The 52,091-nt window shown below is 68.3% G+C and carries 44 protein-coding genes; 16 read left to right on the forward strand and 28 right to left on the reverse strand.

Annotated features, from left to right (window positions below):
* Window positions 1-31 precede the first annotated feature (31 nt).
* The 7 genes from CQ040_RS17820 to CQ040_RS17850 form a co-directional block, all read right to left on the reverse strand.
* On the reverse strand, window positions 32-1,489 hold the full coding sequence (locus CQ040_RS17820; protein ID WP_105527501.1) for a cation acetate symporter: 1,458 nt from the start codon (window positions 1,487-1,489) through the stop codon (window positions 32-34).
* Complete coding sequence (locus CQ040_RS17825) at window positions 1,486-1,860, reverse strand: heavy metal transporter (RefSeq protein ID WP_105527502.1); 375 nt, start codon at window positions 1,858-1,860, stop codon at window positions 1,486-1,488. Before CQ040_RS17825 ends, CQ040_RS17820 begins: the two co-directional genes overlap by 4 nt.
* The gene (locus CQ040_RS17830) at window positions 1,857-2,594 is read right to left on the reverse strand and encodes a LytTR family DNA-binding domain-containing protein (protein WP_105527503.1); all 738 of its coding nucleotides are present in this window, start codon (window positions 2,592-2,594) and stop codon (window positions 1,857-1,859) included. Before CQ040_RS17830 ends, CQ040_RS17825 begins: the two co-directional genes overlap by 4 nt.
* Window positions 2,595-2,599: 5 nt before the next feature.
* Window positions 2,600-3,781, reverse strand: a complete 1,182-nt coding sequence (locus CQ040_RS17835; RefSeq protein WP_105527504.1) for a sensor histidine kinase — start codon at window positions 3,779-3,781, stop codon at window positions 2,600-2,602.
* A 31-nt stretch (window positions 3,782-3,812) separates the two neighbouring features.
* Window positions 3,813-4,058, reverse strand: coding sequence for a YbdD/YjiX family protein (locus tag CQ040_RS17840; RefSeq protein WP_105527505.1), 246 nt, complete (start codon window positions 4,056-4,058; stop codon window positions 3,813-3,815).
* A 16-nt stretch (window positions 4,059-4,074) separates the two neighbouring features.
* On the reverse strand, window positions 4,075-6,330 hold the full coding sequence (locus tag CQ040_RS17845; RefSeq protein ID WP_105527506.1) for a carbon starvation CstA family protein: 2,256 nt from the start codon (window positions 6,328-6,330) through the stop codon (window positions 4,075-4,077).
* Window positions 6,331-6,515: 185 nt separating this feature from the next.
* Window positions 6,516-9,722, reverse strand: coding sequence for a S8 family serine peptidase (locus tag CQ040_RS17850; protein ID WP_105527507.1), 3,207 nt, complete (start codon window positions 9,720-9,722; stop codon window positions 6,516-6,518).
* A 165-nt stretch (window positions 9,723-9,887) separates the two neighbouring features.
* Here CQ040_RS17850 and CQ040_RS17855 point away from each other — a divergent pair, with 165 nt between their 5' ends.
* On the forward strand, window positions 9,888-10,433 hold the full coding sequence (locus CQ040_RS17855) for an ECF transporter S component (protein ID WP_028503175.1): 546 nt from the start codon (window positions 9,888-9,890) through the stop codon (window positions 10,431-10,433).
* Here CQ040_RS17855 and CQ040_RS17860 read toward each other — a convergent pair.
* Window positions 10,405-11,745 carry a heparan-alpha-glucosaminide N-acetyltransferase domain-containing protein gene (locus CQ040_RS17860; RefSeq protein WP_105527508.1) on the reverse strand — a complete coding sequence of 447 codons (1,341 nt, stop codon included), beginning with the start codon at window positions 11,743-11,745 and terminating at the stop codon, window positions 10,405-10,407. The genes CQ040_RS17855 and CQ040_RS17860 overlap by 29 nt on opposite strands.
* Before the next feature lie 185 nt (window positions 11,746-11,930).
* Between CQ040_RS17860 and CQ040_RS17865 the strand changes: the two genes are divergently transcribed.
* Genes CQ040_RS17865 through CQ040_RS17880 form a run of 4 tightly spaced genes read left to right on the forward strand, consistent with a single transcriptional unit; the run spans window position 11,931 to window position 15,958 of the window.
* On the forward strand, window positions 11,931-13,631 hold the full coding sequence (locus tag CQ040_RS17865; RefSeq protein ID WP_105527509.1) for an ABC transporter ATP-binding protein: 1,701 nt from the start codon (window positions 11,931-11,933) through the stop codon (window positions 13,629-13,631).
* The gene (locus tag CQ040_RS17870) at window positions 13,628-14,446 is read left to right on the forward strand and encodes an energy-coupling factor transporter transmembrane component T (protein ID WP_105527510.1); all 819 of its coding nucleotides are present in this window, start codon (window positions 13,628-13,630) and stop codon (window positions 14,444-14,446) included. Before CQ040_RS17865 ends, CQ040_RS17870 begins: the two co-directional genes overlap by 4 nt.
* Window positions 14,447-14,456: 10 nt before the next feature.
* On the forward strand, window positions 14,457-15,332 hold the full coding sequence (locus CQ040_RS17875; protein WP_105527511.1) for a siderophore-interacting protein: 876 nt from the start codon (window positions 14,457-14,459) through the stop codon (window positions 15,330-15,332).
* A complete protein-coding gene (locus CQ040_RS17880) occupies window positions 15,329-15,958 on the forward strand; it encodes an ECF transporter S component (protein WP_105527512.1) in 630 nt (209 codons plus the stop codon). Before CQ040_RS17875 ends, CQ040_RS17880 begins: the two co-directional genes overlap by 4 nt.
* A gap of 76 nt (window positions 15,959-16,034) precedes the next feature.
* Here CQ040_RS17880 and CQ040_RS17885 read toward each other — a convergent pair whose 3' ends face one another.
* The 3 genes from CQ040_RS17885 to CQ040_RS17895 form a co-directional block, all read right to left on the reverse strand.
* On the reverse strand, window positions 16,035-17,153 hold the full coding sequence (locus CQ040_RS17885) for a serine hydrolase (protein WP_105527513.1): 1,119 nt from the start codon (window positions 17,151-17,153) through the stop codon (window positions 16,035-16,037).
* A gap of 110 nt (window positions 17,154-17,263) precedes the next feature.
* Window positions 17,264-18,427: an acyl-CoA dehydrogenase family protein gene (locus CQ040_RS17890; protein ID WP_105527514.1), complete on the reverse strand. Its 1,164-nt coding sequence runs from the start codon at window positions 18,425-18,427 to the stop codon at window positions 17,264-17,266.
* A gap of 154 nt (window positions 18,428-18,581) precedes the next feature.
* The gene (locus CQ040_RS17895; RefSeq protein WP_105527515.1) at window positions 18,582-19,511 is read right to left on the reverse strand and encodes a M15 family metallopeptidase; all 930 of its coding nucleotides are present in this window, start codon (window positions 19,509-19,511) and stop codon (window positions 18,582-18,584) included.
* 74 nt (window positions 19,512-19,585) lie between these two features.
* Between CQ040_RS17895 and CQ040_RS17900 the strand changes: the two genes are divergently transcribed.
* Window positions 19,586-20,689: an Rv2578c family radical SAM protein gene (locus tag CQ040_RS17900; RefSeq protein ID WP_105527516.1), complete on the forward strand. Its 1,104-nt coding sequence runs from the start codon at window positions 19,586-19,588 to the stop codon at window positions 20,687-20,689.
* A gap of 46 nt (window positions 20,690-20,735) precedes the next feature.
* The gene (locus tag CQ040_RS17905) at window positions 20,736-21,275 is read left to right on the forward strand and encodes a YaeQ family protein (protein ID WP_105527517.1); all 540 of its coding nucleotides are present in this window, start codon (window positions 20,736-20,738) and stop codon (window positions 21,273-21,275) included.
* A 368-nt stretch (window positions 21,276-21,643) separates the two neighbouring features.
* Here the strand turns inward: CQ040_RS17905 and CQ040_RS17910 are convergent, their stop codons facing one another.
* Complete coding sequence (locus CQ040_RS17910) at window positions 21,644-23,953, reverse strand: DEAD/DEAH box helicase (RefSeq protein WP_105527518.1); 2,310 nt, start codon at window positions 23,951-23,953, stop codon at window positions 21,644-21,646.
* A 258-nt stretch (window positions 23,954-24,211) separates the two neighbouring features.
* Here CQ040_RS17910 and CQ040_RS17915 point away from each other — a divergent pair, with 258 nt between their 5' ends.
* The gene (locus CQ040_RS17915; protein ID WP_181156957.1) at window positions 24,212-25,108 is read left to right on the forward strand and encodes an aldose 1-epimerase family protein; all 897 of its coding nucleotides are present in this window, start codon (window positions 24,212-24,214) and stop codon (window positions 25,106-25,108) included.
* A 78-nt stretch (window positions 25,109-25,186) separates the two neighbouring features.
* Here CQ040_RS17915 and CQ040_RS17920 read toward each other — a convergent pair whose 3' ends face one another.
* From CQ040_RS17920 to CQ040_RS17975, 12 genes are all read right to left on the reverse strand, one after another.
* On the reverse strand, window positions 25,187-28,399 hold the full coding sequence (locus tag CQ040_RS17920; RefSeq protein WP_105527519.1) for an efflux RND transporter permease subunit: 3,213 nt from the start codon (window positions 28,397-28,399) through the stop codon (window positions 25,187-25,189).
* 16 nt (window positions 28,400-28,415) lie between these two features.
* Window positions 28,416-29,003, reverse strand: a complete 588-nt coding sequence (locus CQ040_RS17925; RefSeq protein WP_105527520.1) for a TetR/AcrR family transcriptional regulator — start codon at window positions 29,001-29,003, stop codon at window positions 28,416-28,418.
* A gap of 73 nt (window positions 29,004-29,076) precedes the next feature.
* Window positions 29,077-30,051 carry a DMT family transporter gene (locus tag CQ040_RS17930; RefSeq protein WP_105527521.1) on the reverse strand — a complete coding sequence of 325 codons (975 nt, stop codon included), beginning with the start codon at window positions 30,049-30,051 and terminating at the stop codon, window positions 29,077-29,079.
* Entirely contained in the window at window positions 30,048-31,229 is a 1,182-nt protein-coding gene (locus CQ040_RS17935; protein WP_219844725.1) for a Gfo/Idh/MocA family protein, read from the reverse strand. Before CQ040_RS17935 ends, CQ040_RS17930 begins: the two co-directional genes overlap by 4 nt.
* A gap of 41 nt (window positions 31,230-31,270) precedes the next feature.
* Window positions 31,271-32,326: a LacI family DNA-binding transcriptional regulator gene (locus CQ040_RS17940; RefSeq protein WP_105527522.1), complete on the reverse strand. Its 1,056-nt coding sequence runs from the start codon at window positions 32,324-32,326 to the stop codon at window positions 31,271-31,273.
* 3 nt (window positions 32,327-32,329) lie between these two features.
* Window positions 32,330-33,220, reverse strand: a complete 891-nt coding sequence (locus CQ040_RS17945; RefSeq protein ID WP_219844726.1) for a carbohydrate ABC transporter permease — start codon at window positions 33,218-33,220, stop codon at window positions 32,330-32,332.
* A complete protein-coding gene (locus tag CQ040_RS17950; RefSeq protein ID WP_105527523.1) occupies window positions 33,213-34,172 on the reverse strand; it encodes a carbohydrate ABC transporter permease in 960 nt (319 codons plus the stop codon). Before CQ040_RS17950 ends, CQ040_RS17945 begins: the two co-directional genes overlap by 8 nt.
* A 6-nt stretch (window positions 34,173-34,178) precedes the next feature.
* Window positions 34,179-35,453, reverse strand: a complete 1,275-nt coding sequence (locus CQ040_RS17955; protein WP_105527524.1) for a sugar ABC transporter substrate-binding protein — start codon at window positions 35,451-35,453, stop codon at window positions 34,179-34,181.
* A 118-nt stretch (window positions 35,454-35,571) separates the two neighbouring features.
* Complete coding sequence (locus tag CQ040_RS17960) at window positions 35,572-37,752, reverse strand: alpha-galactosidase (protein WP_105527525.1); 2,181 nt, start codon at window positions 37,750-37,752, stop codon at window positions 35,572-35,574.
* A gap of 2 nt (window positions 37,753-37,754) precedes the next feature.
* Window positions 37,755-40,274, reverse strand: coding sequence for a GH116 family glycosyl-hydrolase (locus CQ040_RS17965; RefSeq protein WP_105527526.1), 2,520 nt, complete (start codon window positions 40,272-40,274; stop codon window positions 37,755-37,757).
* A gap of 85 nt (window positions 40,275-40,359) precedes the next feature.
* Window positions 40,360-40,719: a CrcB family protein gene (locus tag CQ040_RS17970; RefSeq protein ID WP_105527527.1), complete on the reverse strand. Its 360-nt coding sequence runs from the start codon at window positions 40,717-40,719 to the stop codon at window positions 40,360-40,362.
* Window positions 40,716-41,090 carry a CrcB family protein gene (locus CQ040_RS17975; protein WP_258131555.1) on the reverse strand — a complete coding sequence of 125 codons (375 nt, stop codon included), beginning with the start codon at window positions 41,088-41,090 and terminating at the stop codon, window positions 40,716-40,718. Before CQ040_RS17975 ends, CQ040_RS17970 begins: the two co-directional genes overlap by 4 nt.
* Window positions 41,091-41,177: 87 nt before the next feature.
* Between CQ040_RS17975 and CQ040_RS17980 the strand changes: the two genes are divergently transcribed.
* Complete coding sequence (locus CQ040_RS17980; RefSeq protein ID WP_105527529.1) at window positions 41,178-42,704, forward strand: FAD-dependent oxidoreductase; 1,527 nt, start codon at window positions 41,178-41,180, stop codon at window positions 42,702-42,704.
* Here the strand turns inward: CQ040_RS17980 and CQ040_RS17985 are convergent.
* From CQ040_RS17985 to CQ040_RS17995, 3 genes are all read right to left on the reverse strand, one after another.
* Complete coding sequence (locus tag CQ040_RS17985; RefSeq protein ID WP_105527530.1) at window positions 42,673-43,512, reverse strand: nitroreductase family protein; 840 nt, start codon at window positions 43,510-43,512, stop codon at window positions 42,673-42,675. The two genes, CQ040_RS17980 and CQ040_RS17985, sit on opposite strands and share 32 nt — an antisense overlap.
* 5 nt (window positions 43,513-43,517) lie before the next feature.
* Window positions 43,518-43,889: a hypothetical protein gene (locus CQ040_RS17990; RefSeq protein ID WP_105527531.1), complete on the reverse strand. Its 372-nt coding sequence runs from the start codon at window positions 43,887-43,889 to the stop codon at window positions 43,518-43,520.
* Window positions 43,890-44,033: 144 nt separating this feature from the next.
* The gene (locus tag CQ040_RS17995; RefSeq protein ID WP_105527532.1) at window positions 44,034-44,831 is read right to left on the reverse strand and encodes a MerR family transcriptional regulator; all 798 of its coding nucleotides are present in this window, start codon (window positions 44,829-44,831) and stop codon (window positions 44,034-44,036) included.
* A 177-nt stretch (window positions 44,832-45,008) separates the two neighbouring features.
* Between CQ040_RS17995 and CQ040_RS18000 the strand changes: the two genes are divergently transcribed.
* Both CQ040_RS18000 and CQ040_RS18005 read left to right on the forward strand, forming a co-directional pair.
* Complete coding sequence (locus CQ040_RS18000; RefSeq protein ID WP_028503152.1) at window positions 45,009-45,848, forward strand: DUF4097 family beta strand repeat-containing protein; 840 nt, start codon at window positions 45,009-45,011, stop codon at window positions 45,846-45,848.
* Window positions 45,845-46,471, forward strand: a complete 627-nt coding sequence (locus tag CQ040_RS18005; RefSeq protein ID WP_105527533.1) for a PadR family transcriptional regulator — start codon at window positions 45,845-45,847, stop codon at window positions 46,469-46,471. Before CQ040_RS18000 ends, CQ040_RS18005 begins: the two co-directional genes overlap by 4 nt.
* A 78-nt stretch (window positions 46,472-46,549) precedes the next feature.
* Here the strand turns inward: CQ040_RS18005 and CQ040_RS18010 are convergent, their stop codons facing one another.
* Window positions 46,550-47,095, reverse strand: a complete 546-nt coding sequence (locus tag CQ040_RS18010) for a universal stress protein (RefSeq protein WP_028503150.1) — start codon at window positions 47,093-47,095, stop codon at window positions 46,550-46,552.
* A 147-nt stretch (window positions 47,096-47,242) separates the two neighbouring features.
* On the opposite strand from CQ040_RS18010, the gene CQ040_RS18015 reads away from it, so the two are divergent.
* From CQ040_RS18015 to CQ040_RS18035, 5 genes are all read left to right on the forward strand, one after another.
* Complete coding sequence (locus CQ040_RS18015; protein WP_028503149.1) at window positions 47,243-47,428, forward strand: DUF3073 domain-containing protein; 186 nt, start codon at window positions 47,243-47,245, stop codon at window positions 47,426-47,428.
* A 129-nt stretch (window positions 47,429-47,557) separates the two neighbouring features.
* Window positions 47,558-48,379: an MOSC domain-containing protein gene (locus CQ040_RS18020; RefSeq protein ID WP_105527534.1), complete on the forward strand. Its 822-nt coding sequence runs from the start codon at window positions 47,558-47,560 to the stop codon at window positions 48,377-48,379.
* 195 nt (window positions 48,380-48,574) lie between these two features.
* Window positions 48,575-49,888 (forward strand): ABC transporter substrate-binding protein, encoded by a 1,314-nt coding sequence (locus tag CQ040_RS18025; protein WP_105527535.1) that lies wholly within the window; start codon window positions 48,575-48,577, stop codon window positions 49,886-49,888.
* 92 nt (window positions 49,889-49,980) lie between these two features.
* On the forward strand, window positions 49,981-50,958 hold the full coding sequence (locus tag CQ040_RS18030) for a carbohydrate ABC transporter permease (protein WP_258131552.1): 978 nt from the start codon (window positions 49,981-49,983) through the stop codon (window positions 50,956-50,958).
* A complete protein-coding gene (locus CQ040_RS18035; protein ID WP_028503145.1) occupies window positions 50,955-51,875 on the forward strand; it encodes a carbohydrate ABC transporter permease in 921 nt (306 codons plus the stop codon). Before CQ040_RS18030 ends, CQ040_RS18035 begins: the two co-directional genes overlap by 4 nt.
* The last annotated feature ends 216 nt before the right edge of the window (window positions 51,876-52,091 follow it).

Here is a 52,091-nt window from a genome sequence, read left to right on the forward strand (position 1 = left end):
GGCGTGGGCGGACGGGCGTAGGAGCGGGGGCTCAGCCTCGCTCCGGGGTGTGCACCCGGGCGAGGAAGCGGTCGGTGCGCGGCGACGGACCCCGCGGGTCGAGGATCGAGACGATCACGGTCACCGCGGTGGCGAGCGGGATGGTCCACGCGGCCGGCTGCGCGAGGTAGGGAGCCGCGACCCCGACGCCCCCGACGGCCGCGTGCGCGAGCAGTGCGAGTCCGGCGGCGACTCCGCCCGACACCATCCCGGCCACGGCTCCGCGAGCGGTGAGCCCGCGCCACCACACCCCGAGCAGCACGACCGGCGACAGCGTCGACGCCGCCACCACGAACACCACGCCGACACTCGATCCGAGTCCCGCAGGCGCCGTGAGCAGCGCCACCGCGAGAGGTACCAGCGCACAGAGCACCGCCGACAGTCGGAACGAGCGCACGGACCCTGAAAACACGTCCTGGCTGATCACGCCGGCGAGCGACACCACGAGACCGGCCGAGGTCGCGAGGAACGCCGCGAACGCTCCGGCGACGATCAACGCGGTCAGCAGCTCGCCGAGCACTCCGGGGAAGACGCGCGACGGCAGCAGCAGCACGACCGTGTCGGCGACGCCAGGCACCGCCAGGTCGGGAGCGGCGATGCGCGCCAGCAGCCCCATCGTGCTCGACACGGCATAGAACGCGCTGACCATGCCGATCACGATCACGGTCGTACGCCGCGCGGACACCCCGGTCGGGCTCGTGTAGAACCGCACCAGCACGTGGGGCAGGCCCATGGTGCCCAGCAGGAGCGCGAGCAGGAGCGATGCCGTCTCGTACGCGTCGAAGCCTGCGGGGCCGGCTTCGACCGGGAAGACGAGTGCGGGGTCGAAGTCGTGCGGCCCGCCGCTGAGCGCGAACGCGATGAACACCACGGGCACGAGGAGTGCGGTGAGCTTGAGCCAGTACTGGAACGCCTGCACGTAGGTGATCGCCCGCATGCCGCCCGCGGCGACGGCAGCGGCCACGAGAACCGCGACGGTGACGGCGCCCACCCATTCCGGCAGACCGGCCACGACCAGGAGCGTCAGCCCTGCACCGTGCAGCTGCGGCACGATGTACAGCCAGCCGATCACCAGCACCGCGATGCTCGTGACCCGCCGGGCCGACGTCGACTCCAACCGCGCCTCGATGAAGTCGGGGATCGTGTACGCACCACTGCGTCGGAGCGGGGCGGCCACGAAGGCGAGGACCAGGAGGTAGCCGGCCGCGTATCCGATCGGGAACCAGAAGCCGCGGGCACCGTCGAGCAGCACGAGTCCGGACAGGCCGAGGAAGGTGCCGGCCGAGAGGTACTCGCCGCTGATCGCCGACGCGTTCCACACCGGCCGCACCGTGCGCGACGCGACGAAGAAGTCGCCGGTCGTGCGCGAGATGCGCAATCCGTAGACGCCGATCAGCAGCGTCGCGACGATGACGAGCGCGACGCCGATGAGGTCGAGCACCGCGTTCATTCGCGATCCCGGAGCGCCCGATAGCGACGCTCGTTGCGGGCGGCCGTGCGCACGTAGAGCACCGCGAACACGAGGATGATCGGATAGAACGCGTATGCCTGCAGCAGCCACGACAGCGGCAGGCCCCAGACCACGACCTGGCCGATCTCTGGGATGAGCGCGATCGCCAGGGTGAGCGCGATCACGACGACGACGAACCCGGCGACGGTTCCGAGTGCGAGTCGGAGCTGGCTGCGCATCAGGGCCCGCGCGTAGACGGCATCCGCCTCGTCCACAGGAGCGCCGGGCAGCGCGATGCCGCGGGTGAAGGTCGCCGGCCGGCGGTCGGGCAGATCGGCCGTCACGCGCACACGCTTGGGCTTCTCGGTCATCCGGCGCCCTCTCCGCGCATCAGGGCATCGCGCACCGCGGGCACCAGCCGTCGACTGACCGGAAGCGAGACCGCGCCGATCGACACGGCGGGCTCCGCACCCGAGAGACGCGCCTCGGTCACCGCCGCCGTGCGCACGAGCGAGGAACGATGGATGCGCAGGAACCCGGCGTCCGTCCACCGCGTCTCGAGCTCGGAGATCGGGATGCGCACCAGATGCCCCGTGCCGTCGCCCGTGTGCAGCCGCGAGTAGTCCCCCTGCGCCTGCACCCAGCGCACGTCGCTTCGGCGCACGAATCGCACCACGGATCCGACCGTGACCGGCAGCATCTCGTCGTCTCCCGGCGTTGCGGTGTCGCCGAGCTCGACCACCCGGTCGACCGCCTGGCGCAGACGCTCGGCGCGCACGGGCTTGAGCAGGTAGTCGGCGGCCCTCAGCTCGAACGCCTCGACGGCTTTGGCGTCGTCGGCCGTGACGAACACGACCGCCGGCGGTTCGGCGAGGGTCAGCAGGGCCCGCGCGAGCTCGGTGCCGCTGAGCCCCGGCATGTGGATGTCGAGGAACGCGATCCGCACCGCCCGCTCGGACAGCAGCCGCAGCGCCTCCGCCCCCGATGACGCCGAGAGGATCTCGCCGATTCGGGCATCGGTGCGCAGCAGGTGGACCAGCTCGTCCAGAGCGGGCTTCTCGTCATCCGCGACGAGCACATCGATCGTGGGCGCACTGTTCGTCATGGTCGTCAGTCGTTGTCCGGGTCGTGCTGCGGCTGGGATTTCGGGACCCGCATGCGCACCAGGGTACCGGCGCCGGTGTTCGTCTCGACGACCAGGCCTCCATCCGCACCGTAGAGCTGGCGAAGGCGGGTGTCGACGTTGCGGAGCCCGACGTGAACGCCGTCATCGCCCGCGGTGAGGGTCGCCCGCAGGCCTTCGGGGTCCATGCCCACGCCGTCGTCTTCGACCGTGATCTCGGTGTGGGTGCCGTCGTCGCGTGAGGCGATGCGGATCTCCCCTCCGCCGACGCCTGGCTCGAGGCCGTGACGGACCGCGTTCTCGACCAGCGGCTGCACCGAGAGGAACGGGATGACCGTCGCGAGCGTCTCCGGCGCGATCTGCAGTGTGACCCGCAGCCGGTCGCCGAAGCGCGCACGTTCGAGTTCGAGGTACGAGTGGATGCTGCCCAACTCCTCGGCGATGGTGGTGAACTCCCCCTGGCGGCGGAAGGAGTAGCGGGTGAAGTCGGCGAACTCGAGCACCAGCTCCCGCGCACGCGTGGGGTCGGTGAGCACGAACGAGGCGATCGCCGTGAGGGCGTTGTAGATGAAGTGCGGCGAGATCTGCGCCCGCAACGACCGCAGCTCCGCCTCGGCCAGCTGCGTCCTCGACGCATCGAGTCCACCGAGTTCGACCTGCGCCGCGCACCAGTCGGCCACCTCTTCCGCCGCACGCACGAGCGCCGCCCTGACGGGAGCGGCGAAGGCCACGACGACCCCCACCACCCGGCCGTCGACGAGGATCGGAGCCCCGACGGCCTCGAGGTCGTCGTCCCTCCCCGGCGCCGGGAACACCTGCCTCCGGCCCGATGTGCTGACCTGGGTGGCGATGCGGCGGGCCGCGGATTCCAGTCCGTCGGAAGGGCCGTCGAACGACACCGCGCCCTCGACGCTCACGATCGCGACGGCTGCACTGCCCAACAGCACCCGCAGGTGCCGTGCCGCCTTCACGACGTCGGGGGCGGAGAGTCCGGCGCGAAGGTGCGGCGCCGCCAGGCTCGCCTGGTGCAGCGCGGTGAGAGCTGCCTGTTCGGCGTCGCTTCCGAGGTCGGCGGCCCCGCGCGCGAGTCGGCGTGCGAGCAGGAGGAGCACCGAGAGGACGATGCCGCCGAGCACGCCGAGGATCGCAGCGAGAACGACGTCGGTCATGCTTTCAGCCTAGGCACTGGCGCGGCCGTGTTCAGCAGCAGCGGGCACCGGGGTTGCGATCCTGGTCGTCCATCCGCTGCCGCCAGAACTGCCGCTCGGTCAGCGGCTCCTCATCCGGATGCTGGCGGCGGTGATGGGCGACGTAGGTCGCATAGGCGGTATCGCCCATCAGGGTCGTCATGTACCAGCGGATGCCGCGGCCGACCCGCCCCACGGCGCCGAGCAGCGTCCGCAGGAGGGTGGTCGCGGCATCCGTCCGACTCATGGTGTCGGCCATCTCAGTGCGATCGACATCAGTGCGACGACGCCTTGAGCTCGTCGGCGAGGATCGGCGCCCACTGCTTCTCGAGCTCGCGTTCCTCGGCGCTCGGCAGGAATCCGGCCGGGGCGAAGCGGCGCGAGGCCACGGGCGGATCCTCGGTGTTCTCGCCGCCACCGTTGCGGATGGCCTTGATCGTGACGATCACGGCCATGACCATCACGATGATCGCGAGGGCGACGAAGATGATCGACAGTGTGCCCTGCACGGCGGTGTTGCGGATGACCGCATCGAGCACCTCCGGGTCGCCGAGCGAGGTGTCTCCGCTGTCGCGGGCGGCGACGTACTTGAAGTGGTTCGCCCAGTAGCCGATCGCCGGCACCGGCGAGGCGATCTTGTAGAGCGACGCCGTGATGGTGACGACCGCGGTGAACGCGAGCGGCAGAGCGATGATCCACAGCCACTTGAAGTAGCTCCGGCCGCGCTTGGCGACGATCGCCAGCACCACGGCGAGCGCGATCGCGGCGAGCAGCTGGTTCGCGATGCCGAACAGCGGGAAGAAGGTGTTGATGCCGCCCAGCGGGTCGGTGACACCGAGGATGAGGATCGCTCCCCAACCGGCCACCATGATCGCAGTGCAGATCCAGACGCCGGGGCGCCATGAGACGTCGCGGAACTTGGGGAACCAGGCGCCGATCGAGTCCTGCAGCATGAAGCGGGCGACACGCGTGCCGGCATCGACGGCGGTGAGGATGAACAGCGCCTCGAACATGATGGCGAAGTGGTACCAGAACGCCATGAGCGCCTGCCCGCCGAGGGCCTGCTGCATGATGTGGGCGAGGCCGAGCGCGAGGGTCGGCGCCCCACCCGTGCGCGACACGATCGACTCCTCACCCACTGCGGCTGCGGTGCTCGTGAGCATCTCCGGTGTGAGGTTCACCCCCGTCAGCCCCAGCGAGTTCACGAACGCCACCGCACCTTCGACCGTGCCCCCTGTCGCGGCAGCCGGTGCATTCATGGCGAAGTAGATGCCCTGGTCGATCGAGATCGCGGCGACGAGGGCCATGATCGCGACGAACGACTCCATGAGCATGCCGCCGTAGCCGATGAAGCGCGTCTGGCGCTCCTTCTCGATGAGCTTCGGTGTGGTCCCGGAGGCGATCAGCGCATGGAACCCGGAGAGCGCCCCGCACGCGATCGTCACGAACAGGAAGGGGAAGAGAGGACCTGCGAACACCGGGCCCATGCCGTTCTCGCCGAAGATGCTGACCGCGGGGACCGTGATCTCGGGGCGCACCAGGATGATGGCGCCGGCGAGCATGACGATCACGCCGATCTTCATGAAGGTCGACAGGTAGTCGCGCGGGGCGAGCAGCAGCCAGACCGGGAGCACTGCGGCGATGAAGCCGTAGATGATGATGCCCCAGGCGATCGTGGTGCGGTCGAGGTGGAAGATCGCCTGACCCCAGTCGGTGCCGGCGACCCAGCCGCCGCCGATGATGGCAGCCATCAGCAGCACGAAGCCGATGATCGAGACCTCGGTGACCTTGCCGGGACGGAGGTAGCGCAGGTAGACGCCCATGAAGAGCGCGATCGGGATGGTCATCGCGACCGAGAACACGCCCCACGGGCTCTCGCCGAGTGCGTTGACGACGACGAGGGCGAGGATCGCGACGATGATGAGCATGATCAGCAGCGAGGCGATGATGGCCGCGGTGCCGCCGATCTTGCCGAGCTCCTGACGCGCCATCTGGCCGATCGTGCGTCCGCCACGGCGCATCGAGAAGAAGAGGACGGTGTAGTCCTGCACGGCCCCGGCGAGCACGACGCCGACGATGATCCAGATCGTGCCAGGCAGGTAGCCCATCTGCGCGGCGAGCACCGGACCGACGAGAGGTCCGGCACCGGCGATGGCGGCGAAGTGGTGACCGTAGAGCACGCGACGGTCGGTGGGGACGTAGTCCTTGCCGTCTTGCTTGACCTCGGCGGGGGTGGCCCGGCGGTCGTCCGGGCGGGTGATGTACTTCTCGATCACCTTCGAGTAGAAGCGGTAGCCGATCAGGTACGTGCAGACCGCCGCGAACACGAACCAGATCGCGTTGACGGTCTCGCCGCGGACGACCGCGAGCATGGTCCACGCGACGGCGCCCAGCAGGGCGATCGCGGCCCACAGGATGATCTTCGGCAGGGTCCAGCGGTTCGACTTCTCGTGGTGCTCCTCGGAGAGCGCGACGGAGGGGAGTCTCGGATCGGTGACGATGACGGGTTCGGTGCTGCCCGGTGCGGTCATGGGGGTCTCCTCGGGATACGCGACGTTGCGTTCCCCCACGTTAGGAAGGCGGCGCCGCGGGAAGGAGCCGAGAGAGGGGGTGCTGCGACGAGCGGCGCCGATCACGCGATGAACGGATGCGCACACGCAGCACAGCACCCCGTGGTCGTTCGACCACGGGGTGCTGTGCTGCGTGTGCTTCCGGGCTACGGCCGCTTCTCCCCGCGCGGCGCCGGGGTCTCCGGTGCCGGTGTCTGAGGCGCGGGCGTGGCCGGCGCGCTCGACTCGGGTGCCGGAGTCTCGGGTGCCGGAGTCTCCGGTGCCGGGGTCTCCGGTGCCGGAGTCTCGGGTGCCTTCGTCTCCGGTGCCTTCGCCTTCGGCACGTCGACCGTCAGGACGGTGCGGACGTCGGACTCGCCGTACTGCACGAGACCGAGGTAGCGGGTGCCGGCGGTCAAGCCGGTCCAGCTGAGGTCGAACGACGTCTGCTTGCCGCGGACCGCGGCGAGCGGGTTCGGCGTGGCGGTGAGCTCCCCCTCGCCGTCAGGCAGCACGTTGGCGTAGGTCATGTCCCACGTCATCGGACCCGTCGTCGAGTAGATGTTCGCCACCACGAGGTACGTACCCGCCTTCGGCGAAGTGAGCGTGATCTGCTCGTCCGCCGAGCCGGTCGCCGACCGCCACCGCTGGTCGTACTGCAGGTCGTCCGGGCTCACCACGCGGTACACGGTGAGGTCGAGGTCGCTGCCCTTGTCGTCCGACGAATCGAGGTCGAACCGCGAGAGCGTCGTGCCCTCCGGAACGTTCACGATCCACGACACGTCCTTGTTCGCATCTCCCGACTTCTCGTCACCCGAGTGGCCCTCGACGGGGTTGTCCGCGTCGGCGAGCAACTCGAACGGAGTCAGGCCCGAGAGCCCGAGCGCCAGGTCACCGGTGAGACCGGGGGTGATGTCCACCGACGTGCTGCCGTCGACACCGGTGCCCGTGACCTCTGCCGGAGCATCGGCCGTGACCGGGAACAGTGCGATCGGAGAACGCACCGTGTTCTTCGCGCTCGTCCAGGTCAGCGAACCGGTGGCCCACTTCTCCACCGGGGCGCTGGCGTTGTCGAACGTCACCGTGAAGGTCTTCGTCTGACCCGGGCGGTCGAACTGGAGCTGCTGAGGGGTGACCTTGACGTTCACTCCCGGCACGGAGGCCTTGGCGGTGAAAGTGCCCTTCTCTGTCGAGGTGACCGAGCGGGTGACTGTCTGCGTGCTGGTCAGGGAGCCGATCGAGATCGACGCCTGGTTCAGATCGCTGCCGTCGATCGGGTCGATGCCGGGGAAGTCCGACAGGCCCTTCCCGTCGAGGAACGCAGCCCAGTCCTTCACATCGTTGAGGTAGAGCAGACCCGGGTTCAGGTACCGCTTCGGGTCGACCTGACCCGCACCCTGCTCGAACGGGTTCGTGTTCTTCGATCCGTCGGGCAACACGGTGTCGTAGGCGGTGGTCATCATCGCCGACTTGATCTCGGCAGGTGTCGCCTTGGGGCGCTCGCCGAGGTAGAGAGCCGCGAGGCCTGCGATGTGCGGCGACGCCATCGACGTGCCGGAGAGGATGCCGAAGGTCGGCTTCTCACCCGGAGCGTTCTCGGTCGCCGCGAGGATCGCGACACCGGGAGCCGCGATATCCGGCTTCATCACGTCGCTGCCGTCGGCCAGCGCGGGACCTCGGCTGGAAGTGCTGGAGACCTGCGGAGTCGGCGTGGTGACGCCCGTGGTGTTCTCACCGACGAGGGTGATCGGACGATCCGCACCGCCCTGCACGTAGGCGAGCACGGCGGCACGGTTCGCGGCTGCCAGGTGCACGGTCGGCACCGCGTGGAAGTCGTTGTCGAGCGAGTCAGCGCCACCGGGCACGTTCACGAGGACCATGCCCATACCACCGGCGTCCTTGACCACCTGCGACTTCTCGGCACGGGCGTTGTTGCCACGATCACAGACCACGATGTGTCCGGCGACCTTGGCCGGGTCGAGCGTGCCGGGCAGGCAGAGTTGTGGGTCGACTGCTCCGGCGGCCGCAGCATCCACCGCGGCGATCGACGGACCGGTGACCTCCGTGCCGAACGGCACGCTCACCGATGCTCCGGCCTGCTGGAACCCGTCGAACTGCACGGTGCCCTCCCAGGTCGGGATGGTCGACGATGCCACGGTCGTGTACCACGGCGAAGCGTGGTCGGCCGTGACCGGGTCGGGGCCGTCGTTGCCCGCGCTGGTCGCGACGAAGACGCCGGCGGCTGCGGCGTTGAAGAACGCGAGGTCCTCCGGTGCCATCACGGTGTTGGCGGCTCCTCCACCGATGGAGTAGTTGATCACGTCGACGCCGTCCGCGACGGCCTGGTCGATCGCGGCGATCAGATCGCTCTGCGCGCAGATGTCGTCGTCTTTGGTCGACGTGTCCGGGCCGACATAGCAGGCCTTGTAGGCCGAGATCTTCGCACCGGGCGCGACGCCCGAGATGGTCCCGAAGTCGACGTCTTCGATGGCCGCCTTGACCTTGAAGTTGCCGGCAGCGGTGCTCGCGGTGTGCGATCCGTGCCCGTCGCCGTCACGTGGTGAGAGGTAGTCGTACTGGAAGTCGAAGCCTGAGGCCTCGGCTCCGGAGTAGAAGTACTGTCCACCGATGAGCTTCGTGGAGTAGTCGCTCGCGTCCCAGTCCTGGCCTTCGACCATCGCGGCCTGGAATCGACTGCCGTCCGACTTGTCGAAGTAGACGTACGTGCCGTCGGTGTAGGGCTGGCCGCTGTTCTGCTTCTTCTGCTTCTTGAGCTTCTTGCCCTCGAACGAGGGGTGCTCGGGTGCGATCCCGGTATCGATGACGCCCACCACGACGCCCTCACCGGCCTTCTCGACCCCTCCGGTCTGCTGCCACACGCCGCCGCGTCCTTTGCGGTCATCGCCGAGTCCGAGGTAGTCGGTCGAGGTCTGCGCATCGGGGTGACGGATCTCATCCGGGTACACGCCGAGGACGTCTTTCGATGCCCGAAGCGCGTCGACCTGCTCGCCGCTGAGGTCGGCGCTGAACCCGTTCAGCGCGACCTGATAGGTCGTGTCCGGGGTGACGCCGAGATCACTGACGAGGTCGGTCTGCTCGGTCTGGAGGTGCTCCACATACCGCTGCGAGTCCTGCGACTGCGCCTCGAGCTGCTCACCCTCTGCGGGTTTCGTCGCCTTCAGTCCCTTGACATCGCCTTCGTAGGTGGCGAGCGGATCCGCCTTCATGACCACGATGTAGTGACCTGGGGTGCCTGCGACGGGGACGGGGGTTGTCACCTCCTCCGTCGCCGCGTAGCCGGTGGTTGCCGTCGATGCGATGAACAGCGTAGCCAGGGTGGTGGCCGCTGCCATCCGGAGGGGTGTTCGACCCATGTGGTACTCCGATGATCAGGGTGCAACGCATTGCTGCACCGCGGCCAACATAGCCCCGCCCTCGGCGCTCGACGCGAGATCTGGCCGATCGACCAATCGGCCTTCGCCGATCGGCCAGGGTTATCCACGGCCTGCCTCCCGATAGGTCGACAGTAAGCTGGAGAGGTGGCCCGTACCTCCATCCTGTCGACGCGAGTACTGCTCGTCTGCGCAGCGATCGGAGTCGCGACCGGAATCCTCGCGGGCATCGCCGGGTGGGTCACTCCCGTCCTGTTGGCAAGCCCGCTGCTGTTCCTCTACGGACTCGTGCTCGGCTCGCACGTCCTGCCGGGGATCATCGCTCAAGAGGTGCTGCGCCTTCCCCTCGTCGCGCTGATCACGCACCTGTTCGCCGCCTTGATCGCAAGCGCCTTCAACCCGGCGTGGTCGCTGCGCTTCATCGGCACGGCTCTGCTGTTCGGCCTGATCCAAGAGGGAGTGGCCGCTCTCACCCGCTATCGCTCCTGGGGGCCGCTGCGCTTCTTCATCTCGGCGGCGGTGATCGGTGTTCTCGTCGCCGTCGTGGTGTTCTTCGCCGCCCACCTCGCGGTCATGCCGCTGTGGGCGCAGATCCTGTACCTCGCGATCTCGGTGCTCGGGCCGATCGCGTGGACCGCAGTGGGCCTCGCGATCGGCTCCGCGCTCAGGCGCGCCGGCGTCGCCCGTCGGTAGTCAAACCGCCCAGACGTCTCGCGACGACGCCTGAGGTCGCACTCACGAACGCCTCGAGCGGACCGCGACGCTTCAACACCGCGAGGATCGCTCCGATGACGATCGCGCCGAGGATGTGGATACCCTGGATCGCCGGTCCGAGGTACCACCAGGGGATGTCAGCCGGCGACTCGATCGCACCGGAGGCCGACAGCGCGAAGGTCGTGACGGCGGCTGCCAGCACATGGATCGTGTACACCGTGAGCGGGGCGGCGCCCGCTGCCCTGATCGGCTCGAGCACGCGCAGCGCGGCGGCCGGCAGCACACGGGCGAGGAACAGCATGGCCGCGATGACGACGAGGGCGATGCCGACACCGCGCAGGATGTCGAGGGTCGTTCCGGTGTGCGGAGTCTGCAGCGTGAGCGCCCACCATTGCGGTGAGAGCGGCGCACCGAACCCCGGCGATCCGATGAGGCTCTCGGTCGCCGCGGCAGCCTCTGCCGGCATCGTCGCGACCACCGCAGCGCGCCCGAAGAGGCTGTAGACGAGGGCGCTGACCGACACCGCGAACACGGCGAGGAAGGTACCCAGTCCAGCCGCCCAGGCGATGAATCGAAGCTCCGTTCCGTTGCGACGGGCGCTGATCAGCAGCGTCGCGACAGCCATGCCGACCAGCACGTAGACGATCCAGGTGATGACCGGATAGGTCCCGGTGATGAAGACCGCGCGTAGGACCACCACCGGTTCCCCCCACTGCGCCCAGCCGACACCTCCACCTTCCCCGATGACATCGAGTGCCTGCCGCACGTTCACGTTGACGATGGGGCCGACGACTGCGAGGACACCGGCGAAGACGAGCAGCCACTTCGGGCTCGTGCGCAAGAACGGGATGCTGCACAGCATCGCGACCCCGAAGTACACCAGGACGACAACGATGCTGCCGGGAGCGAGCGCGAGCGTCGCCCCGATCAGGATGATGAGGATGCCTCGTGCAGCCATAGCCCACCGTGCGGCCGCGACATACCCGCGCTCCAGGTAGGAGCGCGTCGCGAGGACGACACTGATCCCGCCGACGACAGCGAAGAGGGTCGAGGCGTTCCCGTCGACGACCGTCGAGAGCCAGGGAACGTGTCCGGGAAGGCCGACCGGCGGCATGAGGTGTGCGCAGAACATTCCGATGATCGCCAGGAAGCGTGCGAAGTCGATGCCGACCATGCGGCCGAGCTCACCTCGGGGCCTGGTCTCGTCCTGCTGAGGCTGCGACACTCGTCGCGCTCTCCGACCGGTATTCTCGGCCTTCGCGCTCGCGATCGTGTTCGTGTCTTCTCGCACGGTTCCCCCTCATGGTTCTCGACGCACAGAACGTCGCCTCTACGACGATCCCCTGCCGAAGGCCACGGTGCGTCCCTCGGCAGGATGACCGTCGTCATCCCACAGAGGTCTTTCTTCACGCGTGGCGAATCAGGTAAGGCTCAGCTAAGTTAGAGGGGTACGATCCGCCGACCCGGGACTCCGCCGTGCGCCCATCCGCGCCCCTGCTCCGCGTGCGTGAGCTCTCTCTCACCCACGCCGATGCCGCGCACCCCTCGCCTCGCGACGTGACGTTCGACATCGATGCCGGCGAAGTCGTTCTGCTGCTCGGGCCTTCCGGTTCCGGCAAGTCGACCCTCACTCTCGCGCTCAACGGGTTGATTCCGCACGCCCTGCCCGCGAGCATGGTCGGCACGGTCGAGGCCGGCGGCATCGACACGGCGAGCGCGCAGACGGCCACGCTGAGCACGCAGGTCGCGATGGTGTTCCAAGACCCGGATGCGCAGATCGTCACCGGCAGCATCTACGACGAGGTCGCGTTCGGCCCTGAGAACCTGCTGCTGCCGCTCGACGTCGTCCAGAGTCGTGTCGAGGAGGCGCTGCGCCGGGTCGGACTCTGGGAACGACGAGACGAGAACCCCGACCACCTGTCCGGCGGCGGACGGCAGCGACTCGCGATCGCGTGCGCGCTCGCGATGGGCTCTCCGCTGATCGTGCTCGATGAGCCGACGGCCAACCTCGACCCCCAGGGCATCGACGACGTCTACGCCGCGCTCGCCGAGGTCGTCGCCACCGGCGACCGTGCCATCCTGCTCGTCGAGCACAACCTCGATGCGGCGATGGACTTCGTCACCCGGACGATCGTGCTCGACCGCGAGGGCCGAGTCGTCTTCGACGGACCAGCGGCCGAGGTGATCCGAGAGCACGCTGATGAGCTGGTGCGGATGGGCGTGTGTCTTCCGGCAGCGACGCTGGCGGCCCTCCGTCTTCGGGATCAGGGACTCTCCCTCGTGCCGTTGCCGTTGACGCCGCAGGAGCTCGGCCATGCTCTCGAGCAGGAAGACGTCTCGTCTCGCGCCGCTCGCTCGACGCCCGAAGATGTCCCGTCGTCGGGCCGGGAACGCGACGACGAGACGAAACATGGTGAGCCGATCATCCGGGCCCGCGGGCTGATCGTCCGTCGGCGTCGCACCGAGATCCTGCACGGCATCGACCTCGATCTCGAAGCCGGCAGTCTCACCGCGATCGTCGGCGCGAACGGTGCGGGGAAGACGACTCTGATCCAAGCACTCGCGGGCGTCGTACCGCCGCCACGTGGCCAGGTGTCCGTCGACGGCATCGACCCGGGAACGGCCTCGCCCCGCGACCTCGCCGCACGCATCGGTTTCGTCTTCCAGAACCCGGAGCATCAGTTCATCGCTGCGACCGTGTTCGACGAGCTCGCGCACGGTCTGCGGCTGCGTCATGTGCCGGATGCCGAGATCTCGACGCGTGTCGACGAGATGCTCACCCGCTTCGGACTCGATCACAAGGCGGACGTGCACCCGTTCCTCCTTTCCGGCGGCGAGAAGCGACGTCTGTCGGTGGGCACAGCCCTGATCACCCGGCCGCGGGTGCTCGCCCTCGACGAACCCACGTTCGGGCAGGACCGCGCGAGGGCAGCCGAACTCCTCGATCTGCTGCGGAACCTGCGCGCCGAGGGCACGACGATCGTGATCGTCACCCACGACCTCCAGCTCGTCGCCGAACACACCACCCATGTCGTGGTGCTCGCCGACGGACGCGTGCGCGCGGTCGGCCCCACCGCCTCCCTGTTCCAGGACGAGCAGCTGTTCGCAGATGCGGGGCTGCGTCTGCCGGCATTGCAGCGAGTGCTGGCCTCCGCCGGGCTCGGGGTGACCTCATGACGGCCACCGTGTTCGACCCGTACGCACGGATGACGGTGACGTCGCGACGACAGTTCCTCTACTCCTTGAACCCACTCGCGAAGGTTGCAGGCTTCGTGCCGGCGATGCTGCTGCTCGTCTTCGTTCGAGATCTGTCGACTCCGACGGCGTTCCTCGTGCTCGCCTACGCCCTGATCCTCGTCGGCGCGCGACTCACGGGGCGACTCCTCGCCCTGCTGCTGCTCGGACTCCCGGCGGGGATGCTGCTGATCGGCGTGGGCTTCTCCCTGTGGGTCAATACCGCGCTCGTCGACGGCAGCGCACCGGTCGTGCAGATCGGCGACTGGACGATCTACAGCGGGGCTCTGCTGATCGGTTTCGCGACCGCACTGCGGCTCGGCTCGATCATCGCCCTCGCGCTCGTCGGCGGGCTCACCACCAGCGGGCCCGACCTCGTGCGGGCCAGCGTTCAGCAGCTGCGGGTGCCCTACCGCATCGGCTACACGGCGCTCGCGGCATTCCGATTCGTGCCGCGGTTCGGGCACGAGCTCGCGGTGATCCGTGCCGCCCACCGCGTGCGCGGCTACCACGGCGGACGCGGGCCCTTCGCGCGCATCGCCCGCGGGTGGGGGTACATCGTGCCGCTCCTCGCCGGAGCCATCCGGCATGCCGAACGCGTCGCTCTGGCGATGGACTCCCGCGCCTTCGGCGCCCACTCGACCCGCACCGAGCGGCATCTCGTTCCGTTCCGCACCCGGGACACCGTCTTCACCGTCGCGACGCTGCTGGCCTCCGCTGCCATCTTCGTCGCGTTCTTCCCCTGGCAGCTTCCCTGAAAGGCACCCGATGGCATTCAGCAAGATGGTCAAGCCCGAGACGACCGAGCTCATCCACCTGGTGGTGCTGCGCACGGAACGACTGTCGGCGCACTGGATCAGGGTGACGCTCGGCGGTGGCGAGATCGAGAAGTTCCACCCGATGGGGTTCGATCAATGGTTCCGACTGTTCCTGCCGATCGGCGGTGACGCGGGCCTGGATCGGGTGCCCGCGAAGGCGAACAAGATGTTCGGGTATCTGAAGTTCCTGCGCATCCCCGACGGCGAGCGGCCGGTGATGCGCAACTACAGCGTGCGCGCCTATCGTGCGGCGACCGCGGATGCCGGTGCCGAGATCGACGTGGACTTCGTGCTGCACGGCTCGGCAGCCGACGGCACGGCAGGTCCGGCGTCGCGGTGGGCCGAGACGTGCCAGCCCGGCGAGCACGTGCTCATCATCGATGAAGGACTCACGTTCAATCCGCAGCGCGGCACTGACCGCGTCCTGCTGGTCGGCGACGAGACGGCACTGCCGGCGATCGCCTCGATCTGCGCATCGCTGCCCACGGATGCCGTCGGCAGCGTGATCATCGAGGTGCCGAGCGAAGAGGACGCGCTCGAGTTCTCGCATCCATCCGGCCCGGAGGTCGCGTGGATCGTGCGCCCTCACGACGTCGCGCCCGGCATCTTCGCGCTGGAGGTGCTGGGGGGCACCGAACTGCCGGATGCGCCCTTCCATGCGTATGCGGCGGGCGAGCAGGCGCTGGCATCGGGCGTCCGCAAGCACCTCGTCGGCGAGCGCGGGGTGGACAAGAACGCCGTGAGCTTCTGCGGATACTGGAAGATCGGCGCGGCCTCCCCCGCGTCGAAGGCCGCTCGCGAGAGCGCTGCGGAGCCCCTCGCATGAGCGGCACGGATGCAGCCGACGGGCTCGCCTCCACGGACCCAGCAGGAGACGCTCCCGCAGCCACCGGAGGTAGCGCGTCCGACGCCGGTCGACGGTTGCGCTTCCCCACCGCCATCCTGCTGACCTGTGCGGCGCTCGGCGTCGCCGGAGCGGCGCTGCTCGCGCCGATGAACTGGTTCTCGACCCTGCTGACAGGCCCGCTGCCCTTCGTCGGCATGGCGCTCGCCGGCCTCTGGCTGCTGCCATCGGTGATCGCGCTGCGACTGCTGCGTCGTCCGCTCGTCGGGCTGCTGGTGGCTCTGATCGCCGGACTCGTACTGGTGCCGTTCTCCGGATACGGCTTCCGCAGCGTGCTGACCAACCTCTGGTGGGCGGCTTTCACCGAGCTGCCGTTCCTGTTCGTGCTCTGGCGCTACTGGGGCACGTGGATGCACTATCTCGGTGCTGTCGCGGTGGGCATCGTGTATCCGATCTCGGCCTGGGCGTGGTTCGACTTGGGGTCGATGTCGCTCTTCGCCCAGATCGCGTTCTTCGCCGTGACGATGGCCAGCTGCGTCGGTGCCACGGCCCTCGGCATCCTGATCGCTGACCGCCTCCGGAAGGCCGGTGTCGGCGGACGCCGCTGACACCTGAGGCCCCGTCGTCTCTTCAGAGCGAGATCGACGTCTGTCACCCTGAGGTCAGGCCGTCGAACGCCGTTTCTCAGGCCTCCGCGAGACGACTGTCCTGCGCGTCGGCGAACAGCCCCATGACCTCCGGGCCCATCTCGACCTGACTCAGCACGATCCCGAAGGAGCCGTCGGGGTCGATCCAGAAGTCCGTCCCCAGCCCACCCGACCAGCCGTAGCGGCCGGCGTGCTCGCCCTCGGTCTGAACCGCGACGCCGAATCCCCACCCCGTGCCCTCCCAGAATCCCGGGAAGAAGCTGTCATCGGTCTTCGCAGTGGACGGCACCTGGTCGGAGCGCAGCAGTGCGAGCAGCTCGGGGGCGACGATGACGTTCCCGTCGTGCCGTCCTCCTGCGGCCAGCATCCCTGCGAAGGCGGCATAGTCGGCAGCGGTCGAGACGAGCTCCGAGTGGCTGAGGTCGAACGGAGCGGGCGCGACGGAGAACCCTCCGGCGGCCGGCTCGATCTCGACCAGCGTCCCGCCATCGTGGCGATAGGCGGCGGGCAGCCGGTGCGCCTGTTCGAGGGGCACCGTGTACCCGGTGTCGACCATGCCGAGCGGACCGAGGAGATCGCGTTGCAGGTGCTCCTCCAGCTCCCCGTCGACCACTCGCGAGAGCAGGATGCCGAGGATGCCGAAGGAGTGGTGGTATCGCCAGCCGGTGCCGGGCTGGAACGCGAGCGGCAAAGCGGCGAGCGCATCCAGCCACTCCTGAGCCCCCATCGCGACCGGCTCCTGTCCCGCGGCCGTCCGGTTCGCGATCATCGCCTCCGCCAGCGGCGACGGGACGACCTGCACGCCGTACCCGGAGGTGTTGGTGAGCAGGTGCCGCAGCGTGATCGGTGTCTTCGCTGGCTCGACGTCGTCGAGCGCGGCATCCGGCGAGCGCAGTACCCGGCGGTCGGCGAGCTCCGGCAGCCACCTCTCCACGGAATCGTCGAGATCGAGGCGTCCGTCCTGCACGAGCCGAAGGGCGGCGACCGCGAGGATCGGCTTCGTCATCGACTGGATGCGCACGATCGCATCCGCTGGCAGGTCGCCGGACGTGACGACCTCGACCCTCCCGCCTGGAGCGCCGCGCACTCCGACGATTCCGGGTGCGGTGCCCTGCGCGACGTGGTCATCCAGGATCTGCGGGAGCGTGGGCGTCATGCCCTCGATTCAACCGGGCGGCAGCACCGCTGTCCATGCCTCGATGGCGATCGGACAGAGACGAGAGGAGGCCCCGGAAATGCATCCGGGGCCTCCTCGAGAGCAGAGCGTCAGCGCTTGCCGGCGATCTGACGGCCGACGAGATCGCGCATGATCTCGTTCGTGCCGCCGTAGATACGGTGCACCCGAGCATCGGTGAACGCGCGGGCGATCGGGTACTCCATGATGTACCCGTAACCACCGTGCAGCTGCACGCCCACGTCGAGCACCTCCCACTCGCGCTCGGTGGCCCAGAACTTGACCTTCGCGGCGTCCTCGGCGGTGAGCGTGCTGTTCTTGTAGGCGAGCAGCGCGCGGTCGATGTATGCCCACATCGCATCGGTGGTCGCCGCCATGTCGGCGAGCCGGAAGCGGGTGTTCTGGAAGTCGGCGATGCGTTCGCCGAACGCCTCGCGGTCCTTCGTGTAGGCGACGGTCCAGTCGAAAGCGGCCTGCGCGGCTGCGGCTGCGGCGACACCGATCGAGAGACGTTCGAGCGGCAGGTTCAGCATCAGCTGGATGAAACCCTGACCCTCCTTGCCGCTGATGAGGTTCTCGTCGGGGACGAACACGTCGGTGAAGCTGAGCTCGGCCGTGTCCCAGCCGTGGAAGCCCATCTTGCTGAGCTTCTTGCCCTGGTCGAAGCCCTCCATGCCCTTCTCGACGAGCAGCAGGCTGAACGCGTCTGGACGGTTGCCCTCACCGGTCTTGACGAAGGTCACCACGACGTCGGCGGTCGTGCCCGAGGAGATGAACGTCTTCGCGCCGTTGAGGATGTAGCCGCCGTCGACCTTCTTGGCGCTGGTCTTGATGCCACGCAGATCAGACCCCGCGCCCGGGTCGGTCATGGCGAGCGCGCCGAGCACTTCGCCCGTGGCCATGCGAGGCAGCCACTTCTCCTTCTGCTCCTGCGTCCCCATGTGCACGAGGTAGGGCACGGCCAGGTCGTCCTGGATGCCGAAGGCACCGGCCAGCGAACCGGCCCCTGCGGCGATGACCTCTTCCATCACGATCGTGCGGAAGCGGTAGTCCTGCAGCATCCCGGCGCCACCGAACTCCTCGGGGACCGACAGTCCAATCAGACCCGACTCGCCGGCAGCCAGCATGGTCGCCCGGTCGATCTCACCCGCGGCATCCCACCGCTCGATCGCCTCGCCCGTCACGTGGCGCTTGACGAAGTCCTTGACCAGGTCTCGGAATGCCTCGTGATCCTCGTCATAGATGTCGCGTTCCATGCCGTCCTCCTGAACGTCTCATGCATCATTGCTCCGGTGATTCTACGTCGCCAGGGGAGGTCGGGGACAGGACGTTGTGAGAATGCATCCCATAATCCGTGACACTGGGTACCGCGGTTGTCGGATGCCGCAACCGGGGCGTTCCTCCCCCGATTCAGTGCGAGTAATCGGGGGCGGCAGGCAGCGCGAAGAACTCCTCGAGCGTGTGGAATCCGCCCTCGTGATACGCCGCGGCGAGGTCGACTCCGACGTAGCGGAGGTGCCACGGCTCCGGGGCATAGCCCGTGACCGGGGTGCCGACCTGCTCGTAGCGCACGATGAATCCGTACTCCCAGGCGTGAGCTGCGACCCAATCGCTCTGCGCCGTCCCGCCGAAGCCGTCGAGGCCCCCGCAGCCCGTGCCGCACGCCACCACGTCGAGCGCGAGACCCGTCTGGTGCTCGCTGTGACCGGGACGCGCGGAGCCCGCATCCGCATCCGCCTGCCCCTGCGAGCGCACGTGGGAGCCGTAGGTCGTGACCTGCAGTCCGTAGGAGCGGTAGCCGTTGTTCGCGCCGATCCGTCCCACGCCGGCAGCAGCCGCAGCATCCGCCATCTGACCGACGGCACCGGCGACATCGGAGCGCACCCGCCCCGACGGTGTCGTCAGCTGCAACGGTATCGAGGCGAGGTTCGCCGGTTCGTACTCGGGCGGGTTCAACGGCAGCGATTTGTTCACCACGACCCAGAGGCGCGCAGGATCGTTGAGTGAGATGCACGGAGCATTGCCCGCGACGACCGCCTCGCGGAAGGCGGCCCCTCCTCCGAACCCCGCGATCGTGCCCGCATCGTCACCGTTCGCGATCGTCTGCTGCACCGACGGCTCGGCGCACGGGTCGGCCGCGGTCGTCGCAGCGACCTTGACCGACGGCACCTGCATGACGGCTACGGGCACGGGCATCGGATCGGCACCCGGGGAGGGCATCGGGCCTGACCCGACCGAGAGCAGGATCCCGATGGCGGTCAGGGCGACGCCGATCGGCAATGCGGGTCCGCGGATCGGGGACCGCGGAGCCGCATGCTGAGCGTGCGGCAGGAAGGGCATTGGTCCATCTTCTCATTCGAAGATAAGTAGCAGACTCGCTTGCGTTAACATCGTCCTTCTGTTCGAATGGTCGAGTGAGGTGGCAAGGACAGAAGCTCGGAGAGACAGACACAGCGGCACTGCCCGGTCTGGAAGACCGGTCGAGCGTGCTGCGCTCGGTGACGACTCCCGAGTTCGCGGGCATGACGTTCCACGAGGTGCTGTCGAAGTCGGCGCTGAATCATGTTCCCGGCGCCTCCCGCATGCCGTTCGCGTGGACGATCAACCCCTACCGTGGATGCTCGCATGCCTGCGTCTACTGCTTCGCCCGCGGCACGCACGAGTACCTCGACCTCGACGGCGGGTCCGACTTCGACTCGCAGATCGTCGTCAAGGTGAACGTCGTCGAGGTGCTCGCACGCGAGCTGCGCAAGGGCAGCTGGGAGCACGAGACCGTGGCGTTGGGCACGAACACCGATCCGTATCAGCGGGCCGAGGGGCGCTACAAGCTCATGCCGGGCATCATCGAGACGCTCGCGGCATCCGGCACCCCGATCTCGATCCTCACGAAGGGCACGCTGATCCGCCGAGACATCCCGCTGCTCGTGAAGGCCGCGAAGCGGGTGCCGATCGACGTGCAGATGTCGATCGCGATGTACGACGATGAGCTGCAGAAGGCGATCGAGCCCGGGGCGCCGACGACGCAGGCCCGGCTCGACACCGTGCGGGCGCTGGCCGATGCCGGATTCCCCGTGACGGTGTTCCTCATGCCGATCATGCCTCATATGACCGACTCGCTCGCCGCGATCGACAGCGCCCTCGTGCGCATCAAAGAGGCGGGGGCGCGCAACGTCATCTACGGAGCCCTGCACCTGCGACCGGGTGTGAAGCCCTGGTTCTTCCAATGGCTCGACGCGAATCGCCCCGACCTCGTCTCGTCGTACCGGGGGCTGTATCCGGGAGCTTCGGCCGAGGCACCCAAGGGGTACCGGCAGTGGCTCGCCAAGCGGACCCGACCACTCATCCGCATGCACGGACTGGACGGCCGCCACGAAGACGACTACTCCCGCCGCGGGTTCCGACCGGGGCAGGGCCACGTGCAGACGAGTGCGGCGACCGCGGCAGCGGCGGCAGCAGCGGTGAGATTCACACCCAGCGCCCGAGCCGAGGCACCGCCCGCGCAGCCGATGCTCTTCTGACCGGGCGGTCGGGCTCCCCTCCCGCGGCCGCGTAGGCTCGGGGATCATGGCGATCGGTTCCACAGTCCACACATTCGAAGTGCAGCTCGCTGACACCGATCGCGGCGTCTACGAGGACTACTCGCTGCGCGTGGCGCGGCATCCGTCCGAGACCGATGCCTACATGCTCACCCGCGTGCTGGCCTACGGGCTCGAGTTCGCCGAGGGAATCGCGTTCGGCGGCAGCATCTCGTCGACCGAAGAACCCGCGGTTCTCGTGCGCGACCTCACCGGACTCATCACGGCCTGGGTCGAGATCGGGGCGCCCGACGCCGAGCGACTGCACTACGGCAGCAGGCTCGCCGAACGCACCGTGGTCTACACCCACCGCGACCCCGCCAAGGTGATGGCGCAGTGGACCGACAAGCGCATCCACCGCCGCGAGGACATCCGCGTCTACAGCTTCGACCCCGGGTTCATCGAGACCGCGGCCGCACTGATCGAGCGCCGCAACACGATGACCCTCACCGTGACCGAGAGCGTGATCTACCTCGACCTCAACGGCACGAACCTGACCTCCGCCGTGCACGTGCACGAGCTGGCCTGACCCGCGCCCGCGTCCGCGTCCGCGTCGCGCCGCTACCTCCGCCGAGTGCACGGCTTCTCGCCGAACGCACGGCTTCCGCACGCACACATCCCGTGCACTCGACGGCAAGCCGTGCACCCGCGACTGCGGCGAATGCACGGGACTGCAGCAGCGCTGCGGTGGATGCAGCGCCACCGGAGCGCGGGAACTTACCGAGTGCACGGCTTCTCGCCGAGCGCACGGCTTCCGCACGCACACATCCCGTGCACTCGACGGCAAGCCGTGCACTCGACGGCGGTCAGAGGCGGGGGGACCTCGACGCGAGGGCGCGCGGGGGACGCGAAAGGCCCCGTCCGCAGAAGCGGACGGGGCCTTCATCACGAGAGCGCTCAGGCAGTCAGGTCGGCCGCGGTCGGCACGCGACCGGCGATCTCCTCGATCACGTCGTCGTCGAGACGCGCATTCTCGAACGGTGCGTCGATCTCGGCACGCTCGAGCAGTTCGGTCATGCGACGCTGGCGCTGACGCGTGATCAGCGTGACGACACGACCCGAGCGGCCTGCGCGACCTGTGCGACCCGAACGGTGCAGGTACGTCTTGTACTCGTCGGGGGCGTCGGCCTGGACGACCAGGTCGATGTCGTCGACGTGGATGCCGCGGGCTGCGACATCGGTGGCCACGAGCACGCTCACGCGGCCCGAAGTCAGACGCTCGAGGTTGCGCGTGCGCTTGGCCTGGTTCAGGTCACCGTGCAGCGAGACGGCCGGGATGCCGGCATCGTCGAACTGCTCTGCGAGCATGTCGGCGTAGGCACGGGTGCGAGCGAAGACCAGAGTCTTGCCTGCACGGTCGACGAGCGAGGTGAGGATGTCGGCCTTGTCGCGGTGCTCGATCACGAGCACGCGGTGCTCGATCGTGCTGGAGTCCTGGTCTTCACCGGCGACCTCGTAGACGGCCGGGTCGACGAGGAACTCGTCGACGAGCGCCGCGACCTCACGGTCGAGCGTGGCCGAGAACAGCAGCTTCTGGCTGCCGTCTGCCGTGTGGCGCAGGATGCGCTGCACGGGCTCGACGAATCCGAGCTCGCACATGTGGTCGGCCTCGTCGAGCACCGCGATGCGGCAGTCCGAGAGGTCGAGCTTGCCCTGGTTGATGAGGTCCTCGACGCGGCCGGGGGTGCCGATCACGATGTCGACGCCCTTCTTGAGCGCACCGACCTGACGACCCTGCGGCACACCACCGTAGATCTGCGTGGTGAACAGGCCGACGCTGCGGGCGATCGGCTGGATGGTGCGGTCGATCTGCAGCGCGAGCTCACGCGTCGGGGCGAGGATGATCGCGCGCGGCGACCGACCGAACTCGCGGCGCTTGCCGGCCTGCGACTGCAGCACGCGCTCGACGAGCGGGGCGCCGAAGGCGATGGTCTTGCCGGAGCCGGTGCGGCCGCGGGCGAGCACGTCGCGTCCTGCGAGGACGGCCGGGATGCTGGCGGCCTGGATCGCGAACGGCGAAGCGGCGCCCATTCCGACGAGGGTCTCGACGATGTTGGAGCCGAGACCGAGGTCGCCGAACGTCACGCCATCGACCTCGACGGCCGCGACGGACTTCGCCTCGAGGCGCTCGTGCACGACGTCGTCACCGGGTGCGAACTTCGCTCCGGTCGAGGCGGGACGGCTGGTGGCGTTCCAGTCGTTGCGGCTCGGACGCTCGTTGCGGGCCGGGCGACCGCGGGTGTCGGAGGTCAGCGGACGGGGACGCTCGGTGCGGTACGCGCCACCGGTCGACGGGCGCGAACGCTCGTCGCGGCCGCCCTCGAAGGAGCGCTGCGTGCGATCGCGGTCGAAAGCACGGCGGGCGCGGTCGGCGTCGAACGAACGCTCCGGACGGTCTGCGCCACGGCTCGGTGCGCCGGCGCCACGGTCGTCACGACGCGGACGCTCGTCACGGTCGAAGCGCTGTCCGCCACGGTCGTCACGGTATCCACCGGCGCCCGAGGGACGCTGACCACGACGGTCGTCGCGCACGGGGCGTCCACCGTCACGGTGGTCGTTGTCGCGGAAGCCCTGACGCTGGGTGCCAGCACCGCGGTCGTCACGGCGCGGACGCTCGTCGCGCTGGCCACCGCGCTCGTCGCGGTAGGTGCCGGGGCCGGTCGGCCGCTGGCCGCCACGGTCGTCACGACGCGGGCGGTCATCGCGGTCGAAGCGAGGACGCTCGGCGCCGCGGTCGAAGGAACGGGGACGCTCATCACGGCCACCCGAACGGGCCGGGCGCTCGTCGAAGCGGCGCGCACCGGTGGAGGGGCGGTCGTTGAAGCGCGGGCGCTCGGTGCGCTCGTCGCTGCGGTGGTGCGGAGCCTCGCGGCGTCCGGACTCTGCACGGTTGCGGATGCCGCGGGCCTCGTCACGGCCGGCGCGCTCCTGCGCGTTCCAACGCTGCTTGGGGGCACCCGTCTCGGCCTCGGCCGGACGGTATCCGCGGTGGCTCGCGCTGCGGCTGCCAGGACGACGGTCGTAGCCGCCGGCTGCGGGGGCTGCACGGCGGTCACCGGCATCCGATCGTCCACCGCGCTCGTCGCGCGCACCGTCACGGGCAGGCGCACCGTGGTGACGGTCGTGGAAGGAAGTCTTGTTCGCGCCGTATCGCGGCTCGAAATTGCGGGCGGGTCGACCGCCCTGGGGCTTCTTGCTCTTCGGCATGGGGGGTATCTGCTTTCGTTCTCGCACGAGAACAGCACTGCGCGCACAGGCGCACCGTGAGCTTTGCTCAGGGGGCCGGTTGGGACGAGCCGGGGCTATTCATGTGATGGTTCATGTGCGTCGATGGACGCTCACCATCGGCCCCTGGACTCACACTTCACACACATAAAACGTCCGCGCCTTGCGCGGGTGTCCGAAGCCGACCGCACAAGTGTAGCCGACGCACCTGAGAGAGTGCCCAGCCCCTACGCTGATGGAGTGATCTCCGTCTCCCCCACCGGTACCCAGATCGTCCTGCAGCTCGGCGACGTCACCGCGCAGATCGCACAGGTCGGCGCATCGCTGCGCGCCCTGCGCATCGGGGGTGTCGACCTCGTCCCGCCTTATCCCGCGGACTCCGCGACGCCCGCCTGCTCCGGTGTCGTGCTCGCGCCGTGGCCCAACCGGGTGCGCGATGGCGAGTGGGACGACGCCGGCACCACCAGACAGCTCGCGATCACCGAGCCGAAGCTCCACAACGCCAGCCACGGACTGCTGCGCTTCAGCGCCTACGAGATCGCTCAGACCGAGACAGCAGCCGTGCTGCGGGCGACGATCGTGCCGCAGACCGGCTACCCGTACCTGATCGAGACCTCGGTCACGTACACCCTGACGGCCGACGGTATCGATGTCGCACATTCGCTCACGAACCGTTCGCCGAAGCCTGCACCTGTCGCCCTCGGCACGCATCCCTTCGTCACGATCGGCGACGTCGATCCGCACGACCTGGTGCTGCAGGTGCCCGCTGAGACCGCGTTCGAGACCGACGAGCGGATGCTGCCGACCGGCACCCGTCCGGCCGATGCAGCGCTGCGTGCCGGCGTGCGCCTGGGCGACATCGAGCTCGACACCGGATTCACCGTGCTCGCGCGCGACGCCGACGGGCTCGTGCGGCACTCGCTCACCGCGCCTGATGGCCGCCGGGTCACGCTCTGGCAGGGTGAGGGTTTCGACTATGTGCAGGTGTACACGACGCCCGCCTATCCGGGGCAGACCCTCGCGGTGGCGATCGAGCCGATGACCGCGCCGGCCGATGCGCTCAACAGCGGCCTCGGCATCCGGCGCCTGGCCCCCGACGAGACCTGGACCCTGCACTGGGGCATCACGCTGAGCTGACACTCTCCTTCGAATCGCGCAAATGGCCCCATTTCCTTCCAGAAAGGGGCCATTCGCGCGATTCGACGCAGCGTGCGGCTACTCCCCGCGGTCGCGGAGCTCGCGCCGCGTGAGCTGCGGGGCATGCGGCAGCCCCGAGGCGTCAATCAGCACCGGCTGAGCCGACGCCACGGCGGCACCGGACACAGTAGGGCCGACCGGGGCATCCGGCTTCGGCGTCTCGCCGGCACCCGAGCCACCGGCCTTGCGCGCTGCACGCCGCTCCTTGGCGCCTTCGACGAGGTTGTACAGCGTCGGCAGCACGATCAGTGTCAGCACGGTCGAGGAGATCAGCCCGCCGATCACGACGATCGCGAGCGGCTGCGAGATGAACCCGCCGTGGCCCGTGATGCCGAGGGCCATCGGAGTGAGCGCGAGGATCGTCGCGAGCGCGGTCATCAGGATCGGCCGCAGACGCTTCTCGCCACCGGCCTTGACCGCCTCGATGGTCGACAGACCCTTCTCCCGATACTGGTTCACGAGGTCGACGAGAACGATCGCGTTCGTCACCACGATGCCGATGAGCATCAGCACACCGATCAGCGACGCGACACCGAGCGGCACGCCCGTCGCGATCTGCAGCAGGATCGCACCGGTCGCCGCGAACGGCACCGACACGAGCAGCAGCAGCGGCTGGCGCAGCGACTTGAACGTCGCGACCATGACCACGTACACGATCAGGATGGCCGCGAGCATCGCGAGGCCGAGCTGCGAGAACGAGTCAGCCTGCTGCGACGCGACACCGCCGACCTCTGCGGATGCGCCGTCCGGCAGGTCGACCGCCGCGAGCGCTTCGTTCACCGACTGCGTGGCCGTTGCCAGGTTGTCGGATGCCGGGGGCACCGTGATGGTCGAGGTGCGACGCCCCTGCTCGGTGGTGATCGAGGTGGGTCCGTTCTGCTGCTCGACGGTCGCGATGTCCTGCAGCTGCACGATGCCGGCCGGAGTCGGGATCGAGAGCTCCTTGAGCGCTTCGACCGTGGTCGGCGGGTTCGGGGTGACGATGTAGACGGTCAGCGCGGTGTCGTCGATCTCGACCGAGCCGGCCTGCTGCGGGCGCATGGTGCCGGAGACGATCGAACCGACTGCGACCTCGGAGAGTCCGCGCTCGGCGGCGGCTTCCCGGTTGACCACGACGGCGATGTACGGCAGCGAAGCCGCGAGGTTGTCGGTGACCTGGCCCACACCATCGCGCCCGTCGAGCTCCTTGACGAGAGAATCCGTCGCGGTCTGGAGGTCGTCGGCGTTCGACGCGCTGACCGTGATCTCGATGTCGCTGGATCCGAAGCCGGCCGATGCCGACACGGCCACGTCGCCCACCTCGTCGCCGAGGCCGTCGATCGCATCCTGCACATCGGCGCGGAGCTTCTCCTGGTCGGCACCGGAATCGGTCAGCACGGAGTACGTGACGCCCGCACCGCCGGAGAAGGCGTCGCTGAGGGCCGAGCCGCTGGTGCCGATCGACGCCTGCACGTGCTCGATGCCGTCGACGTCGAGCAGTGCGTCTTCCACGGCGACCGCGGCATCCGACTTCGCCTGCAGGCTCGCCGTCGGGCCGAGGTCCTGCGTGATGGTCATGGTGTTCTGACCCGAGTCGCCGAGGAAGTTGACCTTCATCAGCGGCGCAGCGGCGAGCGTGGCGCCGAGCACGACGACCGCAAGGATCACCGTGATGCCGGAGTGCTTGAGCGTCCACCCCAGGATCGGACGGTACTGCCGCTGCAGCCACGTGGGCGGGGCGTCAGGGTGCTCGGGGTCGATCGCGTTGCCGTGCTCGTCGAGCAGGGGCTTGCCGGGCTTGAGGAACCAGTACGCCAGCACCGGCACGATCGTGAGGGCGACCAGGAGCGAGGCGACCATGGCGATGGTCACGGTCATGGCGAACGGACGGAACAGCTCCCCGACCATGTCGCCGACGAACATGATCGGCAGGAACACCGCGACCGTGGTGATGGTCGATGCGGTGATGGCCATGGCGACCTCGCGCACGGCGAGACGGATCGCATCGCCCTTGTCGGCGTCACCGACGTAATGTCGCTTGATGTTCTCGATCACGACGATGGAGTCGTCGACCACTCGACCGATCGCGATCGTGAGCGCGCCGAGAGTGAGCACGTTGAGCGAGTAGCCGAACGCCTGCAGCCCGATGAACGTGATCAGCACGCTGGTCGGGATCGAGATCGCAGTCACGAGCGTCGAACGGACCGACAGCAGGAACAGCAGGATCACGAGCACCGCGAACACCAGCCCGAGCAGACCCTCGGTGGCCAGCGTCTCGATCGACTGCACGATGAACGGCGCCTGGTCGAAGATCACCGTGAATTCGGCGTCGGGGAAGGCCTTGCCGATCGTGTCGAGGGCGGCGATGACGCCGTTCGACACCTCGACCGTGTTCGCGGCCGGAAGCTTGGTGATCGAGATCGAGAGCGCGTCCTTGCCGTCGACCCTCGAGATGGAGGTGACAGGGTCGGACTCTTGCACGACCGTCGCCACGTCGCCGATGGTGACGTCGGTGCCGACCAGCGGAAGCGCGGCGATCTCCTCGACGGACGTGATCTTCGCTCCGGTCTGCACCGTGAGCGTCTGACCGTCCTGGGTGATGTCACCGCCGGGGAAGAGCGTGCCGTTCTGCTCCAGCGCATCGCTGATCGCCTTCGTGCTCTCGCCGGCGGCTGCGAGTTTCGCCACGTCAGGCGTGATGCTGATGCGCTGCCCCACCCCACCGACGATCTCGGCCGCGTTGACACCGTCGACGTCTTCGAGTTCGGGGATCGCGACGGATTCGAGTTCGGCCTGCGCGTTGTCGGCATCCTCGAACCCTGTGACGGCGACCTGGATCACCGGGAAGTCGTCGATGGACACCGACAGCACCTGCGGGGTCACATCCTCCGGCAGCTGTGAGGAGATGCGGTTGATCGCCTGCTGGATCTTCTGCTCGGCCGTGGCGAGATTCGTGCCGTAGGCGAACATCGCCTGCACGATCGACGCGTTCGTGGTGCTCGTCGCGGTGGTCGACTCCAGCCCAGGCACACCCTGGATCGCCGCCTCGACCGGCGTGGACACGTCGTTCTCGACCACCTCGGGAGAGGCGCCGGGGTAGGTCGTCATGACGACGAGCGCCGGCAGCTCCAGCGACGGGATCAGCTCCTGCTTGAGGTTCGTGAGCGCGAGCCCACCGAACACCGCCGCGACGATGGTGATGAGAGCGATGAGCGCACGGTTCTTGAGGCTCAGGATGGCGAGTTTCGACAAGGCGGTTTCCTCGGTGTCAGGGTGTGGCTGTCGCTGCGGAGGGAGTGGAGACGGAATCTCCGAGGATCCGCGCCAGTGCGGTCTCGATGAAGGACTGTTCGAGGCGGGCGTCGCGGATCTGCATGCTCCACATGACACCGTCGATGAAGATCATCGCCGCTTGAGCACGATCTGCGCCATAGGTCGGCTGGAGAAGTTCGACCAGTCGATCAGACATGTGGCGCGCGAGATCCCGCAGGCGGGGGTCGTGCACGGCGGCGGTGACCACGGCACGGTCGGCCTGTACCGCATGATGGTCGTCCATGCTCTCGAACACGAGGGCGGCGATCACCGCGGGGCTGTCGCCGCGTTCGGCGATGGTCTGACGGACGCCGTCGAGGCGCGCGTCGACCTCTTCGGCGAGCGCCCGGAAGGCCGCGGCACGGAGATCGTCGAGGGTGTCGAAGTACTGGGTCGTCGCGCCGAGTGGCACTCCTGCGCGAGCGGCGACCATGCGATGGGTGACGGCATCGGCGCCCACTTCGACGATGAGCTCGGCGGCGGCGGTCACGATCTCCCGACGGCGCGCTTCAGGGTCACGTCGACGACGCGCACCTTCCGCCATCGAGCACCTCCTGGACATCCGTACATGTACATTTGTACATTTCCGGATTGTGAGGACGCTGGGAGGGCTCCCCTCAGCCCTTCGCCATGGGGCTCCGAAGCTTCATCCGGATCACGACGAGCATCCCCGCGAGCGTGAGTGCGATGCCCCACACCTGCATCGGCCCTGGCGGCGCGGAGAGCCCGAAGACTGCGGAGGCGACGCCGACGAGCAGCGGGACCGCAAGCCCCAGGAGCGCGGCGAACGAGGGCCCGGCTGACAATATGACGCGGTGCTGCACCAGGTATGCGGGCACGTAGACGCCGAGACCGAGCAGCGCGAGCACCCCGATCGTCACGAGGTCGACCTGCGTGCCGGAGCTCGACTCGACGACCGCCCAGAGCACCAGCGGAACACTCCCGAGGGCGAAGATAGGCAGGATGCGCGGCGTCATCGGCCCGCGGTATCCCCGGTTGACGTGCGCGAAGAGCAGTCCGTAGCCGGCCATCGAGAGCATCGCCGCGACCGCGGCGAGCACGCCCCAGCCGGCACTGGCCCCTGATGCGCCACCGACACGAGGAACGATGTAGAGCGCGGTGCCGGCGATCGCCACTCCCGTCGCGACGAGAACGAGTGGTGGCACTCGCACTTTCGTCAGAGCGCTCTCGAGCAGCAGGACGACGACCGGAGACAGCGCGAGGATCAGGCTCGGGATCGCGGGACCGGCGAGTGCGATCGCGACGGTCGAGAGCAGGGTGTACCCCGCGACGCCGGTGGCCGAGAGCACGGCCAGTTGCAACCATCGGTAGCGTCGGACCGTGACCAGCGGATAGACCGGACCGGAACGTGATCCCGGGCGATGCGAGAGCACCACCAGCAAGAACAGTCCGAGCGCCGCGAAGCCCGTGCGCCCCGCCGACACCACGCCGACGCCAGCGCCCTGCAGCGCGATCCCTGCGATCACCCAGGTCGCGGCGAGCAGCACCACGAGCACGAGCGACTCCAGCGCGAGCCGCCGGCGCCCGGTCTTCGATGAGACCGGCGACGCGGCGCCCCGCGAGGAGTTCATACCAGCGCGGCCTCGACCTGCCCGCGCTCGAAGTAGGCCACGAGCTCGGGGTCGAGCGGCGGGATCTCGATCGCCGAACCGTCACCCCGCAGCGAAGCGGTGGCGAGGATTCCGGCGGCCACGGCCTCACGCGCAGCGACCGGCGATGTCTCGGTCAGCCCGCCGTCCTTCACGAAGCGCAGGAACTCGGCCACGAGCAGCGCGTCGGCACCGTCGTGTCCGGCATCCGGCACCTCCGGCACGATGAAGGTCTCGTCGGCCGCCGCGGCTCCCGCATGCCGCCGATTCCACAGCCCGACCTCGCTGCCGGCTACGTCGCCGAAGTTCTCGATGCGCCCCTCGGTGCCGATCACCGTGTAGTTGCGCCAGTAGTCGGGAGTGAAGTGGCACTGCTGGTACGACGCGAAGATCCCGCCCTCCAGCTGCATGTTCACCATCGAGATGTCCTCGACGTCGACCACCGGGTGCAGCCCCGTGAGCGCGGTCGGCGGCCAGTTGTCCATGCTGAACCAGTCGGGCATCCGCTCCCCCGTCCGGTCACGCCGGTCGGTGATGTCGCCGTACACGCTCAGCGCCCCCATCGCGGAGACCCGTTCGCTGTAGGCACCGGCGAGCCAGTGGATGATGTCGATGTCGTGGGCGCCCTTCTGCAGCAGCAGCCCCGTTGTGCGGCGACGATCGGCGTGCCAGTCCTTGAAGTAGAAGTCGCCGCCGTGGCCGACGAAGTGCCGCACCCAGACCGCCTTGACCTGGCCGATGCGTCCGCTCAGGATCAGATCGCGCATCAGCGTGATCACGGGCATGTGCCGCATATTGTGGCCGATGTAGAGGCCGCTGCCGGTACGCCGGGCGGTCTCGAGCATCGCGTCGGCATCGGCGAGGTCGATCGCGAGCGGCTTCTCGCAGAACACCGGAACGCCGGCTTCGAGGGCGCGGATGCTGAGCGCTGCATGCGTGTCATCGGGCGTGAGCACCATGACGGCGTCGACACCCGAGGCCAGCAGCTCGTCGAGCGAGTCGGTGATGAGCGCGTCCGGCACGAGAGCGCGGGCGTCTTCGCGAGCGCGGGGTGCGAGGTCGCACACGGCCGAGATGCGCGAGCCGTGCCCCGGACGATGCACCTCTTCCTGGAGGGTCGAGCGCGCGCCGAAGCCGATGATGCCGATCTGGAGATCCACGATGGTCCTTCTGTGTGATGAGTCTGTGCGGGATGCGGAGGTCAACGGGCCCGCGGTGCGGGGGCGTCGAGGTCGGTCGAACCGCCGGGGAAGAGCGTCCACGCGAAGTCGTGCAGGCGCCCGGGGGTGGGGTCGGTCTCGAGGGCGCGGTCGACGATGATGCGCGCCTGCCGCTCGTAGAAGTCGGTCGGACCGACGGTCGTGAGGGTGGGCGCGATCAGGCAGGCGTCCGGGGTGTTGCCGACACCCACCACCGCGACGTCGTGCGGCACCCTGAGGCCGAGCATGTGCGCGGCGTTGATCGCGGCGATGGCGGCGAAGTCGGTCGTGGCGTACACCGCTCGCGGCCGGTTCTCACCCGACAGCAGCTCGACCGCGGCGGTGAAGGCGCTCGCCTGGGTGTCGGCGTACGTCACTGTCCAGCTCGGGTCGGGCTCGATGCCGGCGGCCGCCAGCTTCTCGACGTAGGGCGTGTAGCGCGTGACCTGCTCGCCGGCGAGGCGCACGGCTCCCTCTGCGGCGATGCATCCGATCGCGCTGTGCCTCTCCAACAGGTGATCCATCGCGATCTCGCATCCGGGGATCGCGTCGGAGCGGATCACATCGAAGCCCTCGGGCTCGAGGTGCTCCGAGAACACGACGAGGCGCTGTCCACGCTGGACGAGGTCGTGCAGCTTCTCCCGCGCGTCTGCCTCGAACCCCACGGCGTCGAGGTAGGCGACGTCGCTCTCCACCCGGTCGAGGGCCGCGTGCCAGTCGCCATCGGCGAGGATCAGTGTCGTGAGCGCGTGCCGGTTGGCCTCGGCGTTGACCGCATCCGCAACGGCCAGCGACCACGGGTCACTGAGCATGTGCAGCGAGAGCTGCACCATGCCGCTGCGGCCCGTGCGGATCGTCCGCGCCGCGGTGTTCGGGCGGTAGTTGAGCTCGTCGGCGGCTGCCAGCACACGCGCGGCCGTCGTCTCGGCCACACCCGACCCTGTCGACCCGGCCCGCCCGGAGAACACGTACGACACGGTCGCTGTCGACACTCCGGCGCGTTCCGCCACCATGCGGAGGGTGGGGCGGCGGTGCGCCTGATGCTCGTTCCTGGTCATGACTCAGCCCTTCGATCCGCTGAAGGCGATGCCCTGGATGAACTGCCGCTGCAGGATCATGAACGTGATCAGCATCGGCAGCGTCGCAAGCAGCGCCCCCGCCATCAGCACGGGATAGTTCGTGCTGTGCAGGCCGACCAGCTGCGAGAGGCCGACCGACAGCGGCATCTTCGTCGGATCCGTCGTCACGATCAGAGGCCAGAGCAGATCGTTCCAGGACCACAGCACGGTGAACACCACAAGTGCGATGATGCCAGGCTTCGCGAGCGGAACCATGATCCGCCAGAAGGTCTGCCACGGATTGGCGCCGTCGATGCGCGCGGCCTCCTCGAGTTCCGCGGGCATCGACAGGAAGAACTGCCGCATCAGGAAGGTGCCGAAGGCACTGAAGATTCCGGGCACGATCAGGGCCTGAAGCGTGTTGAGCCACCCGAGCGCCTGGACGATCTCGTACTGCGGCAGCAGGTACAGCTGCGAGGGCACCATGAGCACCGACAGGAACAGCACGAACAGCGCGTTGCGTCCGGGGAAGGGGATGCGCGCGAACGCGTAACCGGCCATGGTGCACAACACCACCTGGCCCACAGTTCGTCCGATCGTGAGGATCACCGAGTTCAGGAACATCTGCGCGAACGGCATCGAGTCGAACACCTCGGCGAAGTTGGTGAAGACCCAGTTCGTCGGGAGCAGGCTCGGCGGCACCTGAATCGAGTCGGGCAACGACTTGAAGGCCGTGAACAGCTGCCAGATGAAGGGGAACACCATCAGGACGGCACCGACGATGAGCACGACGTGCACCACCCAGAGGCCGCGATTCTTCGGCGTGCCCGCCCGTTCCGGCGTGCGGGAGGAAGCGCCGACCACGGCGCGCGTGTCGAGGGAGACCTCACTCATAGTGCACCCACTTCTTCTGCAGACGGAACTGCACGACCGTGAGCAACAGGATGATCACGAGCAGCAGGAATGCGACGGCGGCTGCATAGCCACGATCGTTGTCGAGGAAGCCCGCTTCGTAGAAGAGGTAGACGACCGTGCGGGTGTTCGGCATCGCGGGGTTGCTGCGCCCGAGCATCATGTAGATGAGGTCGAACACCTGCAGGGCGCCGATCACGCTGATCACGCTGACGAAGAAGATCGACGGCGACAGCAGCGGGATCGTGATGGAGACGAACTTGCGCACGGGGCCCGCACCGTCGAGGTCGGCCGCCTCCATGATCGTGTCGGGGATGCCCTGGAGCCCGGCGAGGAAGATGACGATGTTCGTTCCGAGTCCCGCCCAGATGCCGACCACCGCGATCGCGATCAGCGCGGTGTTCGGGTCGGTGAGCCAGCTGCGACCTTCGATGCCTACTGCGCCGAGCCCGGCGTTGAGCACTCCGTAGTCGCCGTTGTAGATCATGCGCCAGACCAGCGCGATCGCGGCGGGCATGGTGACGACGGGGATGAAGTACAAGGTCCGATACGCGCTGCGACCCTTGAGCCCCGTGGTGTTCAACAGCGCCGCGATGGCGACAGCGAGCGGGATGCCGATGAGCGCGATCACGGTGTAGATCGCGGTGTTGCGAAGTGCCCCGATCAACTCGGGGTCCTGGAACAGGCGCGTGTAGTTCTCGATCCCGACCCACTCCGAGCCGCCGAACGGGCCGGACTTCGTGAACGAGATGATGAGAGTGCGGACGGTCGGCCAGAGGTAGAACACCGCGACGCCGAGCGCCGTGGGGCCGATGAAGACGAGGGCCCACCAGGGGGAGGCACTGGGGCTGCGTCGCCGCCGGCGGCGGATGCCGGGGGCTGGGGCCTCCGGCATCCGCTCCACGGTGGCGCGCGTGGGGGTCGCGATGCTCATGACCGGCTACTCCTGCTCGGCATCCAGGGCCGCCTGCATCTTCTCGGCGAGGTCTTTGAGGCCGGCCTCGGGCGTGACGGCTCCCGACCACACCTGCGAGAGGATCTCACTCTCGATGCTGGTCCATGCGGACGTGTTTCTGGACACCGGGTAGGGGACGGCGGTCTTGACGGCGTCGATGTAGACCTGAAGGTCGTACTGCGGGACGGCGTCGATCCAGGCCTGCTGGGTGCCGTTGAACGCGGGGATCGCGGTGCCGGTGTCGGCCTGGATCTTCGCGGCCTGCTCCCCGCTCGCGAACGCGGCGAACTCCTTGGCGATATCGAGGTGGGCACTCTTGGCGTTGACGACATTCGAGAGGCCGTGGATCACGCTCTGGTTGCCCTCGCTTCCGGCAGGCAATGGCGCGACATCGATCTTGTCGGCGATGTCGGGGTTGGCCGCATACGTGCCGCCGGCCCAGGAGCCGTTCTGGAACATCGCGACCTTGCCGGAGAGGAACATGTCCTCCGGCGAGGTGTCCGTCATCTGCTGCGCGGTCGGCGAGGAACCGGCCGCGATCAGATCGGTCCACAGCTCGATACCTGCGAGCGCCTCCGGCGAGCCGTATCCGCTCTTCGTACCATCAGCGGAGATCACCTCGCCGCCCGCCTGCGCGATCGAGTCGTAGTAGTTCTCCTGGCCGAACTGGCTTGCCGCGACGCCGAACTGCCCTTTCGCAGGATCGGTGAGCTTCGCCGCAGTCGCGGTGAAGTCGTCCCAGGTCCATCCGGCGGCCGGGTAGGCCACGCCTGCGGCGTCGAAGAGCTCTTTGTTGTACCAGACGGCGACGGTGTCGAAGTCCTTCGGTGCGCCGTAGAGCTTGCCGTCGTAGGTGTAGAGGTCGACAAGCCCCTTCGGGTAGTCGGCGGGGTCGAGCGCGTCCCCGTCGAGCGGCGCGAGCTGGCCGTTCGACGCGTACAGCTGGAAATTCGGGCCGTTCATCCAGAAGACGTCTGAGGCGGAGCCACCGGTCGCAGCGGTCTGCAGCTTGGTGAAGTACTCCTTGTAAGGCGTCACCTGGATGTCGATCGTGACGTTGGGGTGCTCGTCGGTGAAAGCATCGGCGATGTCGGCCATCGCCTCGTCCTGACCCTGCCAGGTGCTGTAGGTCAGCGTTATCTCGCCGCTCTCGTCGGCAGCGCCGCCCGAGGACGAGCAGGCGGAGAGAGCGAGCACGGCGGTTGCGGCGAGAGCGATGCCGGCCAGCGCCTTGGGCTGGCGGCGAGTGAAGCTGTGCATGGATGTACTCCTTCGTTGGACATCGATCCGGGTTACGACGAACGTCGTTGTTAATCGTTTAGCATGAGCGATGCTAGCGGTCGTTCCGCTCGCATGCAAGACTGCGAATTCGATCGGATCAGATCGCCTCGAAATGCAGCACCATCGCCTGCTGCACCGCGAGCGTCGGCAACGGAAGCCCCGCCGTCGTGAGCATCGCTCCGGGGAAGACCGGCGGCGCCATCGAAGCGCGGGTGACCCACGCGGGGTCCTCCGCCTGGTTCCTCAGCGCCCCGCCGAACTCATCGCGCACCCGGACCGCGTAGCTCCGCGCCGGGTCCAGACCGGGGAAGCGCACCCGCCCACTCTGCCCCGCGCCGGAGCTCGCGGTGCGCGCCCACAGGAACACGCCATCGCCGCCCGACGGGTCGACGACGCCGAAGAGCCACGTCCCGGGATCAGTCTCCTCCGGGTCGCCGTTCACGACCTCTCCGGAATGCAACAACGGCCGCAGCTCCCGGTAGAGGGCCGCCCACGCCGTGAGATCGCGCAGCGTAGACGGATCAGCACGCGTGAGGTCCATCTCGATCCCGGCATGGCCGAACAGAGCCACAGCAGCACGGAAGGAGAAATCGGTCACTCGGCCGCTCGTGTGCGCTCGCGCGTCGCCGATGTGGGCACCGATGAGCTCCAGCGGCAGAAGCTGCTGCGTCCACCTCACGATCGGGATGCGCTCGACGGGGTCGTTGCTGTCCGAAGCCCACACGCGATCGGCGCGATCCAGTATCCCCAGATCGACGCGCCCTCCACCGGACGCACACGACTCGATCTCCAGGCCCGGATGCCGACGGCGCAGCTCGTCGAGCAGCGCGTACACGGCGAGGGTCTGTCGATGCACCGCGGGCCGTCCTGCATCTTCGCGGGACACCGCCTCGAGGAGGTCGCGGTTGTGGTCCCACTTCAGGAAATCGATCCGATGGCGTGAGACCAGATCATCGAGTCGGGCCAGCACCAGCGCGTGCGCCTCGGGGCGGCCGAGATCGAGCACGTACTGATTCCGCGCCGGCGGCCCGAGTCCGACCGCTGGTCCCAGCACCCAATCCGGATGCGCCCTGGCGAGGTCCGAATCGAGGCTGATCATCTCGGGCTCGACCCACAGCCCGAACTGCATGCCGTGTGCGCGGACGCGCTGCACCAAGGGCTCCAGGCCGTGCGACCAGACCTGCTCGTCGACGATCCAGTCCCCGAGGCCGGCCCGAGCGTTCCGGCGCCCCCGGAACCACCCGTCGTCGAGCACGAATCGCTCGACCCCGACTCCGGCACCCGCATCGACAAGAGCGAGCAGCCGTTCCAGATCATGGTCGAAGTACACGGCTTCCCAGCTGTTGAGCGTCAGCGGGCGCGGCGAACGAGGGTGTCGCTCGCGGCGACGCAGCCGATCATGGAAGCGCCGGGCGATGCCGTCGGTCCCCTCGTCGGACCACGCGAAGAGCACAGGAGGGGTCGAATACCGCTCCCCCGCGGCGAGCCTGACCTCCCCGGGAGCGAGACTCTCGCCACCGCCGAGCACCGATCGAGCGACGCCTGCGCCCTCCGGCAGCCGTTCCACGAGGAGCCGCTGATCACCGCTCCACGCGGCATGCGCGGACCACACCTCACCTCGCCGGGCGCCGAACCCACGCTCCCCGCACATCATCACGTACGGCGAGTCCTGGCCCGGCTTACCCCGTCTCGTCCTGCGGAGGTGAAGGCCGTCCAGGAGCGGGGAGCGCTGCGGCCGCCTCTCGCCCGCCCACAGACCGGTGAAGTCGAGGGTCTCCACGGCTGCCGACGGGAGGGGGAGCAACGCGGTCAGCGCCGACACCGTGTACGGTTCCGGCCCCGCCGAATGGTCGCGCTCGACGGCGAGAACTGCGGAGAGCACACCGGCCGGATCCAGGTCGTAGTCGGCGGTGCACCGCAGGCCTGAGAGCCGGTCGTCGAGCACGAGGCGGATCCGCCCGCCGTCCGCCCGTGCCTCGTGTTCGACGTCGCGCAGCACCGGTCGCGGGGTGGTCGCCGCCCCGGCAACATGCCCTTCCAGAGCGGGAGTCCCCGCCCATGCCTCGTACTCGCTCGGCCACACCGAGAACACGCGCGGCGCATTCGGCGCGTTGTCGAGGACGGCGGGAGCCGCGCTGTCACGCAGCGCCACGAGGACGCTCTCGTCGTCCGGAAGCGCAGCGCCCCAATGCAGGATCAGGGGGACGTCCGGCGCCACATCGAGGACGAAGGACACCCCGGCAGAACGCAGATGCAGCAGTTCGCGACGCGCATCCATCGTCAAAGGCCGATCACGACGTCGAGGGGCTCACCGGCGCGCACTCGCACCGGAGGCCCGTCGCTGCGCCATCGCGCACCGGACGGGAAGACGATGGTCCCGAGGACCAGTTCGCCCTCCGCCACGCTCACGGTGATCCGGTCTCCGTCCACCTCTACCTCTCCCCATCCGAATCCATCGGTCCACACCTGGCGGAACCGCTCCGCCCTCCGTGCGAGGTGGAGCGTGGCCGTGACGGCATCCATCCGCAGCCCCTGCCAGGCGAGCATCGTGCCCCAGCTCGCCATCGATCTGGCGTAGTGCCGCCCCGCCTCCATCTCGTCGAACGGGTTGCGACGACGCCCGTCGAACCTCGCCCGTACATCTCGCACTACCTGCAGCCCCTGCTCGTCCGCCCCGGATTGGATCAGTGCCGTCGCTGCGGCGTACTCGAACCCCGTCATCGCCTCGGAACAGTAGGGGAACGGGATCGCCGGACGATCACCGCGCGGATAGCTGCACACGATCAGACTGGGCTCATCGCCGACCGCGAAGCTGCGCATGTGGTTCAGGGTGCGATCGGCGCGCTCCCGACGGTTGTGGCGGTACACCGCGAACGCGGCCGTCCGCACGTTCTGCCGGGCGAGTTGCCCTCCGATCCCCGCGAGCTCCGCGGCCGTGTCGCCCACTAGCTGATCGACGAGGCATCCGGGTCCGAGCTGCGACACCGGATTCCGCCCGATCGCATCGGTCTCCGTCACACGCCGGAGCCCGTCCGCGACGAACTGCCCCTCGCGAAGCGGTCGCACGTGCTGCTGGTAATACTCACCGTTGAAGATCGTGCTCTCTGTGAGCAGGCGCCCCGAGGCCAGGATCCCGGCGCATCGGCGTGCGAAGTCCTCATCACCCACGGTCTCGGCCATCGCGACGGATGCCGCGAGCGCTGCAAGGTACCAGCCCTGCATCTGCGGACTCGGACCGTAGAACTCGACGTCGTACGTGTTGTGCTGGACACCCTCCATGAGGCCGTCCTGGTCGGCATCCCACCCGCCGTCGATCCAGCAGAACTCCATCGCGCGCCGAGCGGCGGGGTAAAGCCGCCGCAGCCACCCCTCGTCCCCGCTCAGCCGCCAGTCGTGATAGAGGCGTACGACGGCACCCATCTGACCGTCAGCCGCGGCGTACGGCCATTCCCGCGCATGCGTCTCGAGCGGCAGACCGATCCGGAAGCTCATCTTGCCGCCCTCGTCCGTCGCATGGAGGAACTCGAGCTCACGCATGCTGCGCGCGAGCTCGCCGAACAGATGAGAGGTGGCGTACTCGTAGTGCCAGACGTGGGTGCAGTTGCCGTGACAGCTCCCCTCCGTCGACCCGCAGCCCTCCCAGCCGAAGAAGTGGCCGTCGGCCGTACGGAACACCGTCTGCGACCGCAGCACCGATACGGCCGAGAGCGCGGCCTCTCTCAACTCGTCCGGCGCATCCTGAGTCGTGAAGGCCTGCACGAAGGCGACGGTCCGCCGCTCCAGGTCGGGGAGCTGCGGCACCGTACGGGTGAGCACGTCGAGCGCATCCGTGAAGCCTCGCGTGTAGTGGTTCTCGAGAAACACGTCGTCCTCGTAGCTCCAGTCGTCGCCGAACTCCTGGGGAATCCACTTCCACGCGCGACGACGGGGAAGATGCCACGCCAGGACGAAGACGATGTCGGCATGAGCACCAGCCGGGACGGTGGTCGTGGTCGCCAAGCTGCCAACCGACGAGCCTGGCCGTTCCGGATCGGTGAGAGCGTCGTCTTCGAGGTCGTCCCAGTAGTCGAGGAGCGCGTCACCGAAGTGGTGTTCGGGCCAGGAGCGGCGCCAGGACACCGACGCCCCTCCGAACACCCCGAGAGCGAAGGTTCCTTGTTCCTGCACCCGACCGCCCTCGGCGCGGAACCGCAGCGCCGTGAACGCGTCCGATGAGTGCACGTCGATCGTCCGCTTCGACGCCTCGTCGCCGAGCGGGTGCGCGATCGAGGCGCTGAGCGTCACCTCGACCTCGTCAGCACTCGTGTTCTCGACGCGGTACCGCAGCATCGCGAGAGGCAGGGAACTCGCCTCGACGTCGCCGGGGATCATCGGATTGAAGGCGCGCAGCGTGACCGCGACAGGGACATCGTCATCGCGCAGGGTGAGGCTGGCGAGAGGATAGGCCGCCGCGAACTCCGCCTCGCGGAATCGCGGCAGACCGTGGTTCATGATGCGAGCACCGAATGGCCCGTCGACGTCCGCATCATCGAGCGGCCCCTCGAGTGCGGTGATCGTCGTGCCCGTCGGACCGCTCACGCGCGCCACGACATGCGCGATCCGCGGGGCGGCACCCGTGGCCGGATGGTCGCCGATCTCCCAGTCAGTCAGCCGACCGTTGCCGCCGAGGCCGATCGTTCCGGTACCGATGCCGCCGAGGGGCATCACCACTCGGCGCAACGCGTCTCCGGAATACCGGCGCTGCGCGGGCCAGGCAACCTCGTGGGTCATCATCGGTGCGGATACCGCATAACTCTTCATCGAGTCCTTCTCATCGCCGGGTTCAGCTGTTGTTAAACGATTAGCACCAGGCTATCGTCGCGGTCTTCACGCGTGCAACACTCTCTTACAACGACGCCCCGAGAGCCAGGCCGAGCCCCGCCGCGAGCAGGCCGAGGAGCAGCATCCCGACCGCGTTGAACGCCGACGCCGGGCGCTCGCCGTCACGCCACAGAGCTACCGTGTCGAGCATCGCCGTGCTGAAGGTCGTGTAGCCGCCGAGCAATCCCGCCCCCAGCAGGAAGGCGGCATCCGGCAACGCGGTCGTCACGATTCCGAGCGCGAACGAGCCCGTGAGGTTCACGAGCAGGATCCCCCAGGGGAAGCGGCGGCCTGCGAAGCGGGCGACCCCGAGATCGACGAGGTATCGCAGCGCCGCACCGAGCCCGCCGGCGAGCGCGGCACCGAGGAACAGCAGCGGGCTCACGATGCTCCTCCGGTCCGGGGTCGACCGAGACGCAGCCCCAGAGCCGCGGCACCGAGTCCGAGCACGAGGCTTCCGGCGGCATAGGCGGCGGCGAGCAGCGGCGCGTCCGCCCACAGCGCGAGCGTGCCGGTCATGAACGCGCTGTAGGTCGTGAAGCCACCGAGCACCCCGGTGCCGAGCATCAGCCGCAACTCCGCGGTGGCGGGAAGGCGCGCGGCCAGCACCCCGATCAGCAGCGCGCCGAGGAGATTCGCCACGAGCACCGCGAGCGGGAGCCCTCCGGCATCAGGGAGCGCGAGTCCCAGGCCGAGCCTGGCAGCCGTGCCGATCGTGCCGCCGACGGCGACGAGGAGGATACGGCGGAGGCTCACGTCCGCCACTGTAGTCGCCGACTGGCAGTGCGCCGTGCGGATGTCAAGGCAGTGGATACCTGGTGGCGAACGGCGTTGACTGACGACATGAATCCCCTGTGGAAGCACGACCGGCCCCTGCCCGGCGGATCGCCGTTCGAACCGGGCGCCCACCACGACGTCGTCATCGTCGGAGCCGGCATCACCGGCCTCTCGACCGCGGTGATGCTCACGAGGGCAGGTCTCGACGTGGCCGTGATCGATGCGGGCGGCATCGCCGAACTCGCGACGGGCGCGAACACGGGCAAGCTGTCGCTCCTGCAGGGCGGGCAGCTCGCGAAGATCCGCAGTCACCACCCGGCATCGCTCGTGAGGGCATACGTCGATGCCAACCGCTCGGGGATGGAGTGGCTGCTCGCGTTCGCCGAGCTCGCGGGGGTTCCGTTCACCCGCCACACCGACCACTCCTACGCCCAGGGCCCTGAGGGACTCCGCGCCGTGGAGGACCAGCACGCCGCCGCGCGCGAGGCCGGTCTGCCGGCGAGGATGCTGTCGCCCACCGCGCCCGCGTCGACTCCGTTCCCGGTGGCGGCGGCCGTCGCCCTCGATGACCAGGTCGCGATCGATCCGGTCGCCGTCACCGTCGCACTGGCCGACGAGCTGCTCACTGCGGGAGGCACGTTGCACACCGGAGTCAGGGCGACGGAGAGCCATGCACTCGCCGGTCGCGTTGACACCACGTCCGGCCCGCTCTTCGCCGACCACATCGTGCTCGCGACGGGCACTCCGATCACAGACCGCGGACTCTACTTCGCCAAGACCCGGGGACTGCGGTCGTACTGCGTGTCGTTCCGGGTGCCGGGAGACGTTCCAGAAGGCACGTTCCTCTCGGTCGACGGCCCGACGCGCTCCCTCCGACCCGTGACCGACGCAGACGGCCCCGGTGGTGACGCGCAGCTCGTGGTCGGCGGGAACGGCCACCCGGTCGGCAGGTCCGACAGCGAGACGGCCGCGGTCGAAGACCTCATCGCCTGGACGCAGCTGCACTTCCCCGGCGCCGAGGAGACGCATCGGTGGTCGGCGCAGGACTACGAATCGCACGACCTCATCCCGTTCGTCGGCGCGATGCCCCGGGGCCTCGGTCGCATCCGCTTCGCGACGGGCTACGGCAAGTGGGGACTGTCGAACGCGCCGGCGGCCGCGCAGCGCCTCACCTCCGAGATCCTCGGCACTCCCCGACGGGACCGCCCGACCTGGATCACCACGATCGGCACGCGCCTGACGGTTCCCGCCGACCTTGCGCGCGGGGCGGTGGAGGGCGGCAAAGTCGCGACTGCGCTCGCTTCCGGATGGGTGGACGCAGAGCGCCGCGGCACGCCGGTTCCGCAGCCCGCCGAGGGAGAAGGCGTGGTGGCGAACCGGGCAGGACGACCGGTTGCGATCTCGACAGTGGGCGGCGTCACCCGCGCGGTGAGTGCGGTGTGCACACATCTGGGCGGAGTGCTCACCTGGAACGACGCGGAGTGCTCGTGGGACTGCCCGCTGCACGCCTCGCGCTTCGAGCCGGACGGCACGCGCATCGAGGGCCCGGCGCTTCGGGACCTCACTCCCCTTTCGCCGGCGGACCCGGAGTGATGTCGCCCTGGGGCGGACCGGCATCCCACCCCGACTGCGGCGTCTCACCGTTCTCGCGGAACACGTACTGCGAGACGAGCTTGCGCTGACTGCTCGACCAGTCGATCGCGGGACGACGCTGCTCCGGCGGCAGGTAGCCCAGCCGGTAGACGGCCATGAGCTCGAGGTCGTCTGGCACGCGCAGCAGCTGCACGATCTCGTCCCAGCGACCCGGCACCTCCATCGGGAACGAGATGAACTGGATGCCCATGCCGAGTTCGACCGTGGTGAGCCAGACGTTCTCCATCGCCGCGCCCATGCTGAACAACGAGTAGAACGATGAGAGCTGCCCCGGCCGATACTCGCTGCGATCGAGCATCACACCCAGCAGGAGCGGCGACCCCGCGACGAGCTTCCGGTTCTCGCCACCCAGGGTCTTCGGCACTCCGAAGGTGTTCATGAGCGTCTGCCCGCGCTTGGTGAACACCTGGCTCGTGAACGGGCGGAGCGCCGCGGGCAGCTTGTCGAACAGCATCCCGCTGCGCTTCTCGTCCATCTCGGCCTGACTGAAGCGGAAATACGGCTTGTAACGCTCGAAGAAGGTGCCGTTCGACATCGCCTCCGTCATGCTCTCGCCCGAGATGCGGGCGATCTGCTCGATCGTGTCGCGGCTCTCGATCACGACGAACCGCCAGGGCTGACTGTTCAGCTGCGACGGCGCGCGCCCTGCGGCCTCGAGGAGGATGCGCTGATGATCCTCCGAGACGGGGTCGGGCAGGAAGGCACCGTTGGTGGTCTTGCGGCGGCGGATGGCGTCGAGCAGTTCCATGCGTTTCACTTCCGGTCGGCAGCGGATCGCGAGAGCACCAGCCCCACGACGATGAAGGGGGCTGCGGCGAGCGCGACCAGCGGATGCCGCCGGCTGTGGGTGCCGAGGTAGGGGATCGCGGCGAGCGGTGCGGCGGCGGGGAGCAGTGCCCCGGCGGCGCGACGGCCGGCGGTGCGCGGCCCTCGCGACCAGCCCGCCACGACGGCGAAGGCCGAGGTCGCGCACGTCGCGATGTACAGCGCGTGGTGCAGCCAGCGGAAACGGCTGGTGTCGATCAGGCGCGCGGCGACCGATGCACCGAGTGCGCAGTTCACGGCATAGGCAGTGGCCGCAGCGGCGAACAGCGCAGTCGCTCCCGTGTCGTCGCGCCGTCTCATGGCATGACCCTACGCCCGCCACCTCGGACGAGGACTCCCCTTGCAGGCGAACGCGTCGGTCGGGTAAGACCCAGCCCACCGACGCGAACGGCCCCTTCGGGTGCGAGAGTCACACTCGAAGGGGCCGTCAGAACGCGAGTCGAGCTACAGGTTGCCCTCCGCGTAGACGCGAAGCGCGTCGCGGACGAACTCCGCACCGTGCGTGCCGCCGGACGACGTCGCGTAGTTCGCGCCGAAGCGCGGATCCGCGACGTACATCTCGCCGAGACCGATGACGTACGCCTTGACGTCGCCACCGGGGACAGCTGCGGGAGTGCCGGGGATGCCCGTGAGCCACTCGACGTGACGTCGCGCGATCTCCTGGGCCTCGGTGGAAGCCGGGTCGATGCCGCTCTCCGCGGCGGCGATCCAGTCGCGCCCGAGATCGGACACGCGCTGCTGCCATTCGGCGCGCTGAGCATCGGTCATCCCGCGCCACCAGCTGTCGCTGTCGGCGTAGGCCTTCTTTCCCCAGCGTTCCTCGACCTCCTCCTTGTGTGTGGTGTGGTCGAAGCCGTCGAACATGTTCTCTGCCATGAGGTTCTCACCTCCTCTCAATGCCGTGATGGTGGATTCGACCGACGCGATCTGACGCGCCAGCCTGGTCTGCTCCTCGCGCAGCAGCGCGAGATGGGTTTCGAGCGCCGATGCCTCGCTCACGGCGGCATCGCGGTCGCGAGATGAACCCAGCACGCCGGCGATCTGCGGCAGCCCGAGCCCGAGCTCCCTCAGCAGCAGGATGCGCTGCAGGCGCACGAGCGCCTGCCCGTCGTAGTGCCGGTAGCCGTTGCTCGCGATGCGTGACGGCGGCAGCAGACCGATGTCGTCGTAGTGCCGCAGCGTGCGGCTCGTCGTGCCGGCGAGGCGGGCGATCTCCTGGATCGACCAGTCACTCGTCTCCATCGCTCCTCCTTCTCGTCGTGGTCGTGCGGTGATGTCTTGAACTCTAGAAGTTGACGTTGCGTCAAGGTCAAGAACTCTCAGCGAACGCTCACCCTGAACTCTTGACAGCATCGAGATATATCGTGTTATCGTTGCAACACACGATATATCGTGATCACCGACACAGGAGAAGCACACATGACCGAGAAGTGGCTCATCGCCCCCGGCGAGGAACGCGTCATCGACATCGAATCCGTCACCCGCCTCAAGGTGGGCCTGGTCGGAGGACAGGTCGACATCATCGCCCACGACGAACCGGGCATCCGCATCGAGGTGCACGGCGTCACAGCCAAAGACCTGCGCATCGAGTCCCACGACGGCGAGGTCGAGATCGACCACCCGCAGCTCGGCTGGGACAACTTCCTCGAGGTGTTCCGCAACTTCGGCTCCGGCGGCCCCCGCGCCGAGGTGAGCGTCGCGGTCCCCCGCGCGATCGCCCTGAACCTCGGCGTCGTCAGCGCCGGGGCGCTGGTCTCCGGACTCCGCAACGACGCCCGCCTCAACACCGTGTCCGGCGACATCATCGTCGACACGCTGATCGGCGACCTGACCGTCAACTCCGTCTCGGGCGACGTGCAGGTGCGCGGCCTCACCGGCTCGATCACCGCCAACAGCGTCTCGGGCGACGTGGCTGTCACGGGCGCCGTCCGCCGCGCGACCGTCGACATCGTCTCCGGCGCCACCCTGGTGGATGCCGCAGGAGATGTGAACACCATCAACGTCAACTCGGTCTCGGGCGGCACCACCGTGCGCCTCGACGAGTCGCTCGCCGCGAACTACGTGATCCGCTCCCTGACCGGCCGACTGCTGATCGACGGCATCGAGCGCAACTCAACCGGCCCCAGCAACTACACCGGTACGACGGGAGAGCTCGCCGGACGGTTCGTCGACCTGCGCGCGAACTCCGTCTCCGGTGGAGTCACGGTCCTCCGCCGCACCCCCGCATCGATCACCGAAGACGCGGAGTGGGAAGCATGAGCCCCGCAGTCTTCTCTCACGGCGATCTGCGCCTGTACCTGCTGTCACTCCTCGCCGAGGCACCGCAGCACGGCTACGGCATCATCCAGTCGCTCACCGATCGCACGGGAGGCACGTACACACCCAGCGCCGGAACCATCTACCCGCGGCTCGCGAAGCTCGAGGAGGAGGGCCTGGTCTCCAAGACGGTCGACGGCCGCACCACGATCTATGCGATCACCGAGGCCGGTCGGGCCGAGCTCGCATCGCGCGAGGGCGACCTCGCCGGTATCGAGGCGGGGCTCACCGACTCCGTAAGACTGATCGCGAGCGAGGTCCGGCAGAGCGTGCAGGACGCGATGAAGAGCCTTCGCGCCGATCTCGCGGCAGCAGAGAAGGGCGAGCGCACCGCGGCGAAGAACCGTCCTCGCACGGCGACCGACGATTCCCGCCTCGTCAGCCGCGAAGAGATGCACCGCGCGGATGCCGTGATCAACGCCTTCCGCGCCAGGGTGCGCACCGACCTGCGCACCCACATCGCGAAGGGCGGCATCCTCACGCCGGCTGTCGTCACCGAACTCGAGACGACGCTCGACACGGCCGCCCGCGGCGTGACGGTCGCCCTGAGCACACCCGGATCGTGACCTCCCGGGAGTGATCCATAGAAGAGGCCCCGTCGGCGAACTGCCGACGGGGCCTCTTCTGCGTTCGGGGATCGGCTGCTACTGCTCCGGCCAGATCTCCTTCTGCTCGTCGGGCACAGACTCGCCCAGCGGCACGACCAGGATCGAACGATGCTGTCGGTGCGCAAGCCGCGCCGCGACCGACCCGGTGAAGAACTCCCTGATCGACTCGCCGATGCCGCGCTTGCGGGTGCCGACGACGATCAGCTGGGCATCGAGCTTGTGGGCGAGCTGCTTGATCGCCAGCGCCGGATCCCCGACGAGCTGACGCGCGGTCCACGTGACGTCGGTCCCGGCCAGCATCTTCGCCGCAGCGGCCTCGACGGCCTCGAACTCCGCAGCGCCGGCATCGAAGTTGATGTCGATCGGAGCCGAATGCACGTAGCCGTCCGGGTCTTCGTACGTCACGAAACGAGTGACATCGACATGGGCCACCACGAGCGGCGCACTCAGCAGTCGCGCATAGCGCACAGCCTCGTCGATCACGTGTCGATCCTGGTCCAACTGCATGCCGACGATGACGGCCTTCTGCAGCGCCGCGTTCTGTGCGGCCTCATCGGACGGAGTGGAGGTGTTCTCGGTCATGAAGATCGTTCCCTTCACCAGCCTGGCATCAGCCAGAGGGTCTTACCCGCGTGCTATTCTGAATGCTACTCTTACCGGCTTCTCGCCGGTGTCGTGAATGCCTCGGGTCTCACAGCCCGCAGCTTAACTCGTGAGGGGGTCTCGCGCATGGGCCGTGGCCGTCAGAAGGCGAAACACACCAAGATCGCCCGCGAACTCAAGGCGTACAGTCCGTCGGTGAACTACTCAGCGCTCGAGCGCGAGCTGGGTCACCCGACCGACGAAGACGCCTATGTCGACAAATGGGCCGACGAGTACGAGGACGAAGACGAAGACGAGCTAGAGAAGGCCTGACCGCCTGACCTGCTTCGTGACACCCGCACTACGTGCGGGTGTTTCGTCGTGCCCGGATGAGGATCCCCGTCCGGGACGCCGGATCCTCATCCGTCATGAGCGAGCATCAGCAGCTGAGAGGATCTCCTCATGGCTCGTGTCGTCGCCCTCTATCGCCACCCGATCAAGGGGCTCACACCCGAGCGTCGCGATTCGCTCACGGTGCAGCCCGACGGCAGGATCGCCGGCGACCGGGTCCTGGCATTCCGATTCGCGGATGCCGTGGAGCCTGAGAACCGCGACGGCTTCGACTACTGGCCGAAGGCCAAGGGCCTCGCCCTCCAGGACTTCCCCGCGCTCGCTGCACTGCACACGAGCTACGACGACCAGGCGCGGCGGATCCGCATCGAACATGCCGGTGCTGTACTCGTGGAAGCGGTGCTCGACGCCGGCGGGCGCGACGAGCTGACGGAAGCCGTCACCGAGTTCGTCCTCACAACCCCCGAAGGACGACGTCTTCGGCGTCCCGGCCGGCTTCCCCTCGTGCTCGTCGGCGACGGGGAGACCGCCCGATTCCAGGATCGTTCCCGCGGATACGTCTCGGTGCACGGCCGAGGCAGCGTGCGCGCGTTGGGGGAAGCCCTCGGGATGAACATCGATGACCGGCGATTCCGCTCCAACGTCGTGGTCGACGGCGTGGCCCCCTGGAACGAACTCGCCTGGACCGGCGACGTGCGCATCGGCGAGCTGGAGTTCCGAACAGCCGGCCCCATCGTGCGATGTCTCGCGACCCACGCGAACCCCGACACCGGCGTCAGGGACGCGAAGGTGCTCACGACTCTCACCGGAGCTCTCGCGCAGCAGGAGCCGACTCTCGGACGCCTCCTGCTCCCCGGCTGGGCGTCGGCAGATGGCAGCGGCCGACAGCACGGCGGCACGATTCGTGTCGACGACGAAGTCCACGCACACTGACCACGCCCTCCCACCGCGGACATCGCAATGTCAGCGCTCCCTTTGCCTGCCGCCGATGCGGCTGAGCCGTCGTATCCTCAGGCTTGTGAGCGCAAACATTTTCTGATTTGATGTGGATGTGATCGACGATGCTTCGGCGTCTCATCCCCCGCACAGGACGATCCGCAGGAACATGACCTCAAAGAGGAGAACAGCATGGCAATCACCCCTCGCTTCACCCGTACCGCCGCAATCGTCGCGGTCGGCGCAGTGTCGGCCTTCGGCCTCGCGGCCTGCTCATCCGGTGACTCCGGTGACAGCGGAGCCAGCGGCGAACCCATCACGATCGAGTACCTGCACCGTCTCCCCGACGGCGAGGGCATGACCCCGGCCTCCGAGATCGTCGATCGCTGGAACGCGGAGCACCCCGACATCCAGGTGAAGGCGACGAAGTTCGACGGCAAGTCGAGCGACATGATCCTCAAGCTCGAGACCGACGTGAAGGCCGGCAACGGACCCTGCCTCGCGCAGACGGGCTACTCCGAGGTCCCCCAGCTGTTCGTCAAGGGGCTGCTGCAGGATGTCGCGGACGAGGCCAAGAAGTACGAGGACGACTTCTCGGCCGGAGCCTTCAGTGGCATGAAGGTCGGCGACGCGATCGTGGGCCTCCCGCAGGACACCGGCCCCCTCGTGTACTTCTACAACGAGGCCGAGTTCCAGGCGCTGGGCCTGGATGTGCCGAAGACGCTCGATGACCTCACGGCCGACTCCGCCGCTGCAGCCGCCGCCGGCAAGTACGTGACCGCCTTCACGCCCGACGAGGCGCAGAACTGGCTCTCCGCCCAGTCCGCGGCTGCGGGTGACACCTGGTTCACCACCGAGGGCGACGAGTGGAAGGTCGACGCCGAGGGCGCAGGCTCCGAACGGGTCGCCGGGTTCTGGCAGGGCCTCCTCGACAACAAGCAGACTCTCGCGACCGAGCGCTGGGGTGAGGGCTTCACCGCCGCACTCAACGACGGCAGCCTCATCGGCCACGTCGGTGCCGCATGGGAGGCCGGATTCCTCCTCGACTCACTCGACGGCACTCCGGCCGAGGGACAGTGGCGCGTCGCCCAGCTCCCCGATCTCGGTGCCGGTGCCATGAGCGGCCCCGACGGCGGCTCCGGCGTCTCGGTGATGAAGGACTGCAAGTACCCCGCCGAGGCGATGGAGTTCAACGACTGGTTCAACACGCAGGTCGACGACCTCGCCTCACAGGGCCTCGTCGTCGCCGCCAAGGGCGACGTGGAGACCCCCGAGAAGATGCTCCGCCAGTTCGGCGGACAGGATGTGCTCGCCGAGCTCGGCACGGCGACCGAGAACCTGAACCCGGACTTCCCCTACGCACCGGGCTTCTCGACGCTGTCGAAGATGAATGAGACCGCCGCAGGCGCCGTCGCCGGTACCGCAACGGTCGCCGACATCTTCACCACCGCACAGGACACCGCAGTGGCCTCTCTGAAGGACCTCGGCCTCCCGGTCGCAGAGTGAGTCGACGAGAAGGCATCATCGGATGATCGACGGCGGAGTGCACGCGCGATCGTGCACTCCGCCGTCGTCTTGATACATCGAGAGGCGACACCATGGTCACAGCGACCGAAACGCGGGGTGCGGTGCCGGCACCGGCACCGCGCATCCCGGCGGATCCCACCCGGAGGCGCCGGTTCGGCACGCGACATGAGGGCCTCACGGGCTGGCTCTTCATGGCGCCGTTCGCCGTGCTGTTCATCGTGGTCTTCCTCGTGCCGATCATCGTGTCGGTGCGGTCCTCGTTCTTCGCGCAGGTTCCTGCAGGCGACGGCCTCTACGGCGGAGGCGAGCTCGTCGACACGTTCGTCGGTCTCGAGAACTTCGTCATGGCCGCTACCAACGGAGCCTTCTGGACCGGGATGGGACGCGTCGTCCTCTACGCCGCGTTGCAGATCCCGGTGATGATCGTCGTCGCCCTCGGACTCGCCCTGCTGCTGGACTCGTTCATCGTGCGCCGCCCGACGCTCTTCCGGCTCTCCTTCTTCCTCCCCTACGCGGTCCCCGGCATCATCGCGGCCATGATGTGGCTCTACCTCTACACGCCGGAGGTGTCGCCCTTCCTGCCGTTCCTCCCCGAGGGCACCGACTTCATGGCGCCGGGGACGATCCTCTTCTCGATGGCGAACATGACCACCTGGACCTACACGGGCTACAACATGCTCATCTTCCTCTCGGCGCTGCAGGCCGTGCCCCGCGACCTGTACGAGGCCGCCCGCCTCGACGGAGCATCCGGCTTCCAGATCTCGATGCGCATCAAGGTGCCCCTGGTGCGGGGTGCGGCTCTCCTCGCCGTGCTGCTCTCGATCATCGGCACCATCCAGCTGTTCAACGAGCCGGTGGTCCTGCAGGCCGCGAACTCCTGGATGGGCAAGGACTTCACTCCGATGATGCTCACCTACAACACGATGATGGGCGAGATCTCGCCGTCCGGCAGCGGCCCGGCATCCGCTTACTCCCTGCTCATGGCTCTGATCGCCGGAGTGCTCGCGATCGTTTACGCGCTGCTGCAGCGACGAAAGGGCGACGCATGACCACCACGCGCCTCATCACCACCGAGTCGTCCACGCGTCGACGCCCCCGTCGTCCGCGCGATGCGGATGCTCCGCCGCCCTCCATCGCACCGAGCCCGCTCACGCGCGTGTTCGGCATCATCGCACTGGTCGTGGCGACGCTCTACTTCCTCGTGCCGGTGTACTGGTTGATCGTCGCATCGACGAAGAACAACACCGACCTCACGTCGACCTTCGGCTTCTGGTTCGCCGACTGGAACCTCGACACCAACTACGACAGCCTGATGAACTGGACCCAGGGGCTGTTCTGGCGGTGGGTCGGAAACTCGATGCTGTACTCCGTGAGTGCAGGTGTCATCGGCACTCTGTTCGCCGTGATGGCCGGCTACGCGATCGCGAAGTTCGCGTTCCCCGGCAAGAAGATCGCGGTCGGGGTGATCATGGCAGGGCTCCTGCTCCCCGTGGCCCTGCTGACGGTGCCGCTGTACATCGAGTTCCAGGCCCTCGGGCTGACGAACACGATGTGGGCGATCATCATCCCCTCGGCCGTGTCTCCGTTCGGCGTCTTCCTCGGCATGGTCTACGCCCAGTCGTCTGTGCCGACCGAGCTGTTGGAGGCCGCCCGCATCGACGGCGCCGGCGAGGCACGCATCTTCTTCACGATCGTGATGCGTCTGCTCGGCCCCGCGATGGTGACGATCTTCCTGTTCATCTTCGTGGCGACGTGGAACAACTTCCTGCTGCCGCTCATGATGATCTCGAGTCAGGATCTGAAGCCCGTGACCCTCGGCCTCTATGGCATGGTCAGCTACTTCGCCCCGGACAAGGGCGCGGTCATGCTCGGCGCCCTGCTCGGAGTCATCCCGCTCGTGCTGCTGTTCTTCGCCCTGCAGAAGTACTGGCGATCCGGCCTCGCCGCCGGCGCCGTGAAGGGCTGATCCCGTCGCCACCCGCCCGGCACCCCGCCCGGCACCCCGTCCGGCACCCCGTCCGCCCTCGGCACTGCGCCGAGGGCGGACTTCTGCGTGCACTCGGCGGACCACGGGGAGGTTCGCGAGTGCACGGCTTGTCGTCGAGTGCACGGGATGCGTGCGCCGGAGAAGGCGTGCACTCGGCGACAAGCCGTGCATTCGGCGACGTGGTGGGTGGGAGTG

The organism is Microbacterium sp. MYb54, from assembly GCF_002979515.1.
Lineage (GTDB): Bacteria > Actinomycetota > Actinomycetes > Actinomycetales > Microbacteriaceae > Microbacterium.

Excerpts from the sequence above, each read along its gene's own strand:
- CQ040_RS17820 (WP_105527501.1), bottom strand. The coding sequence starts at position 1,489 with ATGAACGCGGTGCTCGACCTCATCGGCGTCGCGCTCGTCATCGTCGCG.
- CQ040_RS17825 (WP_105527502.1), bottom strand. The coding sequence starts at position 1,860 with ATGACCGAGAAGCCCAAGCGTGTGCGCGTGACGGCCGATCTGCCCGAC.
- CQ040_RS17830 (WP_105527503.1), bottom strand. The coding sequence starts at position 2,594 with ATGACGAACAGTGCGCCCACGATCGATGTGCTCGTCGCGGATGACGAG.
- CQ040_RS17835 (WP_105527504.1), bottom strand. The coding sequence starts at position 3,781 with ATGACCGACGTCGTTCTCGCTGCGATCCTCGGCGTGCTCGGCGGCATC.
- CQ040_RS17840 (WP_105527505.1), bottom strand. The coding sequence starts at position 4,058 with ATGGCCGACACCATGAGTCGGACGGATGCCGCGACCACCCTCCTGCGG.
- CQ040_RS17845 (WP_105527506.1), bottom strand. The coding sequence starts at position 6,330 with ATGACCGCACCGGGCAGCACCGAACCCGTCATCGTCACCGATCCGAGA.
- CQ040_RS17850 (WP_105527507.1), bottom strand. The coding sequence starts at position 9,722 with ATGGGTCGAACACCCCTCCGGATGGCAGCGGCCACCACCCTGGCTACG.
- CQ040_RS17870 (WP_105527510.1), top strand. The coding sequence starts at position 13,628 with ATGACGGCCACCGTGTTCGACCCGTACGCACGGATGACGGTGACGTCG.
- CQ040_RS17875 (WP_105527511.1), top strand. The coding sequence starts at position 14,457 with ATGGCATTCAGCAAGATGGTCAAGCCCGAGACGACCGAGCTCATCCAC.
- CQ040_RS17880 (WP_105527512.1), top strand. The coding sequence starts at position 15,329 with ATGAGCGGCACGGATGCAGCCGACGGGCTCGCCTCCACGGACCCAGCA.
- CQ040_RS17885 (WP_105527513.1), bottom strand. The coding sequence starts at position 17,153 with ATGACGCCCACGCTCCCGCAGATCCTGGATGACCACGTCGCGCAGGGC.
- CQ040_RS17890 (WP_105527514.1), bottom strand. The coding sequence starts at position 18,427 with ATGGAACGCGACATCTATGACGAGGATCACGAGGCATTCCGAGACCTG.
- CQ040_RS17895 (WP_105527515.1), bottom strand. The coding sequence starts at position 19,511 with ATGCCCTTCCTGCCGCACGCTCAGCATGCGGCTCCGCGGTCCCCGATC.
- CQ040_RS17905 (WP_105527517.1), top strand. The coding sequence starts at position 20,736 with ATGGCGATCGGTTCCACAGTCCACACATTCGAAGTGCAGCTCGCTGAC.
- CQ040_RS17910 (WP_105527518.1), bottom strand. The coding sequence starts at position 23,953 with ATGCCGAAGAGCAAGAAGCCCCAGGGCGGTCGACCCGCCCGCAATTTC.
- CQ040_RS17925 (WP_105527520.1), bottom strand. The coding sequence starts at position 29,003 with ATGGCGGAAGGTGCGCGTCGTCGACGTGACCCTGAAGCGCGCCGTCGG.
- CQ040_RS17930 (WP_105527521.1), bottom strand. The coding sequence starts at position 30,051 with ATGAACTCCTCGCGGGGCGCCGCGTCGCCGGTCTCATCGAAGACCGGG.
- CQ040_RS17940 (WP_105527522.1), bottom strand. The coding sequence starts at position 32,326 with ATGACCAGGAACGAGCATCAGGCGCACCGCCGCCCCACCCTCCGCATG.
- CQ040_RS17945 (WP_219844726.1), bottom strand. The coding sequence starts at position 33,220 with ATGAGTGAGGTCTCCCTCGACACGCGCGCCGTGGTCGGCGCTTCCTCC.
- CQ040_RS17950 (WP_105527523.1), bottom strand. The coding sequence starts at position 34,172 with ATGAGCATCGCGACCCCCACGCGCGCCACCGTGGAGCGGATGCCGGAG.
- CQ040_RS17955 (WP_105527524.1), bottom strand. The coding sequence starts at position 35,453 with ATGCACAGCTTCACTCGCCGCCAGCCCAAGGCGCTGGCCGGCATCGCT.
- CQ040_RS17960 (WP_105527525.1), bottom strand. The coding sequence starts at position 37,752 with ATGGATGCGCGTCGCGAACTGCTGCATCTGCGTTCTGCCGGGGTGTCC.
- CQ040_RS17965 (WP_105527526.1), bottom strand. The coding sequence starts at position 40,274 with ATGAAGAGTTATGCGGTATCCGCACCGATGATGACCCACGAGGTTGCC.
- CQ040_RS17980 (WP_105527529.1), top strand. The coding sequence starts at position 41,178 with ATGAATCCCCTGTGGAAGCACGACCGGCCCCTGCCCGGCGGATCGCCG.
- CQ040_RS17985 (WP_105527530.1), bottom strand. The coding sequence starts at position 43,512 with ATGGAACTGCTCGACGCCATCCGCCGCCGCAAGACCACCAACGGTGCC.
- CQ040_RS17990 (WP_105527531.1), bottom strand. The coding sequence starts at position 43,889 with ATGAGACGGCGCGACGACACGGGAGCGACTGCGCTGTTCGCCGCTGCG.
- CQ040_RS17995 (WP_105527532.1), bottom strand. The coding sequence starts at position 44,831 with ATGGAGACGAGTGACTGGTCGATCCAGGAGATCGCCCGCCTCGCCGGC.
- CQ040_RS18000 (WP_028503152.1), top strand. The coding sequence starts at position 45,009 with ATGACCGAGAAGTGGCTCATCGCCCCCGGCGAGGAACGCGTCATCGAC.
- CQ040_RS18005 (WP_105527533.1), top strand. The coding sequence starts at position 45,845 with ATGAGCCCCGCAGTCTTCTCTCACGGCGATCTGCGCCTGTACCTGCTG.
- CQ040_RS18010 (WP_028503150.1), bottom strand. The coding sequence starts at position 47,095 with ATGACCGAGAACACCTCCACTCCGTCCGATGAGGCCGCACAGAACGCG.
- CQ040_RS18015 (WP_028503149.1), top strand. The coding sequence starts at position 47,243 with ATGGGCCGTGGCCGTCAGAAGGCGAAACACACCAAGATCGCCCGCGAA.
- CQ040_RS18020 (WP_105527534.1), top strand. The coding sequence starts at position 47,558 with ATGGCTCGTGTCGTCGCCCTCTATCGCCACCCGATCAAGGGGCTCACA.
- CQ040_RS18025 (WP_105527535.1), top strand. The coding sequence starts at position 48,575 with ATGGCAATCACCCCTCGCTTCACCCGTACCGCCGCAATCGTCGCGGTC.
- CQ040_RS18030 (WP_258131552.1), top strand. The coding sequence starts at position 49,981 with ATGGTCACAGCGACCGAAACGCGGGGTGCGGTGCCGGCACCGGCACCG.
- CQ040_RS18035 (WP_028503145.1), top strand. The coding sequence starts at position 50,955 with ATGACCACCACGCGCCTCATCACCACCGAGTCGTCCACGCGTCGACGC.